At 69.3% G+C, this 56279-nt stretch carries 56 protein-coding genes (1 of these 56 running past the window's edge); 27 read left to right on the plus strand and 29 right to left on the minus strand.

Features of this window, described 5'->3' with window-relative positions; all coding sequences use genetic code 11:
• The 16 genes from AC1D1T_RS02035 to AC1D1T_RS02110 all read left to right on the plus strand — a co-directional run.
• A partial coding sequence (locus tag AC1D1T_RS02035) for a glycosyl hydrolase family 18 protein (protein WP_477991302.1) occupies positions 1-1151 on the plus strand: 1151 nt, incomplete at its 5' end.
• A gap of 227 nt (positions 1152-1378) precedes the next feature.
• Positions 1379-1597, plus strand: coding sequence for a TOBE domain-containing protein (locus AC1D1T_RS02040; RefSeq protein WP_047503889.1), 219 nt, complete (start codon positions 1379-1381; stop codon positions 1595-1597).
• Positions 1598-1622: 25 nt separating this feature from the next.
• Positions 1623-2225 carry an RBBP9/YdeN family alpha/beta hydrolase gene (locus tag AC1D1T_RS02045; RefSeq protein WP_477991304.1) on the plus strand — a complete coding sequence of 201 codons (603 nt, stop codon included), beginning with the start codon at positions 1623-1625 and terminating at the stop codon, positions 2223-2225.
• A gap of 43 nt (positions 2226-2268) precedes the next feature.
• Entirely contained in the window at positions 2269-2910 is a 642-nt protein-coding gene (locus AC1D1T_RS02050; RefSeq protein ID WP_465110139.1) for a peroxiredoxin, read from the plus strand.
• Positions 2911-2979: 69 nt separating this feature from the next.
• Positions 2980-3585 (plus strand): type IV toxin-antitoxin system AbiEi family antitoxin domain-containing protein, encoded by a 606-nt coding sequence (locus AC1D1T_RS02055; protein WP_477824600.1) that lies wholly within the window; start codon positions 2980-2982, stop codon positions 3583-3585.
• Positions 3582-4484, plus strand: a complete 903-nt coding sequence (locus AC1D1T_RS02060) for a nucleotidyl transferase AbiEii/AbiGii toxin family protein (protein ID WP_477824601.1) — start codon at positions 3582-3584, stop codon at positions 4482-4484. The genes AC1D1T_RS02055 and AC1D1T_RS02060 overlap by 4 nt, the downstream gene beginning before the upstream one ends.
• A gap of 144 nt (positions 4485-4628) precedes the next feature.
• Complete coding sequence (locus tag AC1D1T_RS02065; protein WP_477838359.1) at positions 4629-6152, plus strand: acyl--CoA ligase; 1524 nt, start codon at positions 4629-4631, stop codon at positions 6150-6152.
• Between the two features lie 178 nt (positions 6153-6330).
• The gene (locus AC1D1T_RS02070) at positions 6331-7296 is read left to right on the plus strand and encodes a Bug family tripartite tricarboxylate transporter substrate binding protein (protein WP_477991324.1); all 966 of its coding nucleotides are present in this window, start codon (positions 6331-6333) and stop codon (positions 7294-7296) included.
• A gap of 24 nt (positions 7297-7320) precedes the next feature.
• Positions 7321-7818, plus strand: a complete 498-nt coding sequence (locus AC1D1T_RS02075; RefSeq protein WP_047503878.1) for a tripartite tricarboxylate transporter TctB family protein — start codon at positions 7321-7323, stop codon at positions 7816-7818.
• A gap of 58 nt (positions 7819-7876) precedes the next feature.
• Entirely contained in the window at positions 7877-9397 is a 1521-nt protein-coding gene (locus AC1D1T_RS02080; protein ID WP_477824602.1) for a tripartite tricarboxylate transporter permease, read from the plus strand.
• Complete coding sequence (locus AC1D1T_RS02085) at positions 9394-10401, plus strand: 2-dehydropantoate 2-reductase (RefSeq protein WP_477824603.1); 1008 nt, start codon at positions 9394-9396, stop codon at positions 10399-10401. Before AC1D1T_RS02080 ends, AC1D1T_RS02085 begins: the two co-directional genes overlap by 4 nt.
• Before the next feature lie 19 nt (positions 10402-10420).
• A complete protein-coding gene (locus AC1D1T_RS02090; RefSeq protein ID WP_465110135.1) occupies positions 10421-10759 on the plus strand; it encodes a DUF2845 domain-containing protein in 339 nt (112 codons plus the stop codon).
• Between the two features lie 10 nt (positions 10760-10769).
• Positions 10770-11288 (plus strand): cupin domain-containing protein, encoded by a 519-nt coding sequence (locus AC1D1T_RS02095; RefSeq protein WP_477824605.1) that lies wholly within the window; start codon positions 10770-10772, stop codon positions 11286-11288.
• 7 nt (positions 11289-11295) lie between these two features.
• Complete coding sequence (locus AC1D1T_RS02100) at positions 11296-11850, plus strand: DUF1697 domain-containing protein (protein ID WP_477824606.1); 555 nt, start codon at positions 11296-11298, stop codon at positions 11848-11850.
• 16 nt (positions 11851-11866) lie between these two features.
• Positions 11867-12328, plus strand: a complete 462-nt coding sequence (locus AC1D1T_RS02105) for a GNAT family N-acetyltransferase (RefSeq protein WP_477824607.1) — start codon at positions 11867-11869, stop codon at positions 12326-12328.
• Positions 12329-12335: 7 nt separating this feature from the next.
• Positions 12336-12791 (plus strand): GNAT family N-acetyltransferase, encoded by a 456-nt coding sequence (locus tag AC1D1T_RS02110; protein WP_477824608.1) that lies wholly within the window; start codon positions 12336-12338, stop codon positions 12789-12791.
• Here the strand turns inward: AC1D1T_RS02110 and AC1D1T_RS02115 are convergent.
• The 10 genes from AC1D1T_RS02115 to AC1D1T_RS02160 all read right to left on the minus strand — a co-directional run bounded on the left by AC1D1T_RS02115 (position 12776) and on the right by AC1D1T_RS02160 (position 21668).
• Complete coding sequence (locus AC1D1T_RS02115) at positions 12776-13546, minus strand: fumarylacetoacetate hydrolase family protein (protein WP_477824609.1); 771 nt, start codon at positions 13544-13546, stop codon at positions 12776-12778. The two genes, AC1D1T_RS02110 and AC1D1T_RS02115, sit on opposite strands and share 16 nt — an antisense overlap.
• Entirely contained in the window at positions 13543-14073 is a 531-nt protein-coding gene (locus tag AC1D1T_RS02120) for a GrpB family protein (RefSeq protein ID WP_477838353.1), read from the minus strand. The genes AC1D1T_RS02115 and AC1D1T_RS02120 overlap by 4 nt, the downstream gene beginning before the upstream one ends.
• A gap of 71 nt (positions 14074-14144) precedes the next feature.
• Positions 14145-14933 carry a MetQ/NlpA family ABC transporter substrate-binding protein gene (locus AC1D1T_RS02125; protein ID WP_477824611.1) on the minus strand — a complete coding sequence of 263 codons (789 nt, stop codon included), beginning with the start codon at positions 14931-14933 and terminating at the stop codon, positions 14145-14147.
• Between the two features lie 31 nt (positions 14934-14964).
• The gene (locus tag AC1D1T_RS02130) at positions 14965-15792 is read right to left on the minus strand and encodes an ABC transporter permease (RefSeq protein ID WP_477824612.1); all 828 of its coding nucleotides are present in this window, start codon (positions 15790-15792) and stop codon (positions 14965-14967) included.
• Positions 15782-16756, minus strand: coding sequence for an aliphatic sulfonate ABC transporter substrate-binding protein (locus AC1D1T_RS02135; RefSeq protein ID WP_477991307.1), 975 nt, complete (start codon positions 16754-16756; stop codon positions 15782-15784). Before AC1D1T_RS02135 ends, AC1D1T_RS02130 begins: the two co-directional genes overlap by 11 nt.
• A 24-nt stretch (positions 16757-16780) precedes the next feature.
• Positions 16781-18154 (minus strand): LLM class flavin-dependent oxidoreductase, encoded by a 1374-nt coding sequence (locus AC1D1T_RS02140; RefSeq protein WP_477824614.1) that lies wholly within the window; start codon positions 18152-18154, stop codon positions 16781-16783.
• Positions 18151-18963 carry a MetQ/NlpA family ABC transporter substrate-binding protein gene (locus tag AC1D1T_RS02145; RefSeq protein ID WP_047503849.1) on the minus strand — a complete coding sequence of 271 codons (813 nt, stop codon included), beginning with the start codon at positions 18961-18963 and terminating at the stop codon, positions 18151-18153. Before AC1D1T_RS02145 ends, AC1D1T_RS02140 begins: the two co-directional genes overlap by 4 nt.
• A 41-nt stretch (positions 18964-19004) precedes the next feature.
• Positions 19005-19667: a methionine ABC transporter permease gene (locus tag AC1D1T_RS02150; RefSeq protein WP_477824615.1), complete on the minus strand. Its 663-nt coding sequence runs from the start codon at positions 19665-19667 to the stop codon at positions 19005-19007.
• Complete coding sequence (locus AC1D1T_RS02155; protein ID WP_477824616.1) at positions 19660-20472, minus strand: methionine ABC transporter ATP-binding protein; 813 nt, start codon at positions 20470-20472, stop codon at positions 19660-19662. Before AC1D1T_RS02155 ends, AC1D1T_RS02150 begins: the two co-directional genes overlap by 8 nt.
• Positions 20469-21668 (minus strand): acyl-CoA dehydrogenase family protein, encoded by a 1200-nt coding sequence (locus tag AC1D1T_RS02160; protein WP_477824617.1) that lies wholly within the window; start codon positions 21666-21668, stop codon positions 20469-20471. Before AC1D1T_RS02160 ends, AC1D1T_RS02155 begins: the two co-directional genes overlap by 4 nt.
• Positions 21669-21740: 72 nt before the next feature.
• Here AC1D1T_RS02160 and AC1D1T_RS02165 point away from each other — a divergent pair, with 72 nt between their 5' ends.
• The 5 genes from AC1D1T_RS02165 to AC1D1T_RS02185 all read left to right on the plus strand — a co-directional run bounded on the left by AC1D1T_RS02165 (position 21741) and on the right by AC1D1T_RS02185 (position 26736).
• Positions 21741-23177, plus strand: coding sequence for an alpha-hydroxy acid oxidase (locus AC1D1T_RS02165; protein ID WP_197066847.1), 1437 nt, complete (start codon positions 21741-21743; stop codon positions 23175-23177).
• Between the two features lie 107 nt (positions 23178-23284).
• A complete protein-coding gene (locus AC1D1T_RS02170; protein ID WP_477824618.1) occupies positions 23285-23479 on the plus strand; it encodes a type II toxin-antitoxin system VapB family antitoxin in 195 nt (64 codons plus the stop codon).
• Complete coding sequence (vapC, locus tag AC1D1T_RS02175) at positions 23476-23877, plus strand: type II toxin-antitoxin system VapC family toxin (protein ID WP_477824619.1); 402 nt, start codon at positions 23476-23478, stop codon at positions 23875-23877. The genes AC1D1T_RS02170 and vapC overlap by 4 nt, the downstream gene beginning before the upstream one ends.
• Before the next feature lie 29 nt (positions 23878-23906).
• Entirely contained in the window at positions 23907-24350 is a 444-nt protein-coding gene (locus tag AC1D1T_RS02180) for a universal stress protein (RefSeq protein ID WP_477838344.1), read from the plus strand.
• Positions 24351-24597: 247 nt separating this feature from the next.
• A complete protein-coding gene (locus tag AC1D1T_RS02185) occupies positions 24598-26736 on the plus strand; it encodes a TonB-dependent siderophore receptor (protein WP_477824621.1) in 2139 nt (712 codons plus the stop codon).
• Positions 26737-26744: 8 nt separating this feature from the next.
• Here the strand turns inward: AC1D1T_RS02185 and AC1D1T_RS02190 are convergent, their stop codons facing one another.
• The 6 genes from AC1D1T_RS02190 to AC1D1T_RS02215 all read right to left on the minus strand — a co-directional run bounded on the left by AC1D1T_RS02190 (position 26745) and on the right by AC1D1T_RS02215 (position 34605).
• Complete coding sequence (locus AC1D1T_RS02190) at positions 26745-29036, minus strand: putative bifunctional diguanylate cyclase/phosphodiesterase (RefSeq protein WP_477824622.1); 2292 nt, start codon at positions 29034-29036, stop codon at positions 26745-26747.
• Entirely contained in the window at positions 29033-30712 is a 1680-nt protein-coding gene (locus tag AC1D1T_RS02195; protein ID WP_477824623.1) for a GMC family oxidoreductase, read from the minus strand. The genes AC1D1T_RS02190 and AC1D1T_RS02195 overlap by 4 nt, the downstream gene beginning before the upstream one ends.
• Positions 30713-30722: 10 nt before the next feature.
• Positions 30723-31682 (minus strand): quinone oxidoreductase family protein, encoded by a 960-nt coding sequence (locus tag AC1D1T_RS02200; RefSeq protein ID WP_477824624.1) that lies wholly within the window; start codon positions 31680-31682, stop codon positions 30723-30725.
• A gap of 32 nt (positions 31683-31714) precedes the next feature.
• Positions 31715-33097, minus strand: coding sequence for a cell envelope integrity protein CreD (gene creD / locus AC1D1T_RS02205; protein ID WP_477824625.1), 1383 nt, complete (start codon positions 33095-33097; stop codon positions 31715-31717).
• A 75-nt stretch (positions 33098-33172) separates the two neighbouring features.
• Positions 33173-33811 (minus strand): MarC family protein, encoded by a 639-nt coding sequence (locus tag AC1D1T_RS02210; protein WP_047503815.1) that lies wholly within the window; start codon positions 33809-33811, stop codon positions 33173-33175.
• Between the two features lie 14 nt (positions 33812-33825).
• Positions 33826-34605, minus strand: a complete 780-nt coding sequence (locus AC1D1T_RS02215; RefSeq protein ID WP_465110112.1) for a helical backbone metal receptor — start codon at positions 34603-34605, stop codon at positions 33826-33828.
• A gap of 175 nt (positions 34606-34780) precedes the next feature.
• On the opposite strand from AC1D1T_RS02215, the gene rbp reads away from it, so the two are divergent.
• Entirely contained in the window at positions 34781-35281 is a 501-nt protein-coding gene (gene rbp / locus AC1D1T_RS02220; RefSeq protein ID WP_047503813.1) for an RNA-binding regulator, read from the plus strand.
• 88 nt (positions 35282-35369) lie between these two features.
• Here rbp and AC1D1T_RS02225 read toward each other — a convergent pair whose 3' ends face one another.
• From AC1D1T_RS02225 to AC1D1T_RS02250, 6 genes are all read right to left on the minus strand, one after another.
• Positions 35370-37661, minus strand: coding sequence for a carbohydrate binding family 9 domain-containing protein (locus AC1D1T_RS02225; protein WP_477824627.1), 2292 nt, complete (start codon positions 37659-37661; stop codon positions 35370-35372).
• 86 nt (positions 37662-37747) lie between these two features.
• Entirely contained in the window at positions 37748-38611 is an 864-nt protein-coding gene (locus AC1D1T_RS02230) for a DUF4349 domain-containing protein (RefSeq protein ID WP_477824628.1), read from the minus strand.
• 94 nt (positions 38612-38705) lie between these two features.
• Entirely contained in the window at positions 38706-39485 is a 780-nt protein-coding gene (locus AC1D1T_RS02235) for an SDR family oxidoreductase (protein WP_047503811.1), read from the minus strand.
• On the minus strand, positions 39482-40168 hold the full coding sequence (lptC, locus tag AC1D1T_RS02240; protein WP_082004273.1) for an LPS export ABC transporter periplasmic protein LptC: 687 nt from the start codon (positions 40166-40168) through the stop codon (positions 39482-39484). The genes AC1D1T_RS02235 and lptC overlap by 4 nt, the downstream gene beginning before the upstream one ends.
• Positions 40155-40733 carry a KdsC family phosphatase gene (locus tag AC1D1T_RS02245; protein WP_047503808.1) on the minus strand — a complete coding sequence of 193 codons (579 nt, stop codon included), beginning with the start codon at positions 40731-40733 and terminating at the stop codon, positions 40155-40157. The genes lptC and AC1D1T_RS02245 overlap by 14 nt, the downstream gene beginning before the upstream one ends.
• On the minus strand, positions 40733-41728 hold the full coding sequence (locus AC1D1T_RS02250) for a KpsF/GutQ family sugar-phosphate isomerase (RefSeq protein WP_477825724.1): 996 nt from the start codon (positions 41726-41728) through the stop codon (positions 40733-40735). The genes AC1D1T_RS02245 and AC1D1T_RS02250 overlap by 1 nt, the downstream gene beginning before the upstream one ends.
• 70 nt (positions 41729-41798) lie before the next feature.
• Here AC1D1T_RS02250 and AC1D1T_RS02255 point away from each other — a divergent pair, with 70 nt between their 5' ends.
• Complete coding sequence (locus AC1D1T_RS02255) at positions 41799-43796, plus strand: monovalent cation:proton antiporter-2 (CPA2) family protein (RefSeq protein WP_465110109.1); 1998 nt, start codon at positions 41799-41801, stop codon at positions 43794-43796.
• Between the two features lie 6 nt (positions 43797-43802).
• Here AC1D1T_RS02255 and AC1D1T_RS02260 read toward each other — a convergent pair whose 3' ends face one another.
• A complete protein-coding gene (locus AC1D1T_RS02260) occupies positions 43803-45254 on the minus strand; it encodes an alpha/beta hydrolase family protein (protein WP_477825721.1) in 1452 nt (483 codons plus the stop codon).
• A gap of 135 nt (positions 45255-45389) precedes the next feature.
• On the opposite strand from AC1D1T_RS02260, the gene AC1D1T_RS02265 reads away from it, so the two are divergent.
• On the plus strand, positions 45390-45950 hold the full coding sequence (locus AC1D1T_RS02265; protein WP_047503799.1) for an adenine phosphoribosyltransferase: 561 nt from the start codon (positions 45390-45392) through the stop codon (positions 45948-45950).
• Between the two features lie 27 nt (positions 45951-45977).
• Here AC1D1T_RS02265 and AC1D1T_RS02270 read toward each other — a convergent pair whose 3' ends face one another.
• From AC1D1T_RS02270 to rpmH, 6 genes are all read right to left on the minus strand, one after another.
• On the minus strand, positions 45978-46445 hold the full coding sequence (locus AC1D1T_RS02270) for a cyclic nucleotide-binding domain-containing protein (RefSeq protein WP_047503796.1): 468 nt from the start codon (positions 46443-46445) through the stop codon (positions 45978-45980).
• A 160-nt stretch (positions 46446-46605) separates the two neighbouring features.
• Positions 46606-48018: a tRNA uridine-5-carboxymethylaminomethyl(34) synthesis GTPase MnmE gene (gene mnmE / locus AC1D1T_RS02275; protein ID WP_047503794.1), complete on the minus strand. Its 1413-nt coding sequence runs from the start codon at positions 48016-48018 to the stop codon at positions 46606-46608.
• Between the two features lie 283 nt (positions 48019-48301).
• Complete coding sequence (yidC, locus tag AC1D1T_RS02280; protein WP_047503791.1) at positions 48302-50083, minus strand: membrane protein insertase YidC; 1782 nt, start codon at positions 50081-50083, stop codon at positions 48302-48304.
• Positions 50080-50439: a membrane protein insertion efficiency factor YidD gene (gene yidD, locus AC1D1T_RS02285; RefSeq protein WP_477838331.1), complete on the minus strand. Its 360-nt coding sequence runs from the start codon at positions 50437-50439 to the stop codon at positions 50080-50082. The genes yidC and yidD overlap by 4 nt, the downstream gene beginning before the upstream one ends.
• Before the next feature lie 2 nt (positions 50440-50441).
• Complete coding sequence (locus tag AC1D1T_RS02290) at positions 50442-50891, minus strand: ribonuclease P protein component (protein ID WP_465110104.1); 450 nt, start codon at positions 50889-50891, stop codon at positions 50442-50444.
• 121 nt (positions 50892-51012) lie between these two features.
• Positions 51013-51147 carry a 50S ribosomal protein L34 gene (gene rpmH / locus AC1D1T_RS02295; protein WP_047486751.1) on the minus strand — a complete coding sequence of 45 codons (135 nt, stop codon included), beginning with the start codon at positions 51145-51147 and terminating at the stop codon, positions 51013-51015.
• A 284-nt stretch (positions 51148-51431) separates the two neighbouring features.
• Here rpmH and dnaA point away from each other — a divergent pair, with 284 nt between their 5' ends.
• The 3 genes from dnaA to gyrB all read left to right on the plus strand — a co-directional run.
• Positions 51432-52886 (plus strand): chromosomal replication initiator protein DnaA, encoded by a 1455-nt coding sequence (gene dnaA, locus AC1D1T_RS02300; RefSeq protein ID WP_477827634.1) that lies wholly within the window; start codon positions 51432-51434, stop codon positions 52884-52886.
• Positions 52887-53131: 245 nt separating this feature from the next.
• Positions 53132-54253 (plus strand): DNA polymerase III subunit beta, encoded by a 1122-nt coding sequence (dnaN, locus tag AC1D1T_RS02305; RefSeq protein ID WP_047503784.1) that lies wholly within the window; start codon positions 53132-53134, stop codon positions 54251-54253.
• A 54-nt stretch (positions 54254-54307) separates the two neighbouring features.
• Positions 54308-56279: the 5' portion of a DNA topoisomerase (ATP-hydrolyzing) subunit B gene (gene gyrB / locus AC1D1T_RS02310; protein WP_477991310.1), read on the plus strand. It continues 545 nt past the right edge of the window; 1972 of the gene's 2517 nt are visible here — the first part of the coding sequence; the start codon lies at positions 54308-54310; its stop codon lies off the right edge, out of view.

Below are 56279 nucleotides of genomic sequence, written 5' to 3' on the forward strand. Positions count from 1 at the left end.
CACCGGCGCCGGCCCCGGCTCCCGCTCCCGCGGGCGACCTGCCGGCCGGCGCGCTCTCGGCCAACCAGAGCAAGCGCGTCTACGTCGGCTACTACCCGAGCTGGAGCGACAACTGGTTCGACGCCACCGGCAAGAGCCCGGCCGAGGTCTACAACGCCAGCAAGCTGGCGCGCGTGCCGGCGACCTACACGCACGTGATGGCCTCGTTCGCCGACCCCAACTTCTCGTGGGCCGGCATCGCGACGAACAGCTTCTCGGGCACCGGCATCAACTTCAACGCGACGCCGCGTGACATCAAGGCCGCGATCGACGTGCTGCACAAGCGCAACCAGAAGATCATCCTGGCCGTGGGTGGCGCGACCTACAACAACTGGGGTCCGATCGCGGCGGAAGGCGCGGCCGGCGGCGGCCCGATCATCAACGCCCTCGCGAAGATCCAGACCGAGATGGGCTTCGACGGCCTGGACGTCGACTACGAGGTCGACGGCGACGTGGACCGCTACGCCAACGCCATCAAGGCGCTTCGCAAGGCGGTCGACCTGGCAGGCGGCGGCCGCGTGCTGACGCTGGCCGGCTGGTCGAGCGGCGCCGATTGCACCTCGGGCACGACGGCCGACTCGCGCTGTGCCGGCAAGCTGTCGTACTGGGGCGGCAACGCCGGCCGCGAACGCGGCGTGGTGCTGAAGTATCCGGCGACGGCGGCGATGCTCGACCTCGTCAACGTGATGAGCTACGACGCCCGCTACGAGCACTTCGACGGCGTGGTCGCGTACAACCAGTACCGCAGCCTCTACCCGTCGTCGACCATCGTGTCGATCGGCTTCGAGCCGGCGCCGGAAGGCTGGGCGGGCGGCCAGCTGGTCATCAACGACGGCGACGCGCAGTGCGAAGGCTCGCGCAACCTGCAGGACCAGTACGGCGCCACGCTGAACCTGCCGTACTCGGTGCAGCGCTACACGACGGCGGTGCTGAACAGCACGGCGTCGAACCGCAACCCGCGTGACGGCGCGATGCTGTGGGCCATCATCAAGCCGGCCAGCGGCTCGTGCGGCAGCGCCGCATTGGCGGCCCCGGGCACGGTGGGCCAGAAGGTCGGCAACAGCTTCGGCCTGCCGGTCGACCCGCTGCTGCAGTCGGCCGACTGGAAGTAGACAGGGCCCCCCAGTCGCTGCGCTCCTGCCCCCAAGGGGCGCCGCCTGGCGGACCGGCAAAGCCGGATCCGCGGGCGTAGCTGGATCCTTCAGCGCCTTCTCCCTTCGCGGGGGAAGGCGTCTTTCATTTCAAATTCGCTATCCGCATGACCTGATCCGGTTTCATTCGTTGCGACGGCCGCGCCGCGTGCCCATCATCGATGCTCACTCTCACCCCGAGGTCATTCATGAGCATCACCGCCATCAACGTGCGCAACCAGTTCCGCGGCAAGGTCAAGGAAATCATCGAAGGCCCGGTCGTCTCCGAGATCGACGTCGAGACGCCGTCCGGCCTGATCGTCACGTCGGTCATCACGACGCGTTCGGTGAAGGAGCTGAAGCTGGCCGTCGGCAAGGACGTGATCGCGCTGGTCAAGTCCACCGAGGTGTCGATCGCGACGCTCTGACGCAGCGTCCGAAGGAGACGGCGCGATGGCATTCCACGGCAGTCCGGTGCGCGTGCTGGTGATTCCCGGCTTGCGCGGCAGCGGTCCGGCGCACTGGCAGAGCTGGCTGCAGGGTCACTTTCGCCGCGCGGTGCGCGTCGAGCAGGACGACTGGGACAGCGCCGACCTCGAGGCCTGGGCCATCCGCATCGGCGAGACGCTGGCCGCCGAGCCGGCCGGGCCGTGGGTCGCGGTGGCGCACAGCTTCGGCTGCCTGGYGCTCGCGCAGCACGTGCTGTCGACCTGCGGCCGCACCGCCCACGGCGTGCGCGGCGCGCTGCTGGTGGCGCCGGCCGACCCGGGCCGCTTCGCGCTCGACGACCTGCCGCTGCGCCAGCGCCTGCGCGTACCGGCCACGCTGCTCGCGAGCGACACCGATCCGTGGATGAGCGCACCAAGAGCAGAATCGTTCGCCCAGGCCTGGGGCAGCGGCTTCGTGAACCTGGGCGACGCCGGCCACATCAATGCCGAGGCGGGCTTCGGCCCGTTGCCGGCGGCGAAGAAGCTGACCGAGTTCCTGATCCACCGTGTCGAGCAATCGCGCCGGCCGGAGCGCGCCGACCTGCACGAGTTCTCGTTCGCCGTCTGACCGGCCATTCGACCTGTCATTCATCCATCACCAGGAGACCACCATGAGCTTGCGACTGGGCGACATCGCCCCCGACTTCGAACAGCAATCCTCCGACGGCCCGATCAGCTTCCACAAGTGGCTGGGCGACAGCTGGGGCGTGCTGTTCTCGCACCCGGCCGATTTCACGCCGGTGTGCACCACCGAGCTCGGCCTGACCGCCAAGCTGAAGGACGAGTTCACGAAGCGCAACGTGAAGGCGATCGCGCTGAGCGTCGACCCGGTCGACTCGCACACGAAGTGGATCCAGGACATCAACACGACGCAGAAGACGCGGGTCAACTTCCCGATCCTGGCCGACGCCGACCGCAAGGTGGCCGAGCTGTACGACCTGATCCACCCGAACGCCAGCACCACCGCCACCGTGCGCTCGCTGTTCGTGATCGACCCAGCGAAGAAGATCCGCCTGACGATCACCTACCCGGCGAGCACCGGCCGCAACTTCGACGAGATCCTGCGCGTGATCGACTCGCTGCAGCTGACCGATTCGCACAGCGTCGCGACGCCGGGCAACTGGAAGGACGGCGACGACGTCGTGATCGTGCCGTCGCTGCAGGATCCGGAGGTCATCAAGAAGAAGTTCCCGAAGGGCTACACGGCGGTGACGCCGTACCTGCGGTTGACGCCGCAGCCGAACAAGCCTTGAGAGGTAGGCGGCAGGGGTTTGTTGGACGCATGACTTGCCGACAAGTCATGCGGAAACTAAACTCCGCCGATGGCATCCACCCAGGCCGACCAGATCCTCGAACTTGCGCGGCGGCAGCGCCTGCTGAAGGCCGCCGACGTTCGCGCCCGGGGCTGGTCGCCGCAACTGCTGCTCAAGCTTCATCAGGCCGGCAAGCTGCAACGGGCGGCCCGCGGGCTCTACAGCCTGCCGGATGCGCAACCCACCGAGCACCAGACGCTGATCGAGGTCTGCCACCGCGTGCCGAAGGCGGTGGTGTGCCTGCTGTCGGCGCTGCAGTTCCACGGCATCGGCACGCAGCTTCCGCACGAGGTCTGGATCGCACTGCCTGAAGGCACGCAGACACCGGCCATTGACTACCCGCCGCTGCGCATCGTGCGGCTGCGCGGCGATGCCGGCACGGCCGGCATCGAGACGGCGGTCGAACAGGGTTCGCCGATCCGGGTCTACGGCATCGCGAAAACGGTCACCGACTGCTTCAAGTTCCGCCACAAGATCGGGCTGGACGTCGCGCTCGAGGCCCTGCGCGATGCCTGGCGATCGCGCCGGCTCGGCATGGACGAAGTCACCCATTTCGCGCGCATCAACCGCGTCGAGACGGTGATGCGGCCGTACCTGGAAGCGCTGGTGGCATGAGCGACGCGAGCGCGGCGTCGGTACTGGCCCGGCTGTTGAACCTCGCCAAGCAGTCCGGCGAAGACTACAACCTGCTGCTGAACCGCTTCGCGCTGGAGCGCCTGCTCTGCCGCATCAGCGTGTCGGAGCATGCCGAGCGATTCCTGCTGAAAGGAGCGCTGCTGTTCACGCTCTGGTACGACACGCCGCACCGGCCGACGCGAGACGCCGATCTCCTCGGTTTCGGCCCCGACGGCCCGGACCACCTGACGGACACCTTCCGCAGCATCGCCGGCATCGACCTCGGCGATGGCATCACGTTCGCGCCCGACTCGGTCCGCGTGGAGTCCATCCGCGAAGACACGACCTATGGCGGCTGGCGGGTGCGGCTCGAAGCCCGCATCGGCAACGCACGCTGTGCACTGCATGTCGACGTCGGGTTCGGCGACGCCGTCACGCCGGCCGCCGAGTCGGTGACCTTTCCCGTGCTGCTGGCCGACCTGGCCGCGCCCCGGCTGCAGGCCTATCCGGTCTATACCGTGATCGCGGAGAAGTACCACGCGATGGTCTCGCTCGGCATCGCCAACAGCCGCATGAAGGACTTCTTCGACCTGTCCGTCATCGCCCACCGGTCGACATTGGACGGCGCCACGCTCGCACGTGCCATCGGCGCGACGTTCGCCCGGCGCCGGACCCCGCTGCCCGCCGAGCCCCCGCTCGCGCTGACGGCCTTCTTCGCGGACGACGACGCCAAGCGCAGGCAGTGGGCTGCGTTCCTCGGCAAGGCGCGCCTGGGCGCGCCCCCGTTGCCGCAGGTCATCGCGCTGCTTCACGACCTGCTGTGGCCGCCCACGCAAGTGGCCGCTTCCGGCAGCCTCGCCAACGCGGCCTGGCGGCCCGAGCACGCTCGCTGGGCGTGATCCGGTGCGTGATCGGGGATCCCCCGTTCTTGCCAGTCGCCGGGTTCGTGCGGCACACTCGCCCCCGACAACAAGTAGAAACACACCACGTTGGGGGGCGTGCGTCGTCGACGCGCTGCCTCGTTCCCATCTTGCGAGGCACCGATGTCCCACAGCTTGAAGGATCTGCTTGCCCATGGCGCCGATGACGACATCGCCATCTCCGCCCCCGACCGCCCCCCGCTGCGCTACCGCGAACTGCGCCGGCTGATCGCCGAGACGCTCGCCCGGCTCAACGGCCTGGGCATCGCCCGCAACGACCGCGTGGCGATCGTGCTGAACAACGGCCCCGAGATGGCGACCTGCTTCGTCGCCTGCGCCTGCGGCGTGACCAGCGCGCCGCTGAACCCGGCCTACCGCGCCGACGAGTTCGAGTTCTACCTGTCCGACCTGAACGCGAAGGCGCTGGTCGTCGAGCGCGGCAGCGCCTCGCCGGCGATCGACGTGGCCGCGAAGCTCGGCGTGCGCGTGATCGACCTGGTGGTGCCCGAAGGCGCCGGCGCCGGCAGCTTCGTGCTGGAGCCGCGCGATGGCGCCATCGCCGCATCGGCCGCGCAAGCCACCWGGGCCGAGCCCGACGACGTCTCGATGGTGCTGCACACCTCCGGCACCACCTCGCGCCCGAAGATCGTGCCGCTGTCGCAGCGCAACCTGTGCGCCTCGGCCACCAACATCCGCAGCACGCTCGCGTTCACCCCCGCCGACCGCGGGCTGAACATCATGCCGCTGTTCCACATCCACGGCCTGATCGCCGGCGTGCTCGCGCCGCTGTCGGCCGGCTCGCAGGTGTTCTGCACGCCGGGCTTCAATGCGCTGAAGTTCTTCGGCTGGATGGAGGAGGCCAGGCCCACCTGGTACACCGCGGTGCCGACCATGCACCAGGCCATCCTGTCGCGCGCCGGCAAGAACGCCGACGTGATCCAGCGCCACCCGCTGCGCTTCCTGCGCTCGTCGTCGTCGTCGATGCCGCCGCAGGTGATCCGCGAGCTCGAGGAGGTGTTCGGCGCGCCGCTGATCGAGGCCTACGGCATGACCGAAGCCACGCACCAGATGGCGTCGAACCCGCTGCCGCCGAAGGCGCGCAAGCCGGGCGCGGTCGGCCTCGCGGCCGGGCCCGAGGTGGCCATCATGGCCGAGGACGGCAACCTGCTGCCGGCCGGCGGCATCGGCGAGATCGTGATCCGCGGCGCCAACGTGACGCGCGGCTACGAGAACAACCCGAAGGCCAATGCCGAGGGCTTCACGAACGGCTGGTTCCGCACCGGCGACCAGGGCACGATGGACGCCGACGGCTACATCAGCCTGACCGGGCGCCTCAAGGAAATCATCAATCGCGGCGGCGAGAAGGTCAGCCCGCGCGAGGTCGACGAGATCCTGATGGACCACCCGGCCGTCGCGCAGGTGGTGTGCTTCGGCATGCCGCACCCGAAGCTCGGCGAAGAGGTCGCCGCGGTCGTCGTGCTGCGCGAGGGCCAGCCGGCCACCGAGCGCGAGCTGCAGGCCTTCGTCGCGACGCGGGCCGCCGACTACAAGGTGCCGAAGAAGATCCTCTTCATGGACGAGATCCCGAAGGGCGCCACCGGCAAGCTGCAGCGCATCGGCCTCGCGCAGAAGCTCGGCCTCGGCTGATACCGTTTTCTTCCCGGGCGAACCCTGCCGGTCGCCCGCGGTCGGCGTCCGTGAGGACGTTGGCGGCCGCACCCACAAGAACGACACCGACGGACCCCGGGGGGCGATTCCCCCAGTGTGACAACCACAAGGAGCGATCTTGAAGTACCAGCAGTTCAAGCAGTGGGCGGCGGCCGCGATGGCGCTGTGTGCGATGGGCGGGGGCGGGGCGGCACAGGCCTGGGAGCCCGCCAAGCCGGTGGAGTTCGTCGTGCCGGCCGGCACCGGCGGCGGGGCCGACCAGATGGCCCGCTTCATCCAGGGCGTGGTCGCGAAGAACAACCTGATGAAGCAGCCGATCATCGTCGTCAACAAGGCGGGCGGCGCGGGCGCCGAGGGCTTCCTCGACGTGAAGGGCGCGAAGGGCGATGCGCACAAGATCGTCATCACGCTGTCGAACCTGTACACGACGCCGCTCGCCACCGGCGTGCCGTTCAACTGGCGCGACCTGACGCCGGTGGCGATGCTCGCGCAGGACGAGTTCGTGCTGTGGGTCAACGCCGAGTCGCCGTACAAGACCGCGAAGGAGTACATCGACGCGATCAAGGCGCAGCCGGCCAACAGCTTCAAGATGGGCGGCACCGGCTCGAAGCAGGAAGACCAGATCATCACCGCGATGCTCGAGAAGGCGGTCGGCAAGAAGCTCACCTACATCCCGTACAAGGGCGGCGGCGACGTCGCGGTGCAGCTGGTGGGCAAGCACGTCGACTCGACGGTCAACAACCCGATCGAGGCCGAGTCGCACTGGCGCGCCGGCAAGCTGCGCGCGCTGTGCGTGATGGACAAGGACAAGCTGCCGTACACCGCCAAGCTGACGCCGACGCAGAGCTGGAACGACATCCCCACGTGTGCGTCGGCCGGCGTGCCGGTCGACTACCTGATGCTGCGCGGCATCTTCATGCCGCCGGGCGCGACGCCGGAGCAGGTGGCGTTCTACATCGAACTGTTCAAGAAGGTGCGCGCGCTGCCGGAGTGGAAGGACTTCATGGACAAGGGTGCGTTCAAGCAGACCTTCATGAGCGGCCCGRAGTTCGTCGACTGGCTCGGGAAGAACGAGCAGATGCACCGCGAGTTGATGAAGCAGGCCGGCTTCCTCGCGCAATAGGCCCGTCCCACAACGAGGTGATGCATGAGCGAACCTGATTCCGCAACGGTCGGCAAGCGGTGGCCGGAGGTCGGCATGGCCGGCGTACTGGCCGCGATCGCGCTGGTGGTGATCGTCGACAGCCTGCGCGTGGGCATCGGCTGGGCCGACGACGGCCCGCGCGCCGGCTACTTCCCGTTCTACATCGGGCTGCTGCTGCTCGCGGCGGCGGGCAGCATCCTGTTCGGCGAGTTCCGCCGCCGCAAGCAGCCCGACCCGGCGTTCGCCGAGCGCGCGCAGCTGCGCATGGTGGTCGCGGTGCTGCTGCCGATGGTGGTGTACGTCGCGCTGATCTGGGGGCTCGGCATCTACCTCGCATCGACGCTGCTGATCGGCTACTTCATGCGCCGCCACGGGCACTACCGCTGGCCGCTCACCGCGGCGGTGTCGGTCGGCGTGCCGCTGCTGCTGTTCGCGGTGTTCGAGAAATGGTTCCTGGTGCCGCTGCCGAAGGGGCCGATCGAGCGTCTGTTCGGTCTTTAGTCAGGGCTGTAGAAGTTCCTCCGCCCGCGCACACAAGAACCCACAGGGAGAGAAGCGCATGGAAGAAATCACCAACCTGATGCACGGCTTCGGCGTGGCCCTCACGCTGCCCAACCTCGGCTTCATGCTGATCGGCCTCACGCTGGGCGTGCTGATCGGCGTGCTGCCGGGGCTGGGCGGCGCCAACGGCGTCGCGATCCTGCTGCCGCTCACGTTCTCGATGAACCCCACGTCGGCCATCATCATGCTGTCGTGCATCTACTGGGGAGCGCTGTTCGGCGGGGCGATCACGTCGATCCTGTTCAACATCCCCGGCGAGCCGTGGTCGGTGGCCACCACCTTCGACGGCTACCCGATGGCGCAGCAGGGCCGCGCGGCGCAGGCGCTGACGGCGGCTTTCACCTCGTCGTTCGTCGGCGCGCTGTTCGCGGTGGTGCTGATCACCTTCCTCGCGCCGCTGCTCGCGAAGTTCGCGGTGAAGTTCGGCCCGCCGGAGTTCTTCGCGGTGCAGCTGCTCACGTTCTGCAGCTTCGTCGGCACCAGCAAGGAGCCGCCGGCCAAGACCATCGCGTCGATGATGCTCGGCTTCGCGCTCGCCGCCGTCGGCATGGACAGCGTGACCGGCCAGCTGCGCATGACCTTCGGCGTGCCCGAGCTGCTGAAGGGCTTCGACTTCCTGATCGCGGTGATCGGGCTGTTCGGCATCGGCGAGATCCTGCTGACGATGGAGGAGGGCCTGGCCTTCAAGGGCAAGAGCGCGAAGATCAACTTCAAGGTGGTGTGGCAGACCTGGGGTGAGCTGCTCAGGCACTGGAAGACCTTCCTGCGCTCGACGGCGATCGGCTGCTGGATGGGCATCACGCCGGGCGGCGCGACGCCGGCCTCGTTCATGAGCTACGGCATGGCGCGCCGCATGTCCGACGACCCGCAGAGCTTCGGCAAGGGGCAGATCCAGGGCGTGATCGCGCCCGAGACCGCGGCGCACGCGGCCGGCACCTCGGCGCTGCTGCCGATGCTGACGCTGGGCATCCCCGGCTCGCCGACCGCGGCCGTGCTGCTGGGCGGCCTGCTGATCTGGGGGCTGCAGCCGGGGCCGATGCTGTTCGTCGAGCAGAAGGATTTCGTCTGGGGGCTGATCGCCTCGATGTACCTCGGCAACCTGGTCGGCCTGATCGTGGTGCTGACGACGGTGCCGTGGTGGGCGGCGATCCTGCGCATCCCGTTCTCGGTGATCGCGCCGGTGATCATCGTGATCTGCGCGATCGGCGCGTACACGGTGCACAGCGCGATGTTCGACGTGGTGATGATGCTGGTGTTCGGCGTCGTCGGCTACGTCTTCAAGAAGCTGCGCTACCCGCTGGCGCCGATGGTGCTGGCGCTGGTGCTGGGCGACATGGCCGAGGCGAGCTTCCGGCAGTCGATGCTTGCATCTCAGGGCAAACTCTCGATCTTCTGGTCGAACCCGCTGGTGGGTGGGATCACGGCGCTGGCGCTGGTGATCCTGCTGTGGCCGGCGGCGCAAAGCGGGCGCAGGTGGTTGCGCTCGCGCGAAACCCACGCTGTCGGAGAAATCCCTTGAAATTCGCGATCGTCGGCGCCGGTGCCATCGGCGGCTACCTGGGGGCCCGGCTGGCGCTGGCGGGCGAAGAGGTCACCTTCATCGCCCGCAACCGCAACCTGGCGGCCATCAACGCGAACGGCTTCAAGCTGATCGAGGAAGACGGCCGCGAGCAGGTCGCGCGCAACCTGCGGGCGGTGCAGCGCATGGCCGAGGCCGGCCCGCAGGACGTGGTGCTGCTGACGCTGAAGGCACACCAGGTGAAGGACGTGCTGCCCGAGCTGCGCGAGCTGTTCGGCCCGCACACGCTGGTCGTCACGATGATCAACGGGCTGCCGTGGTGGTACTTCCACAAGCTGGCCGGGCCGTACGAGGGGCGCTCGCTCGAGAGCGTCGACCCCGGCGGCGTGATCGGCGCGCACATCGAGCCCGAGCGCGTGATCGGCGGCATCGTCTACCCGGCCTCGGAGCTGGTCGAGCCGGGCGTGGTGCGCGTGATCGAGGGCAACCGCTTCACGCTGGGCGAGCTGGACGGCTCGCGCAGCGAGCGCATCGAGGCGCTGTCGCAGGCGATGATGCGGGCCGGCTTCAAGTCGCCGGTGTCCAAGGACATCCGCGGCGAGATCTGGGTCAAGCTGTGGGGCAACCTGAGCTTCAACCCGATCAGCGCGCTGACGCATGCGACGCTGCAGGACATCTGCCGCTTCCCGGCCACGCGCGAACTCGCGGCGCGGATGATGACCGAGGCGCAGGCGATCGGCGAGAAGCTCGGCGTGGAGTTCAAGATCTCGCTGGACAAGCGCATCGCCGGCGCCGAGGCGGTTGGCGCGCACAAGACCTCGATGCTGCAGGACGTGGAGCACGGCCGCGCGCTGGAGCTGCAGGCGCTGGTGGGCTCGGTGGTCGAGCTCGCGCAGATCACGCAGACGCCGGCGCCGAACATCGAGGCGGTGTACGCGGTGACCGGGCTGCTGGCGCAGACGCTGTCGCAGCACGCAGGCAAACTCGCGCTCTCGCCCGCCTGAGAAATCACAAGGAACCCTCATGAAATTTCCCTTTGCGTTGTGCGCAGCGGCCGTGCTGCTGGGCCTGTCCGCTTCGGCCGGTGCCCAATCGCTGCGCTGCAGTTCCGCCACCATCGGTGTCGGCGAACCGCGCTCCGGCGTGCTGCAGAAATGCGGCGAACCCATCGCCCGCGATTCGTTCTGCAAGCCGGTCGATCCGCAGTCGGTCGCCGCCAGCGCGCCCGGTACCGCCGTCGTGCTGCCGTGCGAGAAGATCGACGAGTGGACCTACAACCCCGGCTACGGGCAGTTCATCACGACGCTGCGGCTCGAGGCCGGCAAGGTCACCGCGGTGACCTACGGCGACCGGGTCAAGTAGGCGTGCGGCGATGAGTTCACCGGCCGCCGACAAGCCCACCTCGGTCAACGCCGACGGCATCTTCGAGCCGTTCCCGATCAGCCGCGTGCCGATGGAGGAGTTCCTGCGCGGCGAGCGCTTCGGCATGCGCTACCGGCACCTCAGCTCGTTCGGTGGCGGCACGCAGGTGAGCGTCTCGATGGAAGAGCTGCCGCCGGGCCGCCAGGCCAACCAGGCGCACTACCACCTGCTCGAGGAAGAGCACCTCTACCTGATCGAGGGCAGCCTCACGCTGACGCTGGGCGACAAGCGCTACCTGATGACAGCCGGCGACTACGTGTGCTTTCCGGCCGGCCAGAAGGCGGGCCACGCGATCTTCAACCACACCGAGGCGCCGTGCCGCTACCTGGTGCTGGGCACCTCGAACCCGCATGACGTGGCGGTGCACACCGAGACCGGCCGCGTCAGCGTCAGGCTGATGGGCGAGGGCTACCGGCGCTCATCGGTGATGGGCTACTGGGACGAGGTCGACGTCGACCGCACGCCTTGACGACGGCATGGACTTCGCCGTCTTCTTCCGCAACCTCAACCTCGGGCGGACCAACTGCCCGACGAAGCTGCAGCTGGAAGCCGCCTTCCTGGACGCGGGTGCCGTCAGCGCCGCCTCGTTTCTGACCAACGGCACGCTGGTCTACACAGCTTCGTCGACCGATCAAGCACGGGAGGTGTTCGACCGCGCATATGCATTGCTGAACACGCGATGCGGCCTGAAGGAGCCCGCCTTCGTGCGCACCGTCGACTACCTCGAAGCGCTGGTCGACACCGACCCGTTCGCCGGCATCGACCGTGCGAGCGTCTACGAGTTCTGCGTCTCCTTCCTGCATTCGCCCGAGGTGGTGCCGCCGACGCTGCCGCTCGCGTCCGCGCGCGGCGATGTCGAGCTGATCGCGGTGACGCCCGCCGAGGTGCTGAGCCTGAGCCGCAAGTTCGGCGCCTCGCCCGGCAGCCCGAACGCCTTCCTCGAGAAGCGGCTGGGCTCGCCGCTGACGACGCGCGCCTGGAACACCCTCGTGCGGCTGGTGCGCAAGCATCGCGCCGCGTCCGCCGACTGACCCGGACCCTGCCGCCATGAAACCCGACTTCACGATCCGCCCCGTCGCGCGCGACGACTTCGCCGCCTGGAAGCCGCTCTGGGACGGCTACAACGCGTTCTACGGCCGCGAGGGCCCGACCGCGCTGCCCGACGAGATCACGCAGGCCACCTGGTCGCGCTTCTTCGATGCCTACGAGCCGGTGCACGCGCTGGTGGCCGCGCGCGGCAGCGAGCTGCTGGGCCTCACGCACTACCTGTTCCACCGCAGCACGACGCTGCTCGGGCCGACCTGCTACCTGCAGGACCTGTTCACGACGGCCGCTGCACGCGGGCGCGGCGTCGGCCGCGCGCTGATCGAAGGTGTGTACGAGCGCGCCGCGGCGGGCGGCTCCAACCGCGTCTACTGGATGACGCACGAGACCAACACGACCGCGAGGACGCTGTACGACCGGGTCGCGACGAACTCCGGCTTCCTGATCTACCGCAAGATGCTCTGAGCCCCCGATGCCGACGCCCTACTCATTGACCCTCACCGACACCGCCGATGAAGCGCTGCGCCAGGCGATCCTCGCGCCGCTCGTCGAGTACAACCTGTCGCAGGCCGGCGCCAGCGGCAACCGGCCGCTCGCGGTGCTGGTGCACGACGCGCAAGGCAACGTCGCCGGCGGCGCCTGGGGCTACACCGGCTTCCAGTGGCTGTTCATCCAGTTGCTGGTGGTGCCGGCCGATGCACGCGGCCAGGGCCTGGGCACGCAGATCATGCAGCGCGCCGAAGCGGAAGCCATCGAGCGCGGCTGCGTCGGCGCCTGGCTCGACACCTTCGAGTTCCAGGCGCGCGGCTTCTACGAGAAGCTGGGCTACGCCTGCTTCGGCCAGATCGACGGCTACCCGCCCGGGTATGCGCGCTACTTCATGAAGAAGGCGCTGCAGCCCGCTCAGCCGATTCAGCCGGCCCCGTAGACGTTCGCCAGCGTGCCGATGCCGGCTATCGTGACCTCGACGGCCGTGCCGGGCTTCATCGGCAGCACGCCGAGCGAGGTGCCGCACAGGATCACGTCGCCGGGCTCCAGCGTCATGTCGTGCGACAGCCGCGAGACCAGCTCGGCCGGCGTGAAGAACATGTCGTTCAGCGCGTAGTTCTGGCGCTCGCGGCCGCCCACTGTCGTGCGCAGCGTCGCCGCAGCCGGGTCGAACTCGGTCTCGATCACCGGGCCGAACACGCCGAAGCCATCGAAGCTCTTCGCGCGCGCCCACTGCGCAAAGCTCGGGTCGCGCGCGATCAGCTCCATCGCGGTCACGTCGTTGGCGCAGCTGTAGCCGAAGATGTGCGACGCGGCCTGCTCGAGCGGCACCGCCTTCGCGCGGCGGCCGATCACGATCGCCAGTTCGCCCTCGTAGGCCACGCGGCCGACGTCCGGGCTCGGTACCGCAATCGTTTGGCCGTGCGCGGCGAAGCTGCTCGGTGCCTTCAGGAAGTACAGCGGCTCGGCCGGCCGCGACCAGCCGTTCTTCTCGGCCGCCGCGGCGAAGTTGTTCCACAGCGCGATCATCTTCGACGGCCGGCACGGCGTCAGCCACTCGAGGCCGGCCAGCGGCAGCCGCTCACCGGTGGGGGAAGGGGAGGCGAACAGGCCGCCGGCATGGACGACGATCTCTTCGCCGTCCAGCTGCCCGAAGATCTCACGCCCGGCGTGTACCCCGCGCAGCCATTTCATGCGCCGTCGACGCAGGCGGCGGCCAGCAGCTCGCGGATGAAGCGCGACTTGCCCTCGGTGTAGGCCTCGCGGTCGTCGCGGTAGCGCGCGGCAAGCGCCCGCTTCACGTCCAGGTACTGCGCCGCCAGCTCGGGGTGGGCGCGCAGCTGGTCGCGGAACCGCAACTCGGCCTGCGCATCGGCCGGCATGCGCACGTGCACATGGTGGGTGCGGCCGGTGCCGTACGGCGGCATGCCCTTCACGAAGAACATGCGGTCGCGCCGCGGGTTGTCGGGCCAGAACACGTAGTCCAGGCCCTCGAGCGGCGCGATGAACGACGACCACTGCGCCGCCACCGGGGCGATCAGCAGGATGTCGATGATCGGCTTGGCCGGCAGGTCCGGCACCGCGGTGCTGCCGATGTGCACGATGCAGACCTCGATGTCCGGCCCGAGCGCGGCGCGGATCGCCTGCTGCTCCGCCTTGAACAGCGCAGGCCAGCGGGCATCGTAGGGAGCGAGGGCTATCGTGTCGGTGGTATCTGGCATGGCGGGCCTCCAACGGACGCGCCCGCACAGTATCACTGTGCGGCCCCGAAGTCAGCCCCCCGGCCCCACCCTCAGAAGGCCGGCACCATCGATCCGCTGAAGGTCGACTCGACCAGCTGCTTCACCTCCGGCGACTGGAAGGCCTTCACCAGCTTCGCGACCCAGGGCTTGTCCTTGTCCTCGGTGCGCACCGCCAGCAGGTTGGCGTACGGGTTCTTCGGGTCCTCGATCGCGATCGCATCGCGCGTGGGCACCAGCTTCGCCTGCACCGCGTAGTTGGTGTTGATCGCGCTCGCGTCCAGGTCGTCGAGCGAGCGCGGCAGCTGCGCCGCCTCGACCTGCACGATCTGGATCTTCTTCGGGTTCTCGACCACGTCCTGCACCGTCGCGCTGATGCCGGCGGCCGGCTTCAGCTTGATCACGCCGTACTTCTGCAGCAGCGCGAGCGCGCGCCCGCTGTTCGACGGATCGTTCTGGATGCCGACCTTCGCGCCGGCCGGCAGGTCGGCCAGCGACTTGTAGCGCTTCGAATAGAAGCCCATCGGGAAGGTCACCGTGTAGCCGACCGCGCTGATCCTGTAGCCGCGCGCCTGGATCTGCGACTGCAGGAACGGCAGGTGCTGGTAGCTGTTGGCTTGCACGTCGCCGGCATCGAGCGCGGCATTGGGCTGGATGTAGTCGTTGAACTCGACGATCTGCAGCTTCAGGCCGTCGCGCTCGGCGACCTTCTTCGCCACCTCGGCGATCTGCGCATGCGGGCCGGCGGTGACGGCGATCTTGATCGTCTCCTGCGCGGCGGCCGGGCCGGCGACGGCGACGAGGAGGGCGGACAACAGCAGGGTACGGCGATGGAGGCTCATGGTCTTTGGAGGTCAGGGACGACAGGAAACATCAAGGGCCCGGCTCGAACGCATCGCGCCACGCCAGCAGCCGGCGCTCCAGCGCGCGCATCGCGCCGTCGCTCAGCTTGCCCAGCAGCGCCAGCAGCGCGATCGCGGCGAGCACGATGTCGGCGCGGCCGGTCTCGCGGCCGTCGGTCAGCAGGTAGCCGAGGCCGCTGCTCGCGGCGATCAGCTCGGCGGCCACCATGAACATCCACGCGAGGCCGAGGCCGTTGCGCAGCCCGGTCAGCACCGACGGCAACGCGGCCGGCAGCAGCACGCGCCGCACCAGCGCCAGGCGTGAGAAGCCGAACAGCCGGCCGACCTCGACCAGCTTGCGGTCGACGCCGCGGAAGCCCGAGGCCACGCCCAGGTAGACCGGAAAGAACGCGCCGATCGCGATCAGCACGATCTTCGGCGTCTCGTCGATGCCCAGCCACAGCAGCAGCAACGGCACCCAGGCGAGCGACGGGATCGCGCGCAGGCCCTGCACGGAAGGATCGAGCCAGGCCGAGACGCGCTGCGACAGCCCGACCGCCGAGCCGGCCGCGAGCGCGAGCCCGCTGCCGAGCGCGAAGCCCGCGGCGACGCGGCCGGTGCTGGCCAGCAGATGCAGCCCGAGCGTCTGGCCGCCCAGGCCGATCAGCGTGCGCAGCACCTCGCTCGGTGGCGGCAGCGCGCGGCTGCCGGACCAGCCGAGCCAGGCCGCCAGCTCGATCGCGCCCAGCACCACGGCGGGCAGCACGATGCCCACCGGCACGCGCCAGCGGCGCTTGCTGCGCAGGCGCGGTGCCGTCGATGCTGCAGGCGCAGCCGTCAGCGTCAGTTCAGGCGGCACGCTGGATCACGCCGGTCGCGAAGCGGGTGTCGACCAGCTCCGTGATCGTGCGCGCGAGGTCGGTGCCCGGCTTGACCAGCTGCTCGTCGAGCAGGATCGGCGCGGCCGCCTGCAAGGCCTTCACATGCTCGGCCGACGGCTGCGGGTTGCTGAGATCCGTGCGCAGCTTGATCTGCAGCAGCGCGACCTGCAGGCTGACCTTGGCCTCTTCGGACAGGATCTTCGCGGCCTCGCTCTGGTTCGCGAGGATCCACAGCCGCGCACGCTCGTAGGCCGCGATCACGCGCTTCACGTCGTCCGGGCGCTGCGCGAGCACGTCCTCGCGCACATTCAGGAAGCCGTAGGTGTTGAACGCGACGTTGCGGTACAGCAGCGTCGATCCTGCATCCAGCTCGCTGGCCGCCATCAGCGGATCCAGCCCGGCCCAGGCGTCGACGCGGCCCTGCTCGAGCGCGGTGCGGCCGTCGGCATGCTGCAGCGCGACATGCTCGATGTCGCTGCGCTTCAACCCCACGCTGTGCAGCGCGCGCAGCAGGAACAGGTACGGGTCGGTGCCCTTGGTGGCCGCGACCTTCCTCCCCTTCAGGTCGGCCAGCGACTTGATCGGCGAGCCCTTGGGCACGACCAGCGCGGTCCATTCCGGGCGCGAGAAGATGTACGGCGTGCGGATCGGGTTGCCGTTGGCCTTCGCGAGCAGCGCGGCCAGGCCGGCGCTCGAGCCGATGTCGATGCTGTTGCTGTTCAGGTACTCCAGCGCGCGGTTGCTGCCGGCACTCAGCACCCATTTGACGTTGACGCCGTCGCGCCTGAAGTCTTCCTCGAGCCAGCCGAAGCGGCGCAGCACCAGGCTGGACGGCGAGTAGTAGGCGTAGTCGAGGCGCAGCTCCTTCGCATCGGCGGCACGCGCCAGCGTAGGGACGGCCAGGGCAGCAGCGGCGGCTTGCAGGACGGTACGGCGTTTCATCGGCAACTTTCGGGAATGAAGGGATCAGGCGGCGGCGTGCACGGCATCCAGCCGCAGCCGCTTCGCGATGTGGTCGGCACCGAGCCGCGGGCCGCGGCCGAACAGCTGCTCGCGCAGCGTGCCGCCGGCGTACTCGCGGCGGTAGCGGCCGCGCTTCTGCAACTCGGGCACCACGTGCTCGACGACATCGCGCATCGATTCATGCGCCACCGCATACGCGAGGTTGAAGCCGTCGACGCCGGTCGCCTCGACCCAGCGCTCCAGCTCGTCGGCCACCTGCACCGCATCGCCGACGATCACCGGCCCGCGGCCGCCGAGGCCGATGAACTGCGCCGCTTCCTGCACCGTCCAGACGCGCGTCGGGTCGGCCTGGTTGAACGACGCGAGCGCGCTGCGGCCGGCCTCGGTGTCGATGTACTCGACCGTCGCGTCGGGCGCGAAGCGGCTGAAGTCGACGCCGGTCCAGCCCGACAGCAGCGCGAGCGAGGCGTCGAGGTCGATGTGCTCGCGGTACTCCGCATGCCTGGCCTTCGCGACGGCTTCGTTCTCGCCGGTGACGATCAACGCCTGCGCGTAGATCAGCACGTCGTTCGCCGGGCGGCCTTGCGCCACCAGCGCAGCGCGGATCCCGTCGACATACTTGCGCACCACCGCGACGCTCGGCCCGCTGACGAACACGCACTCCGCATGGCGCGCCGCGAAGGCCTTGCCGCGCGGCGAGCTGCCGGCCTGGTACAGCACCGGCGTGCGTTGCGGCGACGGCTCGCACAGGTGGATGCCCGGCACCTGGTAGTGCTCGCCGCGGTGGCGGATCGGGCGCACGCGCGCCGGGTCGGTGAAGACGCCGCGCGCCTTGTCGCGCACCACCGCGTCGTCCTGCCAGCTGTGTTCCCACAGCTTGTAGACGACCTCCAGGTACTCGTCGGCCATGTCGTAGCGGTCGTCGTGCGCCGGCTGCTGCGGCAGGCCCAGGTTGCGCGCGGCGCTGTCGAGGTAGCCGGTGACGATGTTCCAGCCGATGCGCCCGCGCGTCAGGTGGTCGAGCGTGCTGATGCGGCGCGCGAACGGGTAGGGGTGCTCGTAGGTCAGCGCGCAGGTCACGCCGAAGCCCAGGTGCTGCGTCGCCTGCGCCATCAGCGGCACCAGCGCGAGCGGGTCGTTCAGCGGCACCTGCACGCCATGGCGCAGCGCGGCATCGGCCGCGCCCTGGTACACGTCGTAGACGCCCAGCACGTCGGCCAGGAACACGCCGTCGAAGCGGCCGCGCTCCAGCAGCTGCGCGAGCTCGACCCAATGGTCCGGATCGGTGTAGCGGTGCGAGCGATCGCGCGGGTGCGTCCACAGCCCGGGCGACTGGTGCCCGACCGTGTTCATCTGGAAGGCGTTGAAGCGGATCACTTGCTTGCGAGGGCCTGCTGGTAGTCGGTCTTCACGAAACCGGCGAACTTCGTTTCGGTGATGGCGAGGAACTCCTTCGAGCGGTAGGCCTCGGCGATGTCCTTGACCCACGGCGCGTCCTTGTCCGCGGTGCGCACCGCGACGACGTTCTGGTAGGTCGGGCCGGTCTTCTCGAGCGCGAGCGCCTCGGTCAGCTTCAGGCCCGAGGCCAGCGCGAAGTTGCCGTTGACGAACGAGTAGTCAGTGTCGTCCAGCGAGCGCGGCAGCTGCGCGGCCTCGATCGGCACCAGCTTGATCTTCTTGAGGTTGACGGCCACGTCCTTCTCCGACGCGCGGATCGGGTCGGTGCCTTCGCGCAGCCTGACCCAGCCGATCTCCTGCAGAACGACCAGCGCGCGCGCCGCATTCGTCGGGTCGTTCGGCAGCGCGACGACGGCGCCTTCCTTCACGTCCAGCGTCTTGTGCTTCCGGCTGTAGATCGCGATCGGCGCGGTCGGCACCTTCAGCAGCTCGCTGATCGCGAGCTTGTTCTCGGTCGCGAACTTCGTCAGGTAGACGATGTGCTGGAACGCGTTCGCGTCGAGCGCGCCCTGGGCCAGCGCGTGGTTCGGCTGGATGTAGTCGTTGAACTCGACGATCTTCACCGTGTAGCCCTTCTTCTCGAGCAGCGGCTTGATGCCGAGCTTGATCTGGTCGGCGTACGGGCCGGCGGTGGCGCCGAACACGATCTCCTTCTTCTGCTGGGCGGTCGCGCCGAGTGCGACGGCAGTGAGTGCGAGGGCCAGCAGCGAGCGGCGTGCGAACAACATGGGTACAACTCCAGGGAGAGATGAAGAAATCGGGAATCGGATCAGCGCTTGTCCAGCCGGCGCGCGACGGTGTTGCCCACCAGCTGGATCGCCTGCACCAGCACGATCAGGATCGCGACGGTGAGCACCATCACGTCGGTCTGGAAGCGGTAGTAGCCGTAGCGGATCGCGAGGTCGCCGATGCCGCCGCCGCCGACCACGCCGGCCACCGCCGAATACGACAGGAAGCTGATCGCGAGCACCGTGAGCGCGAGCACCAGGCCGGAACGCGCCTCGACGATCAGCACGCGCCAGATGATCTGCAGCTCGGAGGCGCCCATCGCATGCGCGGCCTCGATGACGCCGCGCGGCACGTCGCGCAGGTTCTGCTCGACCATGCGCGCGAAGTACGGGATCGCCGCGAACGACAGCGGCACCGCGGCGGCCACCGGCCCGATCGAGCTGCCGGCGATCACGCGGGTGAACGGCACCAGCGCAACCAGCAGGATGATGAACGGGAACGAGCGCACGGTGTTGACCGCCCAGCTGACGACGGCGAACAGCGGGCGATTCGCAAGCGACTGGCCGGGGCCGAGCAGGAACAGCCAGATGCCGAGCGGCCCGCCCAGCAGCACCGCGGCCGACAGGCCGATGGCGAGCATCAGCAGCGTCTGGCCGAGCGCGGTGCCCAGCTCGGGGAGGATGGCGACGATGTTCTCAGGCATACGCGGCCTCCTGCGGCGGCGCGGCCACCAGGCGCGCCAGCGCGCGACCCAGCGCGGTCTTGCGCGCGGCGCCAGCTTCGGCGAGCGCGAACTGCTCGGCCACCGCGCCGTCCTCGATCACCGCGACATGGCGGCACAGCGTGTGCACCACCGCCAGCTCGTGCGTGACGATCACGATGGTGACGCCGAGGCGGGCATTGATGTCGCGCAGCGTGGCCAGCAGCGACTGCGTGGTCTCGGCGTCGAGGGCAGACGTAGGCTCGTCGCACAGCAGCACCGACGGCCGCGAGGCCAGCGCGCGGGCGATCGCGACGCGCTGCTTCTGGCCGCCCGACAGCTGCGCCGAGTGCACGTCGACCTTCTCGTCCAGGCCCACCAGCGCGAGGCACTCGTGCACGCGCTGCTCGATCTCGGCCGCGCGCCAGCGGCCGTGGATGCGCAGCGGGAACGCGACGTTGTCGAACACGCTCGCGTTCTGCAGCAGGTTGAACTGCTGGAAGATCATGCCGATGCCCTGGCGCGCGTCGCGCAGCACGCGCTTGCCGAGGGCCGTCAGCTCGCGGCCGTCGACCGTGACGCTGCCGTGGTCGGGTCGCTCCAGCAGGTTGATCAGCCGCAGCAGCGTCGACTTGCCGGCGCCGCTCTTGCCGACCAGCCCGAAGATGTCGCCCTGGCGGACCTGCAGCGAGACGTTCTTGACGGCGTCGAAGCGGGTGCCGTTGGGCAGGGCGAACGACTTGCTCAGGCCGTCGAGCCGGATGAGAGGCGGCGGCAGGCCGGGGTCGAGGTTCTGGATGTTGCTCATGAGTAGGCCGTCGGCTCGGGGATCTGCCCGTTCAGCACGTAGCGGCCGATGTCGCGCAGCTTGTAGTCGATCGGGTCGTGCAGCGTGTGCACGCGGGCGTTGCGCCAGAAGCGGTCGAGCCCGTAACACTGCGAGGTGGAGCGCGCGCCGGTCAGCTCGAAGAGTTGCGAGCTGACCTCGAGGCCGGCGCGGTGCGACAAGGCCTTGGCCTCGGCCACCGCGATCGCGACCTCGCCGCGCTCGGCGGCCGTCAGCGCCGGGCCCTGGCGCAGCGCCTGGTCGAGCCTCACCGCTGCCACATCGGCCAGCGCGATCGCAGGGCGCAGCAGCAGCCACAGCTCGCCGTAGCGGTGCTGGATGAACGGATCGTCAATGGCCTGCGCGACACCGGCGGCGAACCACGGCTTGCTCGATTCGCGGGTGTAGCGGCGGGCCTCGTCGAACGCGCCGAGGCCGATGCCGAGGTACAGGTTCGCCATGATCAGCTGCGCCACCTGCGAGCGCAGCGTGGCGCGCGCGGTGGGCACGACGCCGGGCGCCTGCAGCACCTCGTCGTGCGAGACCGGCACCTGGCGGAACGCGACGTTGCCGCTGTCGGTCTGGCGCTGGCCGAAGGCGTCCCAGTCGGCCTGCACGCTGACGCCTTCGCGTCGTGTCGGCACCGCGGCGATCAGCGCCGTCTGCGTCGGCTCGTGCCAGGCGGAGACCGTCAGCTGGTCGGAGCCGACCGAGCCCGACGCGAAGCTCTTGATGCCGTCGATCACGAAGCCGCCGTCGACCTCGCGGGCGAGCGTGCGCTTGTCGAGCGGATTCAGCGCATTGCCCCAGAAGAGCTGCTCGTCGACGGTGCGGCGCAGCAGCGAGCGCTGCTGGTCGGCGCTGCCGTACAGCAGCACGCCGGCGAGCTGCAGGTGGTGGAAGCCGAACAGGTGGGCGAGCGCGCTGTCGGCCTGCGCGAGCTGGCGCAGCACGCCGAAGAAGGTGGGCCAGTCGGCGCCGAGGCCGCCGAGCTCTCGCGGGATCGTCAGCGTCAGCAGGCCGCTCGCGCGGATGTGTTCGCGCTCGGCCGCGGCGTGGCCGCCGGCCTGGTCGCGTTCGACCGCGGTGGCGGCGAGCTGCCGGACGAGGGTGGCGGTGGCGGCAGCGATTCGCTCATGCACGTCGGCATGGCGGGACAACGGGAGAACCTGGGACATCGTGGGCCGCAGTGTCGAGCGCGGACATCGCGCGGCGAACGAAGGAAAACGCGACTCGATCTGCGGTTTGCGATGAAGCGGACCGGAGAGCCGTTCAAGCCCTTCGAACATTGGCTTCAGAAAATTCGGATACTCACGTTCTCGTGGTCCCCGACCATCCCTGGCCCCATGAATGAGGAAGCGCCCTTGAACAACTCACGCACCCATGTTGCTCTCGCCGATCGCGTGCGGGCCCGCCGCCGCCTGCTGCAATTCCTGGCGGGCAGTCCCTTGCTGGCCGGCTCCGCAGCCCCGGGCGTGATCGCCGCCCTGGCGGCGACACTGTCCGATGCGGCGTCGGCGCAGAGCTACGACGTGCTGCGCGCCCAGACACGCAAGGTCGGCGACATCATCGAAGCGCCCGAAGACGCGCTCAACGTGATGGACTTCGAGCCGGCGGCGCGAAAGGCGCTGCAGGCCCAGGGCGCTCCTGCACACTGGGGTTACATGGCCACCGGCGTCGACGACGACGCCACGCTGCGCGCGAATCATGACGACTACGACAAGCTCCGCATCAAGGTGCGGCGGCTGGTCGACGCGCGCAAGATCGACACGCGGATCCGCCTGTTCGGTGCCGAGTACGCCAGCCCGATCTTTCTGTCGCCGGTGAGCAGCCAGGGTGCATTCCACCCCGAAGCAGAGATCCCGGTCGCACGCGCGGCGGGCGCGAGGAAGCAGCTGATGGTTCTGTCGACCTCCAGCAATTCGTCGGCCGCCGACGTGGCCAAGGCGCACGGCGCACCGATCTGGTTCCAGCTCTATCCCACCGACGACTGGGACGTGACGCGGGCGCTCGTCAGGCGTGCCGAAGAGGCCGGGGTCACTGCCATCGTGCTGACGGTGGACCGGCAGGGCGGGCGCAACACCGAGACGCTGTTCCGTGCGCGCAGGCAGGACGATCGGCAGTGCGTCGCCTGCCATGCCGGCGGCTTCAAGAACGAAGTCTCGCGCAAGCCCGCGTTCAACGACATCGACGTGTCGCACGTGACCAACCTGTACGGGACAGGCATGACCTGGGACTTCGTCGCCAAGCTGCGTGCCGCGACCAAGGCGAAGGTCGTCCTGAAGGGCATCATGACCGGTGAGGACGCTGCTCGCGCGGTGCGGGCCGGCGTCGACGGCATCATCGTGTCCAACCATGGCGGACGCGCGGAAGAGAGCTTCCAGTCGACGATCGGCGCGCTGCCCGAGGTCGTCAAGGCGGTCGCCGGCAAGATCCCGGTGCTGGTGGACGGCGGAGTCCGCCGCGGGACCGACGCCTACAAGGCATTGGCACTGGGCGCGACGGCGGTCGGCATCGGGCGCCCCTACTGCTGGGGGCTCGCGGCCTTCGGCGAACCGGGCGTCGCGGCCGTGCTCGGCATCCTGCAGCGCGAGTTCGAGACCATCATGCGTCAAACCGGGGCGACCCGGCTGAAAGAGATCACCGCCGCGACGGTCGCTGCCGGCCCGTCGTTCGCCTCGCGATGATCACACTTGAGTGGGCGAGGGCGCGTTTGCGGCAAAAGCATGAGCTCAGGTGAAGAATCCCCGCAGAGGTGCTACGCTGTGTAAGGAATTCCTGGCGGATACACATCATGCGAACGAACATCGAGATCGACGACAAGCTCATGAAGGACGCCTTGAAGGCCACGGGCGCGAAGACCAAGCGCGAGGCCGTGGAGTTGGGCCTGCGAACCCTGGTGCGACTTCGTGCGCAGGAGAAAGCCCGCGAACTCAAGGGAAAGATCACCTGGGAAGGTGACCTGGAATCCATGAGGACGGACCGGTGATCCTGGTCGACTCCAGCGTCTGGATCGACTACTTTCGCGCGGCGGACACGCCGCAGGTCGCGCTTCTGGACTCGGTCCTCGGGCGCAGCCCCGTGGCCGTGGGCGACCTGATCGCGGCGGAAGTCCTGCAGGGAGTTCGCAGCGAGCGCGAGTTCAAGCTGGTGAAGCAGACCCTGGAGACCTTCGATCACATCGATCTGGTCGGCTACGGCCTGGCGGTGAAGGCTTCCGCGAACTACAGGACTCTGCGCGCCATGGGCATCACCATCCGGAAGACCATCGACACGCTGATTGCAACCCGGTGCATCGAAGACGGATTGATGCTGCTCCACGCGGACAGGGATTTCCTTCCCTTTGCCGAGCACCTCGGGCTCAAGCAGGCATATTCGGGGAACTGACGCGAGCCCCCAACCCCGCGGGTCCCTCCATGTACCAACACATCCTCGTCCCGGTCGACGGCAGCGACACCTCCACCCGCGGCCTCGACGAAGCGATCCGCCTCGCGAAGCTGACCGGTGCCACGCTGCGCCTGATCCACATGGTCGACGAACTGAGCTTCGCGACCGGCTTCGGCGGCTACGCGGGCGATGTGGCGGGCGTGCTGAAGAGCGCCGGCAACGAGGTGCTGGCCCGGGGCAAGGCACGCGCCGAGGCGGCCGGCGTCCCCGCCGAGGTCGCGCTGTTCGAGACGATGCAGCGCCGGCTGGCTGACGTGGTGGTCGACGAGATCGGCACATGGCCGGCCGACCTCGTCGTGGTCGGCACGCACGGCCGCCGCGGCATCGGGCGCTGGGTGCTGGGCAGCGATGCCGAGCAGATCCTGCGCAGCTCGCCGGTGCCGGTGCTGCTGGTCCGGCCACCGGCGCATTGATCGGCATCAGGCCAGCGTCGCGCCGACAACACACGGGCCTGCGCTTCAAAGCGCTTTGTTGAGAACAATTCTTATTAGCCTGTAGACTTGCCCGCCAGGAGCGCCGGCAAGCCGCCATCCCCATTGCGGGACGAGCCGCGGGCAACCCCAACCCACCGCCACCACGACAGCACGCGTCCGGCATCGGCCCGCGTGGCGCAGCCCTGCCCGACAAGACGCGGCGTCCAACGCATTTGGAGAAGTACCCGTGAACCACCCCTTCCTGATGACGGCCTGCGCCATCGCCGCCAGCCTGGCCCTGGGCGATGCCCGTGCGCAAGACGCCAGGCCGCAAGAGACCAAGCCGCCGGAAGCCGCACTCGACAAGGTCTCCGTGACCGGCAAGCGCGTGCACCGCGTCTCCAAGGGCGCCACCGGCCTGCCGATGGACGTGAAGGAAACGCCGCAGACCATCAGCACCATCGACCAGGGCGAGATGGCCGATTTCGGCCTGACCGGCAGCAATGAGGCACTGGGCCTGGCCACCGGCATCAATGTCGAGCAGTACGAGACCAACCGGGCGACCTTCAATGCGCGCGGCTTCGAGATCCAGCTGACGCAGGTCGACGGCCTGGGCATGACCAACTCCTGGGGCACCGTCGTCGGCCGCGAGGACACCTTCCTGTTCGAGCGCATCGAGCTGATCCGCGGCGCCAACGGGCTGCTGACCGGCGTGGGCAACGCGTCGGGCACGATCAACTACGTGCGCAAGCGCCCGAAGAACGAGGACGGCGGCGCAGCCAACGTGACGCTCGGCTCCTACGGCCTCAAGCGCGTGGCGCTGGACTACAACAAGGTGCTGGCCGAGGACGGCTCCTGGGCCGGCCGCTTCGTCGTCGCCCATGAGGACAAGGACTCCTGGATCCGCAACCTGCACAACGAGCGCACCTCCCTCTACGGCGTGGTCGACGGCCAGATCGGCACCGACGGCGTGCTGACGCTGGGCGTCACCGCCGTCGACGCCAAGCAGGATTCGCCGATGTGGGGCTCGCTGACGCTGCTGCGCTCCGACGGCACGCAGGCCGACTTCGACGTCGGCTCGTCCACCTCGCAGAAGTGGACCTACTGGAACAACAAGTCCTACAACGCGTTCGCCGAGTACTCGCATCACCTGACCCCCGACTGGGAGGCCAAGGCCACCTACAACTTCCGGCACGGCAACGAGTCGACGCGCCTGCTGTACGCGTACTCGCCGACCGGTGTGCTGAACCCGGACAACACCGGCCTGGTGGGCTGGCCCTACCGCAGCGAAGGCAGCGCGGACAACCACGTGCTGGACGTCAGCCTGAACGGCGAGTTCTCCGCCTTCGGACGCAAGCACAGCCTGCTGGTCGGCGTGAGCCAGTCGCGGGAGAAGACCTCCGTCGACGCCTTCGCCCCGTCGACCGACCTGGGCAACCTGCCGTCGCTGCCGGCCTTCCCGTACGGCGACGACGCGTTCCCCGAACCGGCGTGGGGCCCGCGCCTGCCCAGCACCCGCGGCGAGCAGACGCTGACCCGCGTGTACGCGGCCTCGCACCTCACGCTGACCGATTCGCTGAAGGGCGTCGTGGGTGTGAACGCGGTGCGCCTCGCGCGCGAAGGCGCGTCGATCTACGGCACCACGGCCACCAACACCGACTATCCGGTGACGAAGGAGACGAGCCCCTACGTCGGTCTCACCTATGACTTCATGCCCGACCTGCTGGGCTACGTGTCGTACTCGAACATCTTCCAGAACCAGGACCAGACCGACTACAACGGCAAATACCTGGACCCGATGAAGGGCGTCAACGCCGAGCTCGGCGTGAAGGCCGAGTGGCTCGACAAGGCGCTGCTGACGACCTTCGCCGTGTTCACCGCCAAGCAGAACGGCCTGGCGACCTACGCCGGCACCATCACCGAGGTGCCCACCGACGACCCGCGCTACAACCAGTCGTGGTACGAGGGCAAGGACGTGACGTCCAAGGGCTACGAATTCGAAGCCACCGGCCGCGTCGCGCGCGACACGAAGCTGACCTTCGGCTACACCCGCCTGATCCTGACCGGCCCGGACGGCAACGCCATCTACGAATGGGTGCCGCGCAACACCGTCAACTTCCGCATCGACCACCGCTTGCCGGCGCTGCCGGCCTTGCGCGTGGGCGCGGGCGGCCGCTGGCAGTCGGACGTGAGCAAGAACGGCAGCGCGAAGCAGGGCGCCTTCCTGGTGGCCAACGCCTTCGCCGCGTATGAGCTGACCCCCGCCGCCACCGTGCGGCTGAACGTCAACAACGTGTTCGACAAGAAGTACATCACCGGGCTGGCCTACGGCGCGATCTACGGCGCGCCGCGCACGGTCGCGGTGTCGCTCGACTACAAGCTCTGACCCGGGCCTCAGGGGGGCGTGAGAGAGGGTCCCGGATTGGCATCCGGGCTGCGCATCTCGCCCAGCCAGCGCGCGGCGTCTTCCGGCGACAGCGGCCGCGCATACAGGTAGCCCTGCAGCACGTCGCAGCCGGCGGCCGTCGCCGCCCGCGCGTGCTCGCGCGTCTCGACCCCTTCGGCCACCACGTCCAGGCGCAGTGCCGAGGCCAGGTCGCAGATCGCCTTGACCACCGCGGTCGCGTCCGGCGCCGGCATCGGGTCGATCAGGCTGCGGTCGATCTTCACGGTGCGCAGCGGCAGGCTGCGCAGCATGTTCAGCGACGAGAAGCCGGTGCCGAAGTCGTCCAGCGCGACCTCGATGCCGTGCGCCCGCATCTGCCGGATCTGCTCGCGCGCCTGCTCCATGTAGGTCACCGCCGCGCTCTCGGTGATCTCCAGCGTCAGCAGCCCCGGCGGCACGTCGAAGTGCCGCAGCGTGCGCAGCACCAGCTCCGGGAAGCCCGGGTCGAGCAGCTGCAGCGGCGACACATTCACCGCCACCGGCACCGTCTTGCCGAACGCGCCGCGCCACTCCGAGATCTGCTGGCAGGCCTGCGTCAGGATCAGGTTGCCGAGCGGCCCGATCAGCCCGGTGCGCTCGGCCGCCGGGATGAACTCCATCGGGCTGATGCGCCCGAGCCCCGGCCGGTCCCAGCGCACCAGCGCCTCGAAGCCGACCAGCGTCTTGTTCTGCGCATCCACCTTCGGCTGGTAGACCAGGCAGAACTCGTCGTTCTTCATGCCCGCCCGCAGCGCCTGCTCGGCATCGAGCGACGCGCCCGAGCCGCGCTCGAAGCGCTCTTCGGCGAACTGCACCGAAGTGCCCGGCGTGCGCTTGGCCTCGTGCATCGCCGCATTGGCCGCGCGCAGCAGCGCCTCGGGCTCGCGCGCGGTGGCCGGGTAGGTCGCCATGCCCATCGACACGTCGAGAAAGAACTCGTGCTGCGGCAACGCGAGCGGCTGCATCAGCATCTGGCGCACCGCCTGCGCGACGCTGTGCGCGGTGCGGTCGCTCTCGCTGCCCGGCGCGAGCAGCGCGAACTCGTCCTCGCCCAGGCGCATCACCTCGGCGCGCCCCGCCAGCGCCTTCTGCAACGCGGCCGCCAGCGAGCGCAGCACCGCATCGCCGATCGACGGGCCATGCGCCTCGTTGAAGAGCTTGAAGCGGTCGACGTCCATCAGCACCAGTGCGAACGGCGTCGGCAGCTCCGCGCCGCACAGGTCGCGCAGCCGCTGCAGCAGCGCGACGCGGTTCGGCAGGCCGGTCAGCTCGTCGTGCGTCGCCTGGTACAGCATGGCCTGTGCCGCGTCGTGCTGCGCGGTCTCGTCGGTCACCACCACCTGCTCGGCCGGGCGGCCGTCCCAGTCGATGCGCCAGGCGCTGAAGCGCAGCTGGATCGGCGTGCCGTCGAAGCGGTAGCGCATGCCCTGCCAGCTGGCCTGCCGCAACTCGCCGGCGATGATCTTGCGGTGGCGGTCGCGCGCCTGCTCGCGCTCCTCGGGCGGCATCGTCGCCTCGCGCCACAGCGTCAGCACCTCGGTCAGCGCGCTCAGGCCGTAGATCTTCAGCAGCGCCGGGTTGGCGTACAGCAGGTCTTCGCCGCGCACCACCGCGACGCCCTGGTGCGAATGCTCGGTGAGCTGCAGGAAGCGGTCGCGCAGCCGGCGCGATTCTTCATTCGAGCGACGCACCGCGGCGTGCAGCAGCGCGAGGCCGAGCGTCAGCCGCAGCATCGCCGCCACCGTCGCCTGCAGCGTGATGCCGGCCGGGCCGAAGAACACGAAGGTGAACTGGTTGATGCCCAGCAGCATCAGCAGCAGCCCGGCCAGGCGCTCCGAGCCGCCATGCCGCCACAGCCAGATGGTGGCCACCAGGCCGGCGGCGACGTGCAGGCTCGCGCTCACCGCCTGCGCCGCCTGCACGTTCAGCGGCACCAGCAGCGCCGCCACCAGCAGCAGCACCGCGCCGAGCGCGAAGGCCTCGGCGCGGCTCGGCATGCGGCCGGCCAGGCGGGCGCTGCCGACCAGCAGCAGCGACAGGTACAGCGCCGACACGCCGACGATCACGACCGTGCCGAGCGCCGCGACGACACCGTCGTTCTGCGCCTGCATCAGGTAGGCGGCGGGAATCATCGCCTGGCTCGCGAACGCCCAGCCGAGGTCGCGCGAGAACAGCTGCGCCCGGTCGCTGCGCCAGGCGAGCAGCAGCGCCCAGCCGACGATCAGGTTGACGCAGGCGTTGATGGCGAGGGCGAGCGTCACGTGCGGGCCGCTTCCTCGCGGATCCACTGGGCGGCGCGCTCGGCGATCATCAGCGTCGGCGAGTTGGTGTTGCCGCTGGTGATGGTGGGCATCACGCTCGCATCGACCACGCGCAGCTTCTTGACTCCGTGCACCCGCAGCTGCGCATCGACCACCGCGTCGGCATCGCTGGCAGGGCCCATCTTCGCGGTGCCCACCGGGTGGAAGATCGTCGTGCCGATGTCGCCGGCCAGCCGCGCGAGTTCATCGTCGGACTGGAACTGCACGCCCGGCTTGATCTCCTTCGGGCGGTAGGGCGCCAGCGCCGCCTGCTCGACGATGCGGCGCGTGACGCGCAGCGAATCGGCCGCGACGCGCCGGTCTTCGTCGGTGCTCAGGTAGTTGGCGCGGATGCTCGGCGCGACGGCGGCATCGCCGCTTCGGATGTCGATGCGCCCGCGGCTGGTCGGGTTCAGGTTGCACACGCTCGCGGTGAAGGCGTTGAAGCGATGCAGCGGCTGGCCGAAGGCATCGAGCGACAGCGGCTGCACGTGATATTGCAGATTGGCGAATGGCTGCGCGGCATCGCTGCGCGTGAAGGCCCCGAGCTGCGACGGCGCCATGCTCATCGGCCCGCTGCGGCGGAACACGTACTCGGCCCCGATCATCGCCTTGCCCCACAGCGAATTGGCCATCGTGTTCAGCGTGCGCACGCCATCGACCTGGTAGACGGCCCGCACCTGCAGGTGGTCCTGCAGGTTGCCGCCGACGCCGGGCGCGTCGCGCATCACCATCACGCCGTGCTGCTGCAGCAGCGCGCGCGGGCCGATGCCCGACAGCTGCAGCAGCTGCGGCGTGCCGACCGCGCCGGCGCACAGGATGACCTCGCGCGCCGCGCGGGCGCGCACGCGCTCGCCACCGCCCTGCGGGATCACCTCGACGCCGTTGGCTTGCGGTTGGCCATCCCACGAACCGTCGCTCGGCCCGGGCTCGACCAGCACGCGCGCGATCTGCGCGCCGGTCCACACCTGCAGGTTGGGCCGGCGCAGCACCGGCCGCAGGAAGGCCTTGGCCGCATTCCAGCGGATGCCGCTGCGCTGGTTGACGTCGAAGTAGCCGACGCCTTCGTTGTCGCCGCGGTTGAAGTCGTTGCTGTGCGGGATGCCGGCCTGCTGCGCCGCCTGCGCGAACGCGTCGAGGATCTCCCAGCGCAGGCGCTGCTTCTCGACCCGCCATTCGCCGCCCGCGCGCTGGCCGGTCCGGTCGAAGCCGGGCGCGGCATGGAATTCATCGGCGCCCTTGTGGAAGTCTTCGTGCTGCTTGAAGAAGGGCAGGCACTCCTGCCAGCTCCAGCCGGGGTTGCCGAGCGCGCCCCAGTGGTCATAGTCGCGCGCCTGGCCGCGCATGTAGATCATGCCGTTGATGCTGGAGCAGCCACCCAGCACCTTGCCGCGCGGGTAGCGCAGCGAGCGGCCGTTCAGGCCGGGGTCTTCGTCGGTGTGGAACAGCCAGTCGGTGCGCGGGTTGCCGATGCAATAGAGGTAGCCGACCGGGATGTGGATCCACAGGTAGTCGTCGTTGCCGCCGGCCTCGATCAGCAGCACGCTCTTGGTCGGGTCGGCACTCAGCCGGTTGGCCAGCAGGCAGCCGGCCGTGCCGGCGCCGCAGACGATGTAGTCGTAGGTGATCTCGCGCATCGGGGGGGGCTCAGGGAATCAGCAGGACCTTGCCGGTCGACGCACGGCTCTCCAGGCGGGCATGCGCCTGCGCACCGTCGGCCAGCGCGAAGCGCGAGTCGACCGGCACGCGCAGCCGGCCGCTGCGCACCCAGCCGAACAGCTCGCCGGCCCGGCTGCGGCGCTCGTCGGCGCTGGTCAGCACGTTCCACAGGTCGCCGCCGGTGAGGGATTTCGAGGTGTCCATCAGCAGGCGCGGGTCGACCGGCGCCGGGTCGCCGCCGGCCATGCCGTAGAAGACGACGTGGCCGCCGGTGCGCACCGCGGCCAGGCTCTGCGCGAGCGTGGACCCGACCGAGTCGTAGACCACGTCGACGCCGCCCGGCGCGAAGGCCTGCGCCGCGGCCACCCAGTCCTGCGAATACAGCTCCACCGCATCGGCGCCGGCCTCGCGCGCCTGCGCGGCCTTGGCCTCGCTCGACGTGAGCCCGATCACGCGGGCGCCGAGCGCCTTGCACAGCTGCACCAGCAGCCCGCCGACGCCGCCGGCCGCGGCATGCACCAGCACGCGCTCGCCGGCCTTCAGCGCGTGGCTGTCGCGCACCAGGTACTGCGCAGTGAGGCCTTGCAGCAGCACGGCCGCCGCGGTGTCGAAGCCGATGTCGTCGGGCAGCGGGATCAGCTTCGCGAGGTCGACCGCCACCAGCTCGGCGTTGGCGAACGGCATGTCGGCGAAGCCGACGCGGTCGCCGGGCGCGAAGCCGCTGCCGGCCGGCGCCGCGACGATCTCGCCGGCGCCTTCATAGCCGGCGATGTACGGCGGCGAGCCGGCCAGGTGGTAGGTGCCCTTGCGCCGGTAGACGTCGGCGAAGTTCAGCCCGATCGCGCGGGTGCGCACCAGGGCCTGGGCGGGCCCCGGCGCCGGGTCGGGATGCGGGCGATAGCGCAACACATCCGGCGCACCGAAGCTGTCGAAGCTGAGCACATTCATGGTGCGGCATGGTACCCGCCGCCCGGACGGCCTCAGCGCGGCGCAGTGACGCCGTACCAGTCGAAGCGGCGCGTCGCGACCATCACCGCGGCAAGCACCACGAACAGCAGCACCGAGCCGATCACGAGGGCCGTCTGCTCCATCTGCAGCAGCGTGTACAGCGCGCCATAGAGCCCGGCGATGCCGGCCCCGAAGCCGAGCCCTTCGCGCCAGCCGCCCAGCACGTGGCGCCCGTAGAAGGCGAGCAGCGCGACGCAGGCCCCCGCCGCCACCGCGTACGACGCGGCGAACGGGAAGTGCTCCGACAGGCTCAGCAACAGCAGGAAGAACAGGCTGATCGCGCAACCCACCAGCAGGTACTGCACCGGGTGCACGCGGCGGCGCAGCAGCAGCTCGACCATCGCGACCGCGACGAAGGTGAGGCCGATGAAGAGCAGGCCGTACTTGATCGCCCGGTCGCTCAGCGAGTAGGGGTTGACCGGGTCGATGAAGGCGACGCTGAACGCCTCGGGTTGGCCGGACGGACGAGCCCCGCGCACCTCGTCGGGCGACCCGGCGACGGCGGCCGCCGTCAGCGGCACCGCCGTCGACACCGCGACCTCGCCCGACAGGTCGGTCGCCGCGCCGGTGGCGAGCGCGGACACATCCCAGGTGGCATCGAAGCCGTTCTTGCGCACCTCGCGCCGCGTCGGCAGGAAGCGGCCGCCGAACGACGGGTGCGGCCAGTTGCCCGCGAGCGTCATGTGGTTCTCGCGCCCCACCGGCACCAGGCCCAGCTCACTGGTGCCGGTCAGGTCGAGCGACAGCTTCACCGGCGCCGGCACGGCGGCGCGCAGCCAGCCGTCGGGCAGTCGCGCCTGGAAGCCTTGCGGGCGCTTCTCGTCGCCGGTGCCGGGCTGCACCACCAGCAGGTCGCTGCCGACGCGCACGTCGGCGCGCCGGATGCCGCGCGGGTCGGTCACCTCGACCTGCAGCACCGGCGGCTCGCACTGCAGCCGCCCATTCGCATGCCGCAGCGCCGGCCGCACCGGTGCCCAGGCGGCCTCCATCTCGGCGTGCAGCCCGTAGGTGTTGACCTTGAACAGGCCGCGCCAGCGCGGCTCCATCGTCGCGGTGGCGGTCACGTCGAGCCGGGCCGGCACGCTGGTGACGATGAACTCGCGCGTCTCGACGCCGCTGCGGGCAGCGGCGCCATGGCCGTACTGCACGTCCCACGACTCGGTGCAGCGCGTGCGCAGCAGCGGCCCGAGCAGCGCCTGCCGGCCGGCCTGGCTCTCCTCGACGTTCTGTTCGGCCTCGGCGAGGCGCCTCTGGCGTTCATCGACCAGGGCACCGATGCGGCCCAGGGCCAGGGACAACAGGACGGCGATCGCGCCGATGGCGGCCGCCTTGACGAACAGCGGGTGGGGCTTCATGCGGGCTCCAGGAGTTGAAGCGCCGCACTGTGGCCAGCACCGTTGAAGGCGCCATGAAGTCGCGGTGAAGTCGGCTCAGTGGATGCTGCTCGCGAGGATCGGGAACAGCTTCACCAGTCCGTCGGACATCACCTCGACCGCGAGCGCCGCGAGGATCAGCCCCATCAGCCGCGTCATCACGTTGATGCCGGTCTTGCCGAGCACCCGCGCAATGCGGCCGGACGCGCTGAAGGCCAGCCACACGGCGATGCCGATCACCACGCCGTAGCCGACCAGCACCGCGATCTCCCACCAATGCCGCGTCTTGTCGGCATAGATCACCATCGTCGAGATGGTGGCCGGGCCGGTCAGCAGCGGAATGGTCAGCGGCACCACCGCGATGCTGTCGCCGGCATCGACCTTGGTGTTGCCTTCGGTCACATCCTCCTGCCGCGTCTCGGCCGGCTGCGCGTTCAGCATCTGCAGCGCCGAGATCAGCAGCAGCGTGCCGCCGCCGACCTGGAACGACGCCAGCGAGATGCCGAAGAACTCGATGATCCTCAACCCGGCCACCGCGCTGACCGCGATCACGATGAAGGCGCTGAACGCGGCGACGCGGATCGTGCGCTGGCGCTGTTCGCGGGTGAAACCACCGGTAAAGTGGATGAAGAACGGGATCACGCCGATCGGGTTCACGATGGCGAGCAGGGCGATCAGCGGCTTGTAGATGTCCATGCGGCATTCTGACTTCAGCTGCGGCCCAGCTCGCGCAGGTAGCGCAGCCCCGGCACCGCGCGCGGCCCGTACCAGCTCAGCAACTCGCCGTCGACCCGCTGCACGCGCGCCTGCGGGCACAGCGCCTGCGCCAGCGCCAGGTGTCGGTCCTTGAACATGAACGGCTCCGAACTCAACAGCACGCGCTCCACCTGCGCGAGCCAGGGCTCGTCGCCGCGCACCACCGGGTAGCGCGCCGCGCCGTGCGGGCCGCCGTCGAGCGCCGGCTCGGTGTGCCAGCCGATGCGCGCCAGCATGCGTGACAGGTAGGTGTCGCGCGCGACCGTCATCCACGGGTCGTGCCAGATCAGATAGAGCACGCGGCACCGCAGGCCAGGCAACAGACTTTCTTCACCACGGGTTTCCCCTAGCTCGTGCTGCAAGGCCTCGCGCAGCACCCGTGCGCGGTCGTGCACGCCCGGCTCGTGGCCGAACACCGCGGCGAGCTGGTCGACCAGCGCGAGGTTGTCCTCGGGACCACACGGGTGCGTCACGATGACCTGCGCACCCATCTCGTGCAGCGCCGGCACGATGTCGTGCCGGTTCTCATCCACGTTGACGAGGACGTGGGTGGGCGCAAGGCGCCGCAGCCGGTCGAGGTTCACCGCCTTGGTGCCGCCGACCTTGGGCACATCCCGCACGACGGCCGCCGGATGGATGCAGAAGCCGGTGCGCGCGACCAGGCGCGGACCGAGGCCGAGCGCGACGACGAGCTCGGTCAGGCTGGGCACAAGACTGGCTATGCGTGTGTTCACGACAACACTTTTCGTTTCCCTCGGCTTGCAAGGGGTTTCCACAATTTGCACCGCTTCGCGCAATTACTCGATAATCAAAATTCTGTGTCTGGAAGCAGCGCCTTCACTTGAATGGTTCAGGATGGGTACACGCTCCACATGGTTCTCGTGACTTCAGGAAAGAAAGGCGCTCTCCATGGGCAATAAACTCTACGTCGGCAACCTCGCCTACAGCGTTCGCGACGACGATCTCCAACAAGCATTCGCACAATTCGGTACTGTCTCGTCCGCCAAGGTCATGATGGACCGCGACACCGGCCGCTCCAAGGGCTTCGGCTTCGTGGAGATGGGCTCGGATGCCGAAGCGCAATCGGCCATCAACGGCATGAACGGCCAGGCCCTCGACGGCCGTGCGCTGGTCGTCAATGAAGCCCGTCCGCGCGAAGAGCGTCCGGGCGGCTTCGGCGGCGGCGGTGGCGGCCGCTCCGGCGGTGGTGGCTTCGGCGGCGGCGGTGGTGGCGGCTACGGCGGTGGTGGTGGCGGCGGTGGCCGCTCCGGCGGTGGCGGCGGCTACGGCGGTGGTGGCGGCAGCCGCTCCGGTGGTGGCGGCGGCTACGGCGGTGGCGGCGGTGGCCGTTCCGGCGGTGGCGGCAGCTACGGTGGTGGTGGTGGCGGCGGCAGCCGCGGCGGCTACTGATCAGCCCCAGCGATCCGGTTAGAACAAGAAGCGGTGAGTGCGAAAGCGCTCACCGCTTTTTTCATGGCCCGTCGCGTCAGAGCCCCAATCAGAGCTCCAACGCGAAGGCCGCCTTCACGAACACCTCGGTGTCCTTCGGCGCGCTCACGCCCGGGCGCTGGCGGCTCATGCCGACGCTGAAGACCCGGCCCAGCCCGATGCGGTGCTGGGCCACCAGCGACCCCACGGTGTCCCGCTCGCGCGCCGCCGCCAGCCCGGCGGCATCGTCGGCGACGCGGTCGATGCGATGGCGCTGCCAGACCGCCCGCACCGAATCGCGTGCATCGAGGTGCAGCACGGCCAGCCACTGCAGCGCGGTGTCGGTCAGCGCGCGGCGGCCGTCGGGCCCGCGCACGAAGCCCTGCTCGGCGCGCTGTTCCGATTCGACGCCCCAGCCGTTGGGCAGGCTGCCGCGCAGCTTGGCCTCGAGCAGCCAGACCGCGCCGCGGCCGACCCGATCGGCCTCGACATCGATGCGCTGCCCCCATTCCAGTTCGGCCGTGAAACGGGTGAACCACGGCGCCGGGTTCACGCCGTAGGTCAGCGCCAGCGCGTTCGTGCGGTGCGCCTGACCGCCTGCCGACACCGGTTTCACGCGCTCGGTGTGGGCACGCCACTCGACCGATGCCTCGGTGTTGTACGCCGCCGACCACCACAGCCCGGGGTGCAGGCGCCGTGACACCAGCTCGCCGTCGGCGATGCCCTCGCGCGGGTCGGCGAGCGCGGTGCGCTGCTGCGCCCACAGGTAGGCCTCGAATTCGTAGAGGTTGATGCCGGGCAGCGCGACCTCGCCGAAGCGCCGGATCGCCTCGGCCTGCAGCGAGCGCACGCCGGCCTGCTCGACGAAGCCGTTGTCGTTGCGAAAGCGCGGGCTGATCTCGGCGGCCTCGGCGTTGAGGTTCCAGCCCGGCACGCGCCGCGCCCACGCAGCCCACAGGTAGCGGCCGTCCTCCGGCGCGCCGGCCGACGGCGCGCCATCGGCGTCGAACAGCGCGGTGGTCTGCGAACCGAGCGCCCGCAGGCGCAGCTGCTCCTCGGCGGTGCGGCGCCACAGCAGGTCGGCACCGGCGACGCGGTTCTCGCGCGCGGCCTCGTAGCGGCGCACCGAGACCAGCCCGCCGGCACTCAGCGCCTCGCCGTGCACCCGAGCGCGCAGCAGCGTGGCCTGCGAGCGCTGGTCCTGCAGCGCGACGCCGGTGCCGTAGGCGCCCGGCCGCAGCACCAGCCCGCCGCCGTCGTCGCTCAGGCTGAGGCCGGTCGCGTCAGCCTCGGCACCGCGCCAGGTGGCGCGCAGCCCCCAGCGCGGATCGGTCACCGAGCGCGAGTAGAACGAGGCGAGCGGCAGGTCCAGCACATCGGTGCTTTCGAGGAAGAACGGCCGCTTTTCCTCGACGCTCAACGCGAAGCGGGTGTTGCCGGCCAGCTGCGGAACGTCCAGCTCGACCTGCGAGAAATCGGGGTTCAGCGTCGCATCGAACACCCAGTCGGCGCGCGGGCGCCACTTGATCTCGGCACCGACGGAGGTGCGGTCGGCCGGCTCGCTGCCGCGCGTCGAGCGCATCGTCAGCTCGGGGCGCACCGTCAGGAACGAGCGCTCGCGCACCCGCTCCGTCACGTCCTCGAGCCCGTCGACCGGCTGCAGCTCGGCGATGAAGTTCAGCGCGTCCTTGGTCAGCGGCGCGCTGAGCAGCAGCATGCTGGCCTCGCGCGGCACGCTGCGGCCGACCATCATCCGCCACGGCGCGCCGCCCTCGTACGGGTAGCGCAGGCCGAGCAGCGGCATGCGGATCTCGACGCTGTAGCCGTCGACTTCGCGGTGCACCGCGGCATCCACCTCGAAATCGGGTGCGAAATCCTCGGTGTCGGTCTCGGCGATGTACATGCCGTCGGCCACCACGCCGGCCGCGTTGACGCGCACGAACTGCGCCGAGCGGCGCGTGCCGGCCGCATCGAGCATCACCGAGACGAAATCCTGGTCGCGGCGCACCTGGTCGCGGCGCAGCAACGGGGCACGGATCAGCTCGGGCTGCGGGTCGTAGGCCCGGATGCCGAACGTGATCGCGTGCTCGTCGACCAGCACCTGCACCGTGGTGCGCAGCGGCGCCGGCAGCCGGTCGACCGGCAGGTACTGCACGAAGGCATCGTGCACCGGGGCATGGCGCCAGCCGGCGTCGTCGAGGCGGCCGTCGATGACCAGCGGCGGGTCGTCGGCGAGCAGCCTGGACGCGCGCGGGTGCGGCAGCTGCGCGGCGGCCTCCTGGGCCGGCGCTTCGGCCGTGAAGGCCTGCAGCGCAAAGGCACAGGCCGCAGGCGCCCACCAGCGCCAGCGCGAGAGGTTCATCGGGAGGACCGGAACGAAGGGAGGCGCGCAGTATAGGTTTGCAACAGGGAGTGCAACTGCGGCGCGTCCTCCGCAACTGTCCGCGCTCAGCGGGCGCGCCGGCGGCGGCGCCACGCGGCCCGCACGCCCCAGCCCGCCAGCACCAGCGCGATCCCCCACGGCAGCAGGCCGACCACTGCAGTGATCAGCACCCCGATGCTCGACGCGATGACATGCCCCGCGCCGCGCAGCGCATCGGTGACCGGCCGCCACATGCCGGTCTCGATGACCGAGGGCTGGGCCCCGAAGCTGATCGACACGTGCACCCGTTCGGTCTCGTTGGCCAGCACCTTGCGCTGCGACGCCAGGCTGTCGAGTTCGCTCTGCACCTGGACCAGCTCGCGCTCGACCTCGATCAGGTCCTTCAGCTTCGCGCCGGGCGTCGCCATCAGCACGCGCAGGTGGTCGCGGAACGCGGTCTGGTTCTTCAGCCGCGCCTCGGTGTCGAGCACGGTGTCGGTCTTGTCTTCGGCGGTGCGCGCGTTCAGGCCGGTGCGGCCCAGGCCGCTGATCCGCGCGAGGAAGGCCTCGAGCTGCTGCGGCGGCACGCGCGCCTCGAGCGTCGCTGTGGCGGGACGGCGCTCGTCGTTGCGCTCGAGCGCGGCGTTCAGCACCTCGCAGCCGGCGGCGGTGCAGGCGTCGGTGGCATCGCGCCAGGCGGCTTCGACGCCGTCGGCCGCGGTGAAGATCTGCAGCGTGTGGCGCACGGCCACGTAGCGGCGCACCTCGCTGGCCGTGTCGGCGCCGGCCTTCGCGGATTGCGCCAGCTCGGCAGCGGCCGCGCGCTTGGCCTTCCCGAACGCGGCGGGCGCCGGGGCCGGCGCCGCCCCCTCGAGGGTGCCGCTGTCGGCCTCCATCGATCCGCCGCGGCCGCAGGCAGTGAGGGCTCCCAACAGGAGGGACAGGGTCAACACGGGCAGAACGGAAGAACGGCGCATCGGGCGTCTCACGTGAAAGTTCAGGTGAAGGCTGATACGCACGACCCCGCCGAACGGGGTGAAACCGTCACTCGCCCTGGCGTTTCTTGCGCGGCCGCCCGGCCAGCGCCAGGTCGTACAGCCAGTTCGGCAGCGCACGCAGCAGCTTCGCGACGACGCCCATCTGCCACGGGATCACCCGGTAGGTGACGCCGGCCTCGATCGCGCGGAAGGCCCGGTCGGCGAACACCTCGGGCTGCATCAGGAACGGCATGCCGTAGCGGTTCTCGCGCGTCAGCGGCGTGTCGATGTAGCCCGGGCCCAGCGTGACGACCTTGACGCCGTCGGGCCGCAGTTCGCCGCGCAGGCTCTCGCAGTAGGCGATCACCGCCGCCTTGCTCGAGCAGTACGCGCCGTGACCGGGCAGCCCGCGGATGCCGGCCACGCTCGCGATGCCGACCAGCGCACCGCTGCGCCGCGCCCGCATCGCGGTGATGAACGGCTGGAAGGTGGCCGCCATCCCGAGGTTGTTGGTCTCGTAGGTCGCCCGCATCACCGCCAGGTCGTCGAACACCGCGGTGTCGATGCCGACGCTGATGCCGGCGTTCGCGATCACCACATCGGGCAGGCCCTGCGCCGCGATGCAGGCCCGCCCGGCCGCGGTGATTGCGTCGATGTCTCGCACGTCGGCGGCGTACACCGCGAAGCGCGACGCGTCGAGGCGTTGCGCATCGGCCCACTTGCGGACCTCGTCGGTGCGCCGCGCCACCAGCGCCAGCCGGTAGCCGGCCTGGTGGAAGCGCCAGGCGAGCGCCTGGCCGATGCCGCTGGAGGCGCCGGTGATGAAGACGAGGCGATCGCCGCTCATTTGGATTCCCGGGGGCTGAAGACGGCCCGCATGCGTCCGCCGAACTTGATCACCCGGTCGAGGTGGCTGTATTCCATGCTGTCGGCGCGCAGCTCGGTGCCGCCCTGGGTCATGGTGACCGGCAGGTGCGACTTGATGCGCTCGGTGTCGATGAAGGCCTGCAGGAACTCGCTGCGGAAGCTGATCGGCGGGCCGCCGTCGACACCGTCGCGGATGATCTCGGCCTGGCCGACCAGCTGCACCTCGGTGGCGTCGCCGTTCGCGATGGCCTGGCGCGCGGTGGCGTGCAGCACGCGGCCGTCGGTGCCGACGGCGCGCAGCCGCACGTTGTCGATCTCGACGGTGTCGGTGTCGGGGTAGTGGCGCAGCACGTCGCCCTCGATCTGCGCGCGCAGCTGGCCTTGCGGCGTGAAGCGCTGCAGCGCGAAGTGGCGCATCTCGTAGTCGGGCACGTGACGCAGCGGCGCGGCGATGCGCGGGTCGTCGGACAGCGGCGTGTTCTTGACGAGCCACCAGGTGCCCATCGCGAGCACGCCCATCAGCACCAGCGGCAGGTAGGACGACAGCAGCTCGACCAGCCGCCAGCGCAGCGGCTGCGGCGTGCGCCGGCCGCCCGGGCGTGCCACGGCCGGCGCCAGCGCGCCGGGGCGGCTGGCCTGGGCGGCAGCGTCAGCTTCCGCCATCGAGCGTGGTGAGGTGGCCGCGCAGCAGCGCGGCATAGCGGCCGGTGGCCGACAGCAGCAGGTCGCAGAACTCGCGCGCGGCGCCATGGCCGCCCGCCGCCGTGGTGACGTGGTGCGCGATCGCCCGCACCTCGACATGGCCGTTGACCGGCGCGCAGGCCAGTGCGGCGCGCGCGAGCAGCGGCAGGTCGGGCCAGTCGTCGCCGATCGCCGCCACCGCATCCCAGCCGATGCCGAGCGTCGTCAGCAGGTGCTGCGCGGCGGCCAGCTTGTCGTGCACGCCGTAGACGGCATGCGCGATGCCCAGGTCGTTGACGCGCCGGCGCACCGCCGGCGAATCGCGGCCGGTGATCACGATCGGCGCGATGCCGCCCTGGGCCAGCAGCTTCAGCCCGTGGCCGTCGAGCGTGTTGAAGGCCTTGAACTCCTCGCCGCGCTCGCTGATGTAGATGCGGCCGTCGGTCAGCACGCCGTCGACGTCGAAGATCGCGGCGCGGATGTCCTGCGCGCGCAGCAGCAGCTCAGGCGGGAAGCCGAGCACCGGGGTGATGTCGTCCAGGGCCATCAGATCACCTTCGCGCGCATCAGGTCGTTGGTATTGATGACGCCGACCAGCCGGTCGTCGGCGTCGACGACGAGCAGCACGGTGATGCGGTGCAGCTCCATCAGGTCGGCCGCGTCGACCGCAAGGGCATCGCTGCGCACGCGCCGCGGGCTCGGGCTCATCACGTCGGCCGCGGTCAGCGCGCGCAGGTCGCGGCCCTGCTCGACGAGGCGGCGCAGGTCGCCGTCGGTGAAGATGCCGAGGATCTCGCCGCGCTCGCCGAGCACCGCGGTGGCGCCCAGGCCCTTGCGCGTCATCTCGCGCATCGTGTCGACGAAGGGCGTGGCCGGCGGCACCTGCGGCACGTCGTCGCCGCTGCGCATCACGTCGCGCACGTGGGTCAGCAGCTTGCGGCCCAGGCTGCCGCCCGGGTGCGAGCGGGCGAAGTCTTCCTCGCGGAAGCCGCGCGCATCGAGCAGCGCGACCGCCAGCGCGTCGCCGACCGCCATCTGCGCGATGGTGCTGGCGGTGGGCGCGAGGTTCAGCGTGCAGGCCTCCTGGTCGACGGCGCTGCTGATGGTGATGTCGGCATGGCTCGCCAGGCTGGAGTCGGGCCGGCCGGTCATCGCGACCAGCGTGACGCCCAGGCGCTTGAGCGCCGGCAGGATCGCGGCGAGCTCGTCGCTCTCGCCCGAATTGGAGATCGCGAGCACCACGTCGCCGGGCGTCACCATGCCCAGGTCGCCGTGGCTCGCCTCGGCCGGGTGCACGAAGAGGGCGGGCGTGCCGGTGGAGGCCAGCGTGGCCGCGACCTTGCGGCCCACGTGCCCGCTCTTGCCCATGCCCATCACGACCACCCGGCCTTTGCACTGCAGCATCGCGCGCACCGCCTGCACGAAGCTGTCGCCCTGGCGCGCGTGCAAGGCCAGCAGCGCGCGGGCCTCGATGTCGAAGGTCTCGCGCGCCAGCTGCAGCACGCGTTCGGCATCAAAAGAATCGGCGGGAGGGGCGGTCAGGGGCACGGAGAGAAGCTTCGGTCCGATAGGATCAGGCGATTGTAGGCACGCACGTTGCGACAGCGACTTCATGGCATCCACACTCGAACTCGTCCTGCTGTATCTCATCGCCGCGGTGCTGGGCGTGGTGGCGTGCCGGTCGCTGAAGTTGCCGCCGATGCTCGGCTATTTGACGGTCGGCGTGCTGATCGGCCCGAATGCCCTCGGCCTGGCCAAGGATTCGGCCGGCATGACCTACCTGGCCGAGTTCGGCGTGGTGTTCCTGATGTTCGTGATCGGGCTCGAGTTCAACCTGCCGAAGCTCAACAGCATGCGCCGGCTGGTGTTCGGCCTCGGCCTCAGCCAGGTCGCGATGACGGTGCTGGCGGCGCTGGCGGGCAACGTGCTGCTCGGCTGGGGGCTGGCGCAGGTCGGGCGCAGCTGGGGCTTGTCGTGGCAGAGCGCGTTCGCGCTGGGCGGGGCGCTGGCGATGAGCAGCACCGCGATCGTCGTCAAGCTGATGGCCGAGCGGCTCGAGCTGGAGAGCGAGCACGGCCGCCGCGTGATGGGCGTGCTGCTGTTCCAGGATCTGGCCGTGGTGCCGTTCCTGGTGCTGATCCCGGCGCTCGGCTCATCGCCCGATGCGCTGGCACCGGCGCTGGCCTGGGCCGGCCTGAAGGCGGTGCTGGTGCTCGCCGTGCTGCTGGTCGGCGGGCAGCGCGTGATGCGCTGGTGGCTCACGCTGGTGGCGCGGCGCAAGAGCGAGGAGCTGTTCATCCTGAACCTGCTGCTGGTCACGCTCGGCCTGGCCTGGCTGACCGAGCATGCGGGGCTGTCGCTCGCGCTCGGCGCCTTCGTGGCCGGCATGCTGATCGCCGAGACCGAGTACAAGCACCAGGTGGAGACCGACATCCGGCCGTTCCACGACGTGCTGCTCGGGCTCTTCTTCATCACGATCGGCATGAAGCTCGACGTCGAGATCGTGCTGCGGCAATGGCCGCTGGTGCTGGCGATGACGGTGCTGCCGGTGCTGTTCAAGTTCGCGCTGGTGACGCTGCTGGCGCGGCTGGCGGGCGCGGCGCCGGGTGTCGCGCTGCGCACCGGCCTGTACCTGGCGCAAGCCGGCGAGTTCGGCTTCGTGCTGCTGACGCTGGCGACGCAGGAGCACCTGATCCCGGCCCCGCTGCAGAGCCCGGTGCTCGCGAGCATGGTGCTGAGCATGCTGGCCACGCCGTTCATCATCATGTACAGCAACCGCATCGTGATGCGCCTGAGTTCGAGCGACTGGCTGATGCAGTCGGTCGCGATGACGAGCATCGCCAAGCGCGCGATCAACACCGAGGCGCACGTGATCATCGCCGGCTACGGCCGCAGCGGGCAGAGCCTGGCGCGCATCCTCGACGGCGAGCGCATCCCGTACATGGCGCTCGACCTCGACCCCGACCGCGTGCGCCAGGCCGCCGCGGCCGGGCAGAGCGTGGTGTTCGGTGACGCCGCGCGGCTGCAGAGCCTGATGGCGGCCGGGCTGGCACGCGCCAGCGCGGTGGTGGTGAGCTACCACGACACGCCGTCGGCGATGAAGATCCTGCACCTGGTGCAGGCGCACGCGCCGACGGTGCCGGTGATCGTGCGCACGCTCGACGACAGCGACATCGAGCGGCTGCAGGCGGCTGGAGCGACCGAGGTGGTGCCCGAGGCGATCGAGGGCTCGCTGATGCTCGCGAGCCATGCGCTGGCGCTGGTGGGCGTGCCGATGCGGCGCGTGATCCGCGTCGTGCAGGACCAGCGCGATGCGCGCTACGGGCTGCTGCGCGGCTACTTCCACGGCGCCGACGACGACACCGTCGACGAGCGGCAGCAGGCACGGCTGCTCAGCGTCAGCATGCCGTCGGCCGGCAGCTGGATCGGCCAGCCGCTGTCGGCGCTGGCGCTGCATGCGGTGGGCGTCACCGTGGTGTCGGTGCGCCGCGCGTCGGGCGCGGTGACGAAGCCGCACGACGCGCTGCTGCTGGCCGGCGGCGACACGCTGGTGCTGTCGGGGCTGCCGGAGCCGCTCGCCCTGGCCGAGAGCAAGCTGCTCGGCCGCTGAGCTGTTTCACGGCGCCGGGCAGGCCGGCATCAGCGCGCGGGTCGCGATCGTCGTCGGGTTGTCGTCCGCACCGCCGGCGTTGACGGTCCAGGTGCAGCCATAGCCCGGGTCGGCCACCGTCGCCGCGGTGGTCACGTCATCGCCGGCCGGCTTCACGCCGGTCTCGGCCCACGCCACCATCGCCGAGAACGCGCCGACCTGTTCGGCCACCGTGAAGTCGCAGTGGCTCGGTGCGCGCACCGCCCGCTGTACCAGCCAGCCGCCGTTGCCCTTCGCCTCGACACGCTCGCGGTAGACCTGCTCCATGCGGAACGGCACGTACAGGTCGCCCAGCGTGTGCAGGCTGACGACCGGGATCTTGAACTCGCCGTTCACCTTCGGGATCCAGCGCAGGCCATCCGTGCGCAGCCGGTTGGCATCGGGTACCGCCGTCGCCTTCACGATCGACGCGTTGAACGAGGCCAGCACCGCATCGCTCGCGGTGAACCGGTAGCTGAAGCGGTTCGTGTCGACCACGCTCCTGTTCAGGATGCCGTTGATGCTGCCGTCGCCGCCGAAGGTGCCCCACACGACGTTCTGCAGCCCGTTGTTCGCGAAGCCCTGGTCGAAGATCGGCCGCGGCCCGCCGGTCAGGTTCATCACCACCTCCTTCAGCTTCGCGCCCTGCGCGGTGGGCGTCGTGAACGAGGTCTGGCTCGCGAACAACGTGGTCCGCACGTCGGCGACCAGCGTGGCCCAGTCGGTGGTCGGGAAAGATGTCGCCGGCACGCCGGCCAGTTGCTGCGCCGCGAGCTGGTAGCCGGCGAAGTAGTCGAACAGCTCGGTGTCGCCGACCACGCCGCACATCGGCACCGCGCCGTCGTACTTCTGCTTGTGGACCGCGGTCGCGGCCGCCTCGTCCTCGATCGCGGCCGCGGTGATGTGGCCGCCCATCGAATGGCCGATCAGGTAGGTGCGGGTCGGCGCCGCCAGCGTGCGGCCGTTGGCCGCTGCGATCTGCACGAAGGCCTGCGCGAGCGCGTTGGTGTCCTCGACGCCGGCGCGCACGTCGTAGAAGTTCTTGCCGTAGCTCGATGCAGCCCACGCGAAACCCTGCTCCAGCAGGTAGCGGCGGATCGACGGGTTCGTCACCACGAGCGCGTTGCCGGTGCCGACGTAGCCGTGCGCATACATCACGAGCTTGCCGTTCCAGCCGGTCTTCGGCACCTCGACGCGGTAGCCGGCACCGCCTTGCACGCCGGTCCAGCGGTCGGTCTCGACGGCCAGGCCCGCGAGCGCGTCGAACGCGAGCGCCGCGGGATCGGCGGTGAACGCGGTGCGGCCATCCTGTGCACGCGTCTCCTCGGGGACCGGCGCGGGCGCCGGGGCAGGGCCGTCGTCTCCACCGCCGCAGGCGGAGAACAGCAAGGTGGAGGCGGCGGCGAAAGCCGTCATCCTCAGCAAGTGACGCTGATGCATGGGGTGTCTCCTGGTGTGGGCGCCGAGTGGCAGATCGAGACTAGTCGGCACGCACGATGGCGTCGCCCGGGATTTCCCGTCGCGGGCTGTCGCGTGCGGGACAATGGCGCCCCGCTCACCGACGGTGAATCCCCCATGACCGCAGCCAGCCCCCTCGAATCAGCGCGCGACACCATCAAGCGCAGCATCCGCACCGTGCCCGACTGGCCGGAGCCGGGCGTGCAATTCCGCGACATCACGCCGCTGCTGGCCGATCCGCGCACCTTCCGCATCCTGATCGACGAGTTCGTGCACCGCTATTTCGACGTGCGGCCGACCGCGATCGCCGGGCTCGACGCGCGCGGCTTCATCATCGGCTCGGTGCTGGCCTACGAGCTCAACGTCGGCTTCATCCCGATCCGCAAGAAGGGCAAGCTGCCGTTCACGACGGTGCAGGAGACCTATGAGCTGGAATACGGCTCGGCCACCGTCGAGATGCACACCGATGCGGTGAAGCCCGGCGACCGCATCGTGCTGGTCGACGACCTGATCGCCACCGGCGGCACGATGATGGCCGGCATGCGGTTGCTGCAGCGGCTCGGCGCGGTGGTGATCGAAGGCGCGGCCATCGTCGACCTGCCGGAGCTGCAGGGCTCGCAGCGCCTGCGCGAGGCCGGGCTGCCGCTGTTCACGCTGGTCGATTTCGGCGGGCATTGACGCCCGCCCGGGACCGGAGGATCCGACTCAGGTGATCGGGGTCTGGCGCGTGATGTTGGCGCGCATGCGCAGCGCCATCACCGAGCCGGCAGCCCGCACCAGCTCGAGCGCGAGGGCCGGCGTGCGCTGGGCCAGCTCTTCCAGGCGCGGGCCGCGCAGCGCCCACACGATGCACGGCGTCATCGCCTCGACGTTGGCCATGCGCGGGCCGTCGAGGAACAGCGCCGGTTCGCCGATCACCGAGCCGGCGCGCAGGATCGCGATGCGGTTGCTGCCGGGCGGGCCGCCGGTCACGAAGACCTGCAGCGAGCCCTGGCCGAGGAAATACATGCTCCGGTCGGAATCGCCCTGCTTGATCAGCAGGTCGCCGGCGCGGATGTCGTGGCGCGTGAGGTAGGGCCCGATGACCCGCCACTGGTCGAGCGTCAAACGCGCGCGAAAGGCGTCTTCCGCATTCAACGTCTGAATCGCTTGTACCAGCTGCTGCAGTTCCATCGTGTCCTCTGTGTGGTGTGACGCGTACTTGCGGGACAAGTGCGTGAAAGTGACGCGATTATCAGCGTGTGTGACGGGCACCACAACAGCGCATGGCAAAAGTTGTGCCCGTCGGTCACCGTCACGGTCCCGTCTGTCGGGGCCCGTGTGACAAAAAGTGCTACTTGCCGATGCAGAAGCGGCTGAAGATCTCGCCCAGCAAGTCATCTGACGTGAACTCGCCGGTGATCTGCGACAACGCCGTCTGCGCAAGGCGCAGTTCTTCGGCCAGCAGGTCGAGCGCCGGGTCGGGCGAGGTCGCGAGTTCGAGTGCCAACGCGAGATGCTCCGCGGTGTGCCGCAGCGCGTCGACATGGCGGGCGCGCGCGATGAACAACCCGTCGGGCGAGGCATGCCAGCCGGCCAGTTGCAGCAGCAGGCGGCGCAGTGCGTCCAGGCCTTCGCCGGTGCGGGCCGACAGCGCAAGGTGGTGGCCTGCACCGGTCGGCAGATCCTGCGCCTTCGCCAGGTCGCTCTTGCTGTAGACGTGCACGATGCGTTCGCCGTCGCGTTGCGGCGGCGGCAGCCGCGCCGCGATCTGCGCCTCGGCCGCGTCGTAGCCCGGCTCGCCGCGCCGCGTCAGGTCGTGCAGGAACAGTACCGCATCGGCCCGCTCGATCGCCTCCCAGCTGCGCGCGATGCCGATGCGCTCGACCTCGTCGCCGGCCTCGCGCAGCCCGGCGGTGTCGATCACGTGCACCGGCACGCCGTCGATCTGGATGGTCTCGCTGACCTTGTCGCGCGTGGTGCCGGGGATCGGCGTCACGATCGCCAGCTCGGCACCGGCCAGCGCATTCAGCAGCGAACTCTTGCCGACGTTCGGTTGCCCGGCCAGCACGATCTGCATGCCCTCGCGCAGCAGCGCCCCCTGGCGCGCGCGGCCGAGGACGCCCGCGACATCGGCCGCGATGCTGCGCAGGCGGCCGAGCGCGTCGGCCTTCTGCAGGAAGTCGATCTCTTCCTCCGGGAAATCGAGCGTCGCCTCGACCAGCATGCGCAGCGAGACCAGCCGATCGCGCAGCGCATGCACTTCGTCGGAGAACGCGCCGCTCAGCGAACGGCTGGCCGAGCGCGCCGCCGCCTCGGTGCTGGCTTCGATCAGGTCGCTGACGGCTTCGGCCTGCGCGAGGTCGAGCTTGTCGTTCAGGTAGGCGCGCTCGGTGAACTCGCCCGGCTCGGCCAGGCGCAGCCCCATCCCCGTCCCTGTCCCTGTCCCGACCGCGCGACCGGCTTCCAGGCAGCGCGCGAGCAGCAACTGCAGCACGACCGGGCCGCCGTGCGCCTGCAGTTCGAGCACGTCTTCGCCGGTGTACGAATGCGGGGCCGGGAAGTACAGCGCCAGCCCGCGGTCGATCACCTGGCCCTGTGCATCGGTGAAGGGCAGGTAGGTGGCGTGCCGCGGCGCCAGTGCGCGACCGAACAGCGCGTCGACCAGCGGCTTCAGGTCGCGGCCCGAGGCACGCACGATGCCGACGGCGCCGCGGCCGGGCGCGGTGGTGATGGCGATGACGGGGTCGTGGTGGCGCGGCAGCATGGCGGTGATTGTCCTGGAAGGCCGTCCAGAAACGACAAACCCGGGCACGCACACGGCGTGGCCCGGGTTGAAGATGGCGCGGGGGGAAGCGCCGGTGCAGCATGCTGCGATCCGAATCATCCTCCCGAGCCGCTGCCGAGATCACGGCAGCGGGTCTGCCCCGCATTGAACTGGTGGAAGGGCGGCGAGCTGCCGTCGTTCCATGGCTGGATCGTCGCGCCGACCGCCTCTTGCAACAAGCCCCCGCTTGGGGGGCCGCAAGCGCGGGGGCAACCTGAGGTTGCTATTTGCCCAGCACGCCCAGCTGCTTGTTGATCAGCCACTGCTGCGCGATCGACAGGATGTTGTTCGTCAGCCAGTACAGCACCAGGCCGGCCGGGAAGAAGAAGAACATCACCGAGAACACCAGCGGCATGATCCACATCATCTTGGCCTGCACCGGATCCGGCGGCGTCGGGTTCAGCCAGGTCTGCAGCAGGCTCGACAGCGTCATCAGCAGCGGCAGGATGAAGTACGGGTCCTTGGCCGACAGGTCGGTGATCCAGCCGATCCACGGCGCGTTGCGCATTTCCACCGTCGACAGCAACACCCAGTACAGCGCGATGAAGAACGGCATCTGCGCAATGATGGGCAGGCAGCCGCCGATCGGGTTGACCTTCTCCTCGCGGTAGATGCGCATCATCTCCTGCTGCATCTGCTGAGGCTTGTCCTTCAGGCGCTCGCGCAGCTCCATCACCTTCGGGTTGATGGCCTTCATCTTGGCCATCGAGCGGTAGGCGCTGGCGTTGAGCCAGTAGAACGCGATCTTCAGCAGCACGACCAGCGAGATGATGGACCAGCCCCAGTTGCCGATCAGCTTGTGCAGCTGGGTCAGCACCCAGAACAGCGGCTCGGACAGCACCTTGAAGTAGCCGTAGTCCTTCACCAGCTCGAGGCCGGGGGCGAGTTCGGCGAGCTTGTGCTCTTCCTGCGGGCCGACGAACAGCTGCGCGTCGAAGGTCTTCGTGGCGTTCGGCGCGATGTCGCCCAGCGGCACCGTCATGCCCACCTGGTAGACGTGCGCCGGGCCGCCGGTGACGTCGTTCGTCACGTCGGCCTTGCCGGTGAAGTACTCGCGCGGCTGCTTCGCGTCGGGCTTGTCGATCAGCCAGGCCGAGGTGAAGTAGTGCTGCACCATCGCGACCCAGCCGGTCTCGGCCGTCGTCACGTGATCGGGCACGTCCTTCGGCCCGCGCTTCTCGATGCTCTTGAAATCGACCTTCGTGAAGTGCTTGGTCTCGTCGTAGATCGCCGGGCCGGTGAACGTGGAGTAGAAGCTCGATCCGCCGGTGCCGTCGTTGCCGTCGCGCACCAGCTGCAGGTACAGCCGCGCGTTGACGGGCGCACCCGACGCGTTGGTGACCTCGTTGTGCACGCCGATCACGTAGTCGCCGCGCTTGAAGGTGTAGGTCTTGACCAGCTTGACGCCGTTCACCACCGGCGATTCGAAGCGCACCTGCAGCTCGTTGCTGCCATCCTTCAGCTTGCGCTCGCCGGGCACCAGGCTCATCACCGTCAGGTGGTTCGGCAGGCCGCTGCCGCCCGCCGCGGGAATCAGGCCGCTTTGCGCCACATACAGGCGCTGCGCCGATTCATCGAGCACGACGACGTTCTTCTTCTCGAACTGCTCGTCATGGCGCGGCGCGAGGCCGACCAGCTCCTGCACCTTCTGCCACAGGTCCTTCTGCAGCTGCTCATGCTGCGTCAGCAGCTCGACGCGCACCAGCGTGCCGCCCTTGCTGTCGAGCGTGGCCTTCACCAGGTCGGTCTGGATCTCGACCCGCTCGGCCAGCACCGCCGACGCCGCCGGCGCAGCGGGCACGGCCGCCGTGGTCGACGCGACCGATCCCGGGGCCGCCGGCACGCCGGCCGGGGCGCTGCCGGGACCGGCTGCGGCGACCGGCGCCGTCACCGGCTGCGGCCCGAACAGCGACGGTTGCCCGTTGTGCCGGCTCCACGCGTCCCAGAGCAGGACGAGCGACATCGAGAACACCACCCACAGCAGGGTGCGGCGCATATCGGTCATGGAAGAGTCTCTTCGCGGGAAAGGGGGGAAGAAGGGGGACGGGAGGCCGCAGCTGCGCCGGAGTTGGGGCCGGAACGCTGCGCCTCAAGGCGGGTGAACAGGCCGGCCAGCCGCTCGGGCACCGGATCGTGGCCGCCATTGCACCACGGGTGGCAACGCGCCAGCCGATGCAGCGTCAGGTAGCTGCCACCGATCGCGCCGTGCCGCTCGAGTGCCTGCAGCGAATACACCGAGCAGGTCGGCTCGAAACGGCACGCGCTGCCGAGCCACGGGCTCAGGAAGAAGCGGTAGCCGCGCACCAGCGCCATCAACAGGCGTTGCGGCGCGGACTTCAACTGCACGACCAGCCGCGACATCGTCAGGCTCCGGTCCGGGCAGCGCGCGCCATCACCGCCAGCAGCTCGGTACCAGCCGCGGTGCGCAGCGCGTCGGATGCAGCGCTCGGGAACAGCTTGCGATCGAACGGGCTGCGCAGCCGGATCACCCACAAGCCGCTCGGCAAGCCGGCCTGCGCATGCACGACGCGACGGATCTGACGCTTCAGCAGGTTGCGCGTGACGGCCCGGCGGGCATGCCGCTTGGGCACCACCGCACCCAGCCAGCAGGCGCCTTCAGGCAAGTCATCCACAGCTTTGCCCTGTTGAGGTGCCTCGCCTGTTGACAACTTGTGGGCAGCTGCACGAACAGCGGCCACTTTGACAGCAGGCCGGGCGGCGAGGAAATGGACGGCGAAATGCGTGCTGCGGGCCCGGGTGGGCGCCGCGAGCACGCGCTCGAAATCAACCGATTGAACGATTCGCCCGATCACGGTGACGCCCTGGACGCCACGGCCGGCGTTGCTGCATCCAACGCCGCACCCGTTGCCGAAACGGGGGGTGCCGCCGTGGATGCGCTGACTGCGGCTGCTGTTGCGCTTACAGCGACAGGCCTCAGACGGCCAGGCGCTTGCGGCCCTTGGCGCGGCGCGCGTTGATGACGGCGCGGCCGCCGCGCGTCTTCATGCGCACGAGGAAACCATGGGTGCGGGCGCGGCGGGTCTTCGAAGCTTGGTAGGTGCGTTTCATGATGATCAGTCCTGCTGAAGGGGGTCCCAAGCCATGTGATCTTCAATGTGATCACCACACGACTCGACCCTGCATGCTGCTCACCTTGATCATCAAGGTCACAAGAGCCGGGCCTTCGGGAAACCCACTATTACACCAAAAACCCCCTGCCAAGTCAAAGACTTACACGGTGGCATGCGCCCGCGCGCCGGTTTCATCCGGCTGCACAAGACTGTGGATAACCTCGCCCGGCGGGCCCGTTGCACCGTAGAATCCGGCCGCTCCGAGAAGAACTTTTCCACAACATGAGCGCTGATCTCTGGCAGCGCGGCTGCGAGCGTTTGGCAGCCGAACTGCCCGAACAACAATTCAACACCTGGATCCGCCCGCTGCCTGCTGCCGACGTCACTGACCAAGGCATCTCCGGCGCGGTGGCATCACTGCGTGTGCCCAACCGGTTCAAGCTCGACTGGATCCGCAACCAGTACGCCGGCCGGATCGAGGCCGTGCTGAGCGAGCTGGCCGGCAAGCCGGTGCGGCTCGACCTGATGCTCGCGCCGCGCGACAACCCGGTGCCGGTCAGCGGATTCCGCAGCGATGGCCCGGTGCCGATCGCCCGCGCGCTCGGGCCGGCACGGTCGAGCGGCATCGGCCATGGCGGCGGCGCCGAGGTCGCGACGGTGGGTGCGCCCACCGTCGCCGTACCGCGCAGCCCCTCCGCCGCCAATGCGGCCTTGCCGCGCCACCGCCTGAACCCCGCGCTGACCTTCGGCTCGCTGGTCGCCGGCCGCGCGAACCAGATGGCCCGCACCGCGGCGCTGCACGTGGCCGGCGCGCCCGGGCAGATGTACAACCCGCTCTTCATCTACGGCGGCGTCGGCCTCGGCAAGACCCACCTGGTGCATGCCGTCGGCAATGCGCTGCTGGCCGACCGCGCCGACGCCCGCGTGCTCTACCTGCACGCCGAGCAGTTCATCACCGACGTCGTCAAGAACTACCAGCGCAAGACCTTCGACGAGCTGAAGGCCAAGTACCACTCGCTCGACCTGCTGCTGATCGACGACGTGCAGTTCTTCGCCGGCAAGGAGCGCACGCAGGAGGAGTTCTTCAACGCCTTCGAGGCGCTGCTGGCCAAGCGCGCCCACATCATCATGACGAGCGACACCTACCCGAAGGGGCTGGTGGACATCGACGAGCGACTCACCTCGCGCTTCGACGCCGGACTCACGGTGGCGATCGAGCCGCCAGAGCTGGAGATGCGCGTGGCCATCCTGATGCGCAAGTCCGATGCCGAGGGCACCGCGATGCCGGAGGACGTGGCCTTCTTCGTCGCGAAGAACGTGCGCGCCAACGTGCGCGAGCTCGAAGGCGCGCTGCGCAAGATCCTTGCGTACTCAAGGTTCTCGCACAAGGACATCAACATCCAGCTCGCCCGCGAGGCGCTGAAGGACCTGCTGTCGATCCAGAACCGCCAGGTCGGCGTCGAGAACATCCAGAAGACCGTCGCCGACTTCTACAAGATCAAGGTCGCCGACATGTACAGCAAGAAGCGGCCGGCCAGCATCGCCCGGCCGCGCCAGATCGCGATGTACCTGGCCAAGGAAATGACGCAGAAGAGCCTGCCGGAGATCGGTGAGCTGTTCGGCGGGCGTGACCACACGACGGTGCTGCACGCGGTGCGCAAGATCGCCGGCGAGCGCCAGAAGAACACCGAACTGAACCAGCAGCTGCACGTGCTGGAACAGACATTGAAGGGCTGAACGTTTCGACTGACACCAACGCGTGGGGATGTCAAAGCACAAGCCTGGGGACAACTCTCGAACAACACCGGAGATGTCCACAGGCCAGGCGGGTTCCAGGAAGTTGTTGTGCGCGAGTCCCGAAGTTCAGGGGCCTCTGCACACAGGGTTTCGAGGTCTGTAAGCGGTTGATGGAAAAGGGGAAAATGGCGTTCTCCACAAGGAACGCGTTTCCTCTACTAAGACGACTAAATTAAGAGGTTGACATGATTGTCTTGAAGGCAGCGCAAGAAAAAGTGTTGGGAGCCCTGCAGGCCGTGTCCGGCATCGTCGAACGTCGGCATACCTTGCCGATCCTGGCCAACGTGCTGATTCGCAAAACCGGCAGCCAGGTCGAGCTGACCAGCAGCGACCTGGAGATCCAGGTGCGTACCACCGCCGAATTCGACGGCGACGCGAGCAACTTCGCGACCACCGTCGGTGCGCGCAAGCTGATCGACATCCTGCGTTCGCTGCCGGCCGACCAGATCGTCACGCTGAGCACCGCGCAGAACAAGCTGACGCTGCAAGGCGGCAAGAGCCGCTTCACGCTGCAGACGCTGCCGGCCGACGATTTCCCGCTGGTGCAGGAAGCGGCCGACTTCGGCCCGGTGTTCAGCGTGCCGCAGAAGACGCTGAAGATGCTGATCAACCAGGTGCACTTCGCGATGGCGGTGCACGACATCCGCTACTACCTGAACGGCATCCTGTTCGTCGCCGAGGGCAAGAGCCTGACGCTGGTCGCGACCGACGGCCACCGCCTGGCGCTCGCGCAGGCCAACCTCGACGTCGAGATCCCGAAGCAGGAGGTGATCCTGCCGCGCAAGACCGTGCTCGAGCTGCAGCGGCTGCTGAAGGACGAGAAGGACGACAAGGAGAACAGCCCGATCGAGATGCGCTTTGCCGGCAACCAGGCGAAGTTCAGCTTCAGCGGCATGGAGTTCGTCACCAAGCTGGTCGAGGGCAAGTTCCCCGACTACAACCGCGTGATCCCGAAGAACCACAAGAACCACGTGACGCTCGGGCGTGCGCCGCTGCTGGCCAGCCTGCAGCGTGCCGCCATCCTGACCAGCGAGAAGTTCAAGGGCGTGCGCGTCAACATCGAGCCGGGCGTGCTGCGCATCGCGTCGAGCAACGCCGAGCAGGAAGAGGCCAAGGAAGAACTCGAGGTCGACTACGACGGCGACGCGATCGAGATCGGCTTCAACGTCACCTACCTGATGGACGCGCTGGCCAACATGAGCGTCGAGATGGTCAAGCTGGAGCTGCAGGACACCAACTCCAGCGCCTTGTTCACCGTGCCCGAGCAGGCGGGCTTCAAGTACGTGGTGATGCCGATGCGGATCTGACGATCCGCGTGCCGCCCGCCCGTACCCTGTGCATTCCATGAGTTCAACACCGCGATGACCGATTCCCTGAACACTCCCGACGACGGTGCCGCCAAGAAGGCGGCTGCAGATGCAGTGTCGAGCGCCTACGGCGAAGGCAGCATCCAGATCCTGGAAGGCCTGGAGGCCGTGCGCAAGCGCCCGGGCATGTACATCGGCGACACCTCCGACGGCACCGGGCTGCACCACCTGGTGTTCGAGGTGGTCGACAACTCGATCGACGAAGCGCTGGCCGGCTACTGCGACGACATCGTCGTGACGATCCACAGCGACAACGCGATCAGCGTCACCGACAACGGCCGGGGCATCCCGACCGGGGTCAAGATGGACGACAAGCACGAGCCCAAGCGCAGTGCGGCCGAGATCGCGCTGACCGAGCTGCACGCCGGCGGCAAGTTCAACCAGAACAGCTACAAGGTGTCGGGCGGCCTGCACGGGGTGGGTGTCTCGTGCGTGAACGCGCTGTCGAAGTGGCTGCGCCTGACGGTGCGGCGCGACGGCAAGACGCATTTCATCGAGTTCCGCAAGGGCGTGCCGCAGGACCGCGTGCTGGAGATGCGCGACGGCTTCGAGGTGAGCCCGATGAAGATCACCGGCGAGACCGAGAAGCGCGGCACCGAGGTGCACTTCCTGCCGGACGACGAGATCTTCAACAACATCGACTTCCACTACGACATCCTCAGCAAGCGGCTGCGCGAGCTGAGCTTCCTGAACAACGGCGTCAAGATCCGGCTGGTCGACGAGCGCAACAACAAGGAAGACAACTTCGCCTTCATCGGCGGCGTGAAGGGCTTCGTCGACTTCATCAACACCGGCAAGAAGGTGCTGCACCCGAACATCTTCCACGCCACCGGCGACAAGCTGTCGGACCAGAACACCAACATCACCGCCGAGGTGGCGATGCAGTGGAACGACGGCTACAGCGAGAACGTCCTCTGCTTCACCAACAACATTCCGCAGCGTGATGGCGGCACCCACCTGACGGGCCTGCGTGCCGGGATGACGCGGGTCATCAACAAGTACATCGAGGACAACGAGCTGGCGAAGAAGGCCAAGGTCGAGATCACCGGTGACGACATGCGCGAAGGCCTGTGCTGCGTGCTGAGCGTGAAGGTGCCGGAGCCGAAGTTCAGCAGCCAGACCAAGGACAAGCTGGTGTCCAGCGAAGTGCGCGGCCCGGTGGAAGACGTGGTCAGCAAGGCGCTGACCGACTACCTGCTGGAGAACCCGGTCGACGCGAAGATCATCTGCGGCAAGATCGTCGAGGCGGCGCGGGCGCGCGAGGCGGCCCGCAAGGCGCGCGAGATGACGCGCCGCAAGGGCGTGCTCGACGGCATGGGCCTGCCGGGCAAGCTGGCCGACTGCCAGGAGAAGGATCCGGCGCTCTGCGAGATCTACATCGTGGAGGGCGACTCCGCAGGGGGCTCGGCCAAGCAGGGCCGCGACCGCAAGTTCCAGGCGATCCTGCCGCTGCGCGGCAAGATCCTGAACGTCGAGCGGGCGCGCTTCGAGCGGCTGCTGACGAGCAATGAAATCCTGACGCTGATCACCGCGCTGGGCACGAGCATCGGCAAGGACGAGTTCAACCCGGACAAGCTGCGCTACCACCGCATCATCATCATGACCGACGCGGACGTGGACGGCGCGCACATCCGCACGCTGCTGCTGACCTTCTTCTACCGGCAGATGCCGGAGATCGTCGAGCGCGGCCACATCTACATCGCGCAGCCGCCGCTCTACAAGGTGAAGCTCGGCAAGGAAGAGCAGTACCTGAAGGACGGGCACGAGCTGGACGCCTACCTGCTGAAGGTGGCGCTGAAGGATGCGAAGCTCGAGACGGGTGTCGGCGGCACGGTGCTGCTGGGCGAGACGCTCGAGACGCTGGCACGGCAGTACGTGATGGCCAACAACGTGGTGGAGCGGCTGTCGAACTGGATGGACATCGAGGCGCTGCGCGCGATGGCCAACGGCCTGGCGCTCGACCTGG

This window comes from Rhizobacter sp. P2_H3, from assembly GCF_056403355.1.

Coding starts and splice junctions, on each gene's coding strand:
- AC1D1T_RS02040 (WP_047503889.1), top strand. CDS start 1,379: ATGAGCATCACCGCCATCAACGTGCGCAACCAGTTCCGCGGCAAGGTC.
- AC1D1T_RS02110 (WP_477824608.1), top strand. CDS start 12,336: ATGCCGACGCCCTACTCATTGACCCTCACCGACACCGCCGATGAAGCG.
- AC1D1T_RS02180 (WP_477838344.1), top strand. CDS start 23,907: ATGTACCAACACATCCTCGTCCCGGTCGACGGCAGCGACACCTCCACC.
- dnaA (WP_477827634.1), top strand. CDS start 51,432: ATGAGCGCTGATCTCTGGCAGCGCGGCTGCGAGCGTTTGGCAGCCGAA.
- AC1D1T_RS02060 (WP_477824601.1), top strand. CDS start 3,582: ATGAGCGACGCGAGCGCGGCGTCGGTACTGGCCCGGCTGTTGAACCTC.
- AC1D1T_RS02235 (WP_047503811.1), bottom strand. CDS start 39,485: ATGAGCGGCGATCGCCTCGTCTTCATCACCGGCGCCTCCAGCGGCATC.
- AC1D1T_RS02145 (WP_047503849.1), bottom strand. CDS start 18,963: ATGTTGTTCGCACGCCGCTCGCTGCTGGCCCTCGCACTCACTGCCGTC.
- dnaN (WP_047503784.1), top strand. CDS start 53,132: ATGATTGTCTTGAAGGCAGCGCAAGAAAAAGTGTTGGGAGCCCTGCAG.
- AC1D1T_RS02150 (WP_477824615.1), bottom strand. CDS start 19,667: ATGCCTGAGAACATCGTCGCCATCCTCCCCGAGCTGGGCACCGCGCTC.
- AC1D1T_RS02135 (WP_477991307.1), bottom strand. CDS start 16,756: ATGAAACGCCGTACCGTCCTGCAAGCCGCCGCTGCTGCCCTGGCCGTC.
- AC1D1T_RS02200 (WP_477824624.1), bottom strand. CDS start 31,682: ATGAATGTGCTCAGCTTCGACAGCTTCGGTGCGCCGGATGTGTTGCGC.
- AC1D1T_RS02050 (WP_465110139.1), top strand. CDS start 2,269: ATGAGCTTGCGACTGGGCGACATCGCCCCCGACTTCGAACAGCAATCC.
- AC1D1T_RS02105 (WP_477824607.1), top strand. CDS start 11,867: ATGAAACCCGACTTCACGATCCGCCCCGTCGCGCGCGACGACTTCGCC.
- AC1D1T_RS02170 (WP_477824618.1), top strand. CDS start 23,285: ATGCGAACGAACATCGAGATCGACGACAAGCTCATGAAGGACGCCTTG.
- mnmE (WP_047503794.1), bottom strand. CDS start 48,018: ATGCTGCCGCGCCACCACGACCCCGTCATCGCCATCACCACCGCGCCC.
- AC1D1T_RS02265 (WP_047503799.1), top strand. CDS start 45,390: ATGACCGCAGCCAGCCCCCTCGAATCAGCGCGCGACACCATCAAGCGC.
- AC1D1T_RS02165 (WP_197066847.1), top strand. CDS start 21,741: ATGAAGCGGACCGGAGAGCCGTTCAAGCCCTTCGAACATTGGCTTCAG.
- yidD (WP_477838331.1), bottom strand. CDS start 50,439: ATGTCGCGGCTGGTCGTGCAGTTGAAGTCCGCGCCGCAACGCCTGTTG.
- AC1D1T_RS02270 (WP_047503796.1), bottom strand. CDS start 46,445: ATGGAACTGCAGCAGCTGGTACAAGCGATTCAGACGTTGAATGCGGAA.
- AC1D1T_RS02195 (WP_477824623.1), bottom strand. CDS start 30,712: ATGCGCGAGATCACCTACGACTACATCGTCTGCGGCGCCGGCACGGCC.
- AC1D1T_RS02210 (WP_047503815.1), bottom strand. CDS start 33,811: ATGGACATCTACAAGCCGCTGATCGCCCTGCTCGCCATCGTGAACCCG.
- lptC (WP_082004273.1), bottom strand. CDS start 40,168: ATGGCGGAAGCTGACGCTGCCGCCCAGGCCAGCCGCCCCGGCGCGCTG.
- AC1D1T_RS02125 (WP_477824611.1), bottom strand. CDS start 14,933: ATGAGCCTCCATCGCCGTACCCTGCTGTTGTCCGCCCTCCTCGTCGCC.
- AC1D1T_RS02255 (WP_465110109.1), top strand. CDS start 41,799: ATGGCATCCACACTCGAACTCGTCCTGCTGTATCTCATCGCCGCGGTG.
- AC1D1T_RS02120 (WP_477838353.1), bottom strand. CDS start 14,073: ATGCCAGATACCACCGACACGATAGCCCTCGCTCCCTACGATGCCCGC.
- AC1D1T_RS02075 (WP_047503878.1), top strand. CDS start 7,321: ATGAGCGAACCTGATTCCGCAACGGTCGGCAAGCGGTGGCCGGAGGTC.
- rbp (WP_047503813.1), top strand. CDS start 34,781: ATGGGCAATAAACTCTACGTCGGCAACCTCGCCTACAGCGTTCGCGAC.
- AC1D1T_RS02245 (WP_047503808.1), bottom strand. CDS start 40,733: ATGGCCCTGGACGACATCACCCCGGTGCTCGGCTTCCCGCCTGAGCTG.
- AC1D1T_RS02055 (WP_477824600.1), top strand. CDS start 2,980: ATGGCATCCACCCAGGCCGACCAGATCCTCGAACTTGCGCGGCGGCAG.
- AC1D1T_RS02095 (WP_477824605.1), top strand. CDS start 10,770: ATGAGTTCACCGGCCGCCGACAAGCCCACCTCGGTCAACGCCGACGGC.
- AC1D1T_RS02115 (WP_477824609.1), bottom strand. CDS start 13,546: ATGAAATGGCTGCGCGGGGTACACGCCGGGCGTGAGATCTTCGGGCAG.
- yidC (WP_047503791.1), bottom strand. CDS start 50,083: ATGACCGATATGCGCCGCACCCTGCTGTGGGTGGTGTTCTCGATGTCG.
- rpmH (WP_047486751.1), bottom strand. CDS start 51,147: ATGAAACGCACCTACCAAGCTTCGAAGACCCGCCGCGCCCGCACCCAT.
- AC1D1T_RS02160 (WP_477824617.1), bottom strand. CDS start 21,668: ATGTCCCAGGTTCTCCCGTTGTCCCGCCATGCCGACGTGCATGAGCGA.
- AC1D1T_RS02225 (WP_477824627.1), bottom strand. CDS start 37,661: ATGAACCTCTCGCGCTGGCGCTGGTGGGCGCCTGCGGCCTGTGCCTTT.
- AC1D1T_RS02260 (WP_477825721.1), bottom strand. CDS start 45,254: ATGCATCAGCGTCACTTGCTGAGGATGACGGCTTTCGCCGCCGCCTCC.
- AC1D1T_RS02090 (WP_465110135.1), top strand. CDS start 10,421: ATGAAATTTCCCTTTGCGTTGTGCGCAGCGGCCGTGCTGCTGGGCCTG.
- AC1D1T_RS02155 (WP_477824616.1), bottom strand. CDS start 20,472: ATGAGCAACATCCAGAACCTCGACCCCGGCCTGCCGCCGCCTCTCATC.
- AC1D1T_RS02100 (WP_477824606.1), top strand. CDS start 11,296: ATGGACTTCGCCGTCTTCTTCCGCAACCTCAACCTCGGGCGGACCAAC.
- creD (WP_477824625.1), bottom strand. CDS start 33,097: ATGAAGCCCCACCCGCTGTTCGTCAAGGCGGCCGCCATCGGCGCGATC.
- AC1D1T_RS02080 (WP_477824602.1), top strand. CDS start 7,877: ATGGAAGAAATCACCAACCTGATGCACGGCTTCGGCGTGGCCCTCACG.